The 57323-nt window shown below is 52.4% G+C and carries 58 protein-coding genes (2 of these 58 only partly in view); 40 read left to right on the plus strand and 18 right to left on the minus strand.

The features are described from left to right. From CKK19_RS01620 to CKK19_RS01650, 7 genes are all read left to right on the plus strand, one after another. Positions 1 to 237 carry the 3' end of a hypothetical protein gene (locus CKK19_RS01620; RefSeq protein WP_023303143.1) on the plus strand. 1029 nt of this gene lie to the left of the window's left edge, so the window shows 237 of its 1266 coding nt (coding positions 1030–1266); its start codon lies off the left edge, out of view; the stop codon is at positions 235 to 237. 308 nt (positions 238 to 545) lie between these two features. Beyond that, positions 546 to 980 (plus strand): hypothetical protein, encoded by a 435-nt coding sequence (locus CKK19_RS01625; protein WP_023303144.1) that lies wholly within the window; start codon positions 546 to 548, stop codon positions 978 to 980. 58 nt (positions 981 to 1038) lie between these two features. Further along, entirely contained in the window at positions 1039 to 1878 is an 840-nt protein-coding gene (locus tag CKK19_RS01630; RefSeq protein WP_023303145.1) for a hypothetical protein, read from the plus strand. A gap of 689 nt (positions 1879 to 2567) precedes the next feature. Then, entirely contained in the window at positions 2568 to 3389 is an 822-nt protein-coding gene (locus tag CKK19_RS01635; RefSeq protein ID WP_023303146.1) for a DUF932 domain-containing protein, read from the plus strand. A gap of 65 nt (positions 3390 to 3454) precedes the next feature. Further along, on the plus strand, positions 3455 to 3925 hold the full coding sequence (radC, locus tag CKK19_RS01640) for a RadC family protein (RefSeq protein WP_023303147.1): 471 nt from the start codon (positions 3455 to 3457) through the stop codon (positions 3923 to 3925). 12 nt (positions 3926 to 3937) lie between these two features. Then, entirely contained in the window at positions 3938 to 4264 is a 327-nt protein-coding gene (locus CKK19_RS01645; RefSeq protein ID WP_023303148.1) for a type IV toxin-antitoxin system YeeU family antitoxin, read from the plus strand. A gap of 20 nt (positions 4265 to 4284) precedes the next feature. Then, on the plus strand, positions 4285 to 4653 hold the full coding sequence (locus tag CKK19_RS01650) for a TA system toxin CbtA family protein (protein ID WP_023303149.1): 369 nt from the start codon (positions 4285 to 4287) through the stop codon (positions 4651 to 4653). Positions 4654 to 5169: 516 nt separating this feature from the next. On the opposite strand, the gene CKK19_RS01655 is transcribed toward CKK19_RS01650, so the two are convergent. Both CKK19_RS01655 and CKK19_RS01660 read right to left on the minus strand, forming a co-directional pair. Next, a complete protein-coding gene (locus CKK19_RS01655; RefSeq protein WP_063854092.1) occupies positions 5170 to 5658 on the minus strand; it encodes a hypothetical protein in 489 nt (162 codons plus the stop codon). Then, positions 5651 to 6508, minus strand: coding sequence for a winged helix-turn-helix domain-containing protein (locus CKK19_RS01660; RefSeq protein WP_063854091.1), 858 nt, complete (start codon positions 6506 to 6508; stop codon positions 5651 to 5653). Before CKK19_RS01660 ends, CKK19_RS01655 begins: the two co-directional genes overlap by 8 nt. Positions 6509 to 6929: 421 nt before the next feature. Here CKK19_RS01660 and CKK19_RS01665 point away from each other — a divergent pair, with 421 nt between their 5' ends. From CKK19_RS01665 to hha, 7 genes are all read left to right on the plus strand, one after another. After that, positions 6930 to 7709 (plus strand): EAL domain-containing protein, encoded by a 780-nt coding sequence (locus tag CKK19_RS01665; protein WP_063854090.1) that lies wholly within the window; start codon positions 6930 to 6932, stop codon positions 7707 to 7709. A 13-nt stretch (positions 7710 to 7722) separates the two neighbouring features. Continuing rightward, the gene (locus CKK19_RS01670; protein ID WP_063854089.1) at positions 7723 to 8310 is read left to right on the plus strand and encodes a hypothetical protein; all 588 of its coding nucleotides are present in this window, start codon (positions 7723 to 7725) and stop codon (positions 8308 to 8310) included. A gap of 216 nt (positions 8311 to 8526) precedes the next feature. Then, positions 8527 to 9075: a fimbrial protein gene (locus tag CKK19_RS01675; protein WP_063854088.1), complete on the plus strand. Its 549-nt coding sequence runs from the start codon at positions 8527 to 8529 to the stop codon at positions 9073 to 9075. Between the two features lie 62 nt (positions 9076 to 9137). Further along, positions 9138 to 9851: a molecular chaperone gene (locus tag CKK19_RS01680; RefSeq protein WP_058677403.1), complete on the plus strand. Its 714-nt coding sequence runs from the start codon at positions 9138 to 9140 to the stop codon at positions 9849 to 9851. Between the two features lie 24 nt (positions 9852 to 9875). Continuing rightward, a complete protein-coding gene (locus CKK19_RS01685; protein ID WP_225455019.1) occupies positions 9876 to 12461 on the plus strand; it encodes a fimbria/pilus outer membrane usher protein in 2586 nt (861 codons plus the stop codon). 29 nt (positions 12462 to 12490) lie between these two features. Further along, the gene (locus tag CKK19_RS01690; protein WP_162270387.1) at positions 12491 to 13561 is read left to right on the plus strand and encodes a fimbrial protein; all 1071 of its coding nucleotides are present in this window, start codon (positions 12491 to 12493) and stop codon (positions 13559 to 13561) included. 50 nt (positions 13562 to 13611) lie between these two features. Next, positions 13612 to 13815: a hemolysin expression modulator Hha gene (gene hha, locus CKK19_RS01695; protein ID WP_074174434.1), complete on the plus strand. Its 204-nt coding sequence runs from the start codon at positions 13612 to 13614 to the stop codon at positions 13813 to 13815. 366 nt (positions 13816 to 14181) lie between these two features. Here the strand turns inward: hha and CKK19_RS01700 are convergent, their stop codons facing one another. The 5 genes from CKK19_RS01700 to CKK19_RS01720 all read right to left on the minus strand — a co-directional run bounded on the left by CKK19_RS01700 (position 14182) and on the right by CKK19_RS01720 (position 18569). Further along, a complete protein-coding gene (locus CKK19_RS01700) occupies positions 14182 to 14676 on the minus strand; it encodes a DUF523 domain-containing protein (protein ID WP_022647183.1) in 495 nt (164 codons plus the stop codon). Positions 14677 to 14845: 169 nt separating this feature from the next. Further along, positions 14846 to 15592, minus strand: a complete 747-nt coding sequence (locus tag CKK19_RS01705) for an SAM-dependent methyltransferase (RefSeq protein ID WP_023299407.1) — start codon at positions 15590 to 15592, stop codon at positions 14846 to 14848. Positions 15593 to 15602: 10 nt separating this feature from the next. Then, positions 15603 to 15860 (minus strand): YjhX family toxin, encoded by a 258-nt coding sequence (locus CKK19_RS01710; protein WP_022647185.1) that lies wholly within the window; start codon positions 15858 to 15860, stop codon positions 15603 to 15605. 259 nt (positions 15861 to 16119) lie between these two features. After that, positions 16120 to 18057: a putative bifunctional diguanylate cyclase/phosphodiesterase gene (locus CKK19_RS01715; RefSeq protein ID WP_063850154.1), complete on the minus strand. Its 1938-nt coding sequence runs from the start codon at positions 18055 to 18057 to the stop codon at positions 16120 to 16122. Between the two features lie 17 nt (positions 18058 to 18074). Further along, the gene (locus tag CKK19_RS01720; protein WP_022647187.1) at positions 18075 to 18569 is read right to left on the minus strand and encodes a molybdopterin-dependent oxidoreductase; all 495 of its coding nucleotides are present in this window, start codon (positions 18567 to 18569) and stop codon (positions 18075 to 18077) included. Between the two features lie 182 nt (positions 18570 to 18751). On the opposite strand from CKK19_RS01720, the gene CKK19_RS01725 reads away from it, so the two are divergent. Next, on the plus strand, positions 18752 to 19261 hold the full coding sequence (locus CKK19_RS01725; RefSeq protein ID WP_063148326.1) for a hypothetical protein: 510 nt from the start codon (positions 18752 to 18754) through the stop codon (positions 19259 to 19261). A 22-nt stretch (positions 19262 to 19283) separates the two neighbouring features. Here the strand turns inward: CKK19_RS01725 and CKK19_RS01730 are convergent, their stop codons facing one another. Together CKK19_RS01730 and CKK19_RS01735 are read right to left on the minus strand one after the other, a co-directional pair. Next, positions 19284 to 21068, minus strand: coding sequence for a diguanylate cyclase (locus CKK19_RS01730; protein WP_063854085.1), 1785 nt, complete (start codon positions 21066 to 21068; stop codon positions 19284 to 19286). Between the two features lie 114 nt (positions 21069 to 21182). Further along, positions 21183 to 22292 (minus strand): AI-2E family transporter, encoded by a 1110-nt coding sequence (locus CKK19_RS01735; RefSeq protein WP_022647190.1) that lies wholly within the window; start codon positions 22290 to 22292, stop codon positions 21183 to 21185. A gap of 158 nt (positions 22293 to 22450) precedes the next feature. Here CKK19_RS01735 and mmuP point away from each other — a divergent pair, with 158 nt between their 5' ends. The 6 genes from mmuP to tauD all read left to right on the plus strand — a co-directional run bounded on the left by mmuP (position 22451) and on the right by tauD (position 28405). Then, complete coding sequence (mmuP, locus tag CKK19_RS01740; protein ID WP_063854084.1) at positions 22451 to 23851, plus strand: S-methylmethionine permease; 1401 nt, start codon at positions 22451 to 22453, stop codon at positions 23849 to 23851. Beyond that, positions 23838 to 24770, plus strand: a complete 933-nt coding sequence (gene mmuM / locus CKK19_RS01745; protein ID WP_063854083.1) for a homocysteine S-methyltransferase — start codon at positions 23838 to 23840, stop codon at positions 24768 to 24770. Before mmuP ends, mmuM begins: the two co-directional genes overlap by 14 nt. 222 nt (positions 24771 to 24992) lie before the next feature. Then, on the plus strand, positions 24993 to 25955 hold the full coding sequence (tauA, locus tag CKK19_RS01750) for a taurine ABC transporter substrate-binding protein (protein ID WP_022647193.1): 963 nt from the start codon (positions 24993 to 24995) through the stop codon (positions 25953 to 25955). Between the two features lie 10 nt (positions 25956 to 25965). Next, entirely contained in the window at positions 25966 to 26733 is a 768-nt protein-coding gene (tauB, locus tag CKK19_RS01755) for a taurine ABC transporter ATP-binding subunit (RefSeq protein ID WP_022647194.1), read from the plus strand. Beyond that, on the plus strand, positions 26730 to 27557 hold the full coding sequence (gene tauC / locus CKK19_RS01760) for a taurine ABC transporter permease TauC (RefSeq protein ID WP_063854082.1): 828 nt from the start codon (positions 26730 to 26732) through the stop codon (positions 27555 to 27557). The genes tauB and tauC overlap by 4 nt, the downstream gene beginning before the upstream one ends. Beyond that, positions 27554 to 28405, plus strand: coding sequence for a taurine dioxygenase (gene tauD / locus CKK19_RS01765; protein ID WP_063163716.1), 852 nt, complete (start codon positions 27554 to 27556; stop codon positions 28403 to 28405). The genes tauC and tauD overlap by 4 nt, the downstream gene beginning before the upstream one ends. A gap of 113 nt (positions 28406 to 28518) precedes the next feature. On the opposite strand, the gene CKK19_RS01770 is transcribed toward tauD, so the two are convergent. Together CKK19_RS01770 and hemB are read right to left on the minus strand one after the other, a co-directional pair. After that, the gene (locus CKK19_RS01770; RefSeq protein ID WP_063854081.1) at positions 28519 to 30243 is read right to left on the minus strand and encodes a lysophospholipid acyltransferase family protein; all 1725 of its coding nucleotides are present in this window, start codon (positions 30241 to 30243) and stop codon (positions 28519 to 28521) included. Between the two features lie 125 nt (positions 30244 to 30368). Then, the gene (gene hemB, locus CKK19_RS01775) at positions 30369 to 31343 is read right to left on the minus strand and encodes a porphobilinogen synthase (protein WP_003859169.1); all 975 of its coding nucleotides are present in this window, start codon (positions 31341 to 31343) and stop codon (positions 30369 to 30371) included. A 452-nt stretch (positions 31344 to 31795) separates the two neighbouring features. Between hemB and CKK19_RS01780 the strand changes: the two genes are divergently transcribed. Both CKK19_RS01780 and CKK19_RS01785 read left to right on the plus strand, forming a co-directional pair. Further along, positions 31796 to 34570: an autotransporter outer membrane beta-barrel domain-containing protein gene (locus CKK19_RS01780; RefSeq protein WP_063854080.1), complete on the plus strand. Its 2775-nt coding sequence runs from the start codon at positions 31796 to 31798 to the stop codon at positions 34568 to 34570. Between the two features lie 88 nt (positions 34571 to 34658). After that, on the plus strand, positions 34659 to 35285 hold the full coding sequence (locus CKK19_RS01785; RefSeq protein ID WP_063854079.1) for a helix-turn-helix domain-containing protein: 627 nt from the start codon (positions 34659 to 34661) through the stop codon (positions 35283 to 35285). 2 nt (positions 35286 to 35287) lie between these two features. On the opposite strand, the gene ampH is transcribed toward CKK19_RS01785, so the two are convergent. Continuing rightward, entirely contained in the window at positions 35288 to 36448 is a 1161-nt protein-coding gene (gene ampH, locus CKK19_RS01790) for a D-alanyl-D-alanine-carboxypeptidase/endopeptidase AmpH (protein ID WP_022647200.1), read from the minus strand. Between the two features lie 204 nt (positions 36449 to 36652). On the opposite strand from ampH, the gene CKK19_RS01795 reads away from it, so the two are divergent. From CKK19_RS01795 to CKK19_RS01805, 3 genes are all read left to right on the plus strand, one after another. Then, positions 36653 to 37186, plus strand: coding sequence for an isochorismatase family protein (locus CKK19_RS01795; RefSeq protein WP_023305557.1), 534 nt, complete (start codon positions 36653 to 36655; stop codon positions 37184 to 37186). Between the two features lie 114 nt (positions 37187 to 37300). Beyond that, positions 37301 to 38521, plus strand: coding sequence for a peptide antibiotic transporter SbmA (gene sbmA, locus CKK19_RS01800; protein WP_022647202.1), 1221 nt, complete (start codon positions 37301 to 37303; stop codon positions 38519 to 38521). Between the two features lie 12 nt (positions 38522 to 38533). Next, complete coding sequence (locus CKK19_RS01805; protein WP_045308919.1) at positions 38534 to 39631, plus strand: DUF1615 domain-containing protein; 1098 nt, start codon at positions 38534 to 38536, stop codon at positions 39629 to 39631. On the opposite strand, the gene CKK19_RS01810 is transcribed toward CKK19_RS01805, so the two are convergent. After that, positions 39632 to 39934 carry a DUF2755 family protein gene (locus tag CKK19_RS01810; protein ID WP_003859159.1) on the minus strand — a complete coding sequence of 101 codons (303 nt, stop codon included), beginning with the start codon at positions 39932 to 39934 and terminating at the stop codon, positions 39632 to 39634. It lies immediately after the preceding gene. 248 nt (positions 39935 to 40182) lie between these two features. On the opposite strand from CKK19_RS01810, the gene CKK19_RS01815 reads away from it, so the two are divergent. Next, positions 40183 to 40401 carry a DUF2754 domain-containing protein gene (locus tag CKK19_RS01815; protein ID WP_022647204.1) on the plus strand — a complete coding sequence of 73 codons (219 nt, stop codon included), beginning with the start codon at positions 40183 to 40185 and terminating at the stop codon, positions 40399 to 40401. 3 nt (positions 40402 to 40404) lie between these two features. Here the strand turns inward: CKK19_RS01815 and ddlA are convergent, their stop codons facing one another. Next, positions 40405 to 41502 (minus strand): D-alanine--D-alanine ligase, encoded by a 1098-nt coding sequence (ddlA, locus tag CKK19_RS01820; RefSeq protein ID WP_063854078.1) that lies wholly within the window; start codon positions 41500 to 41502, stop codon positions 40405 to 40407. A gap of 104 nt (positions 41503 to 41606) precedes the next feature. Between ddlA and CKK19_RS01825 the strand changes: the two genes are divergently transcribed. The 5 genes from CKK19_RS01825 (at position 41607) to adrA (ending at position 45964) form a co-directional block, all read left to right on the plus strand. Next, positions 41607 to 42290 carry an extensin family protein gene (locus tag CKK19_RS01825; RefSeq protein WP_063854077.1) on the plus strand — a complete coding sequence of 228 codons (684 nt, stop codon included), beginning with the start codon at positions 41607 to 41609 and terminating at the stop codon, positions 42288 to 42290. Between the two features lie 169 nt (positions 42291 to 42459). Next, positions 42460 to 43683: a multidrug efflux MFS transporter gene (locus CKK19_RS01830; protein WP_063854076.1), complete on the plus strand. Its 1224-nt coding sequence runs from the start codon at positions 42460 to 42462 to the stop codon at positions 43681 to 43683. 199 nt (positions 43684 to 43882) lie between these two features. Continuing rightward, positions 43883 to 44143, plus strand: coding sequence for an anti-adapter protein IraP (gene iraP / locus CKK19_RS01835; RefSeq protein WP_003859148.1), 261 nt, complete (start codon positions 43883 to 43885; stop codon positions 44141 to 44143). A 294-nt stretch (positions 44144 to 44437) separates the two neighbouring features. Next, entirely contained in the window at positions 44438 to 44758 is a 321-nt protein-coding gene (psiF, locus tag CKK19_RS01840) for a phosphate starvation-inducible protein PsiF (protein WP_023299425.1), read from the plus strand. A gap of 102 nt (positions 44759 to 44860) precedes the next feature. Next, positions 44861 to 45964: a diguanylate cyclase AdrA gene (gene adrA / locus CKK19_RS01845; protein ID WP_063854075.1), complete on the plus strand. Its 1104-nt coding sequence runs from the start codon at positions 44861 to 44863 to the stop codon at positions 45962 to 45964. Positions 45965 to 45980: 16 nt separating this feature from the next. Here adrA and proC read toward each other — a convergent pair whose 3' ends face one another. After that, positions 45981 to 46790, minus strand: a complete 810-nt coding sequence (gene proC / locus CKK19_RS01850; protein ID WP_038415461.1) for a pyrroline-5-carboxylate reductase — start codon at positions 46788 to 46790, stop codon at positions 45981 to 45983. A gap of 97 nt (positions 46791 to 46887) precedes the next feature. On the opposite strand from proC, the gene CKK19_RS01855 reads away from it, so the two are divergent. From CKK19_RS01855 to ppnP, 5 genes are all read left to right on the plus strand, one after another. Then, positions 46888 to 47346, plus strand: a complete 459-nt coding sequence (locus CKK19_RS01855; RefSeq protein WP_022647211.1) for a YaiI/YqxD family protein — start codon at positions 46888 to 46890, stop codon at positions 47344 to 47346. Between the two features lie 144 nt (positions 47347 to 47490). Next, the gene (gene aroL, locus CKK19_RS01860; RefSeq protein ID WP_063854074.1) at positions 47491 to 48015 is read left to right on the plus strand and encodes a shikimate kinase AroL; all 525 of its coding nucleotides are present in this window, start codon (positions 47491 to 47493) and stop codon (positions 48013 to 48015) included. 44 nt (positions 48016 to 48059) lie between these two features. Beyond that, on the plus strand, positions 48060 to 48251 hold the full coding sequence (gene yaiA, locus CKK19_RS01865; RefSeq protein WP_023305565.1) for a protein YaiA: 192 nt from the start codon (positions 48060 to 48062) through the stop codon (positions 48249 to 48251). A gap of 236 nt (positions 48252 to 48487) precedes the next feature. Next, positions 48488 to 49165 (plus strand): AroM family protein, encoded by a 678-nt coding sequence (locus CKK19_RS01870; RefSeq protein ID WP_063854073.1) that lies wholly within the window; start codon positions 48488 to 48490, stop codon positions 49163 to 49165. Positions 49166 to 49236: 71 nt separating this feature from the next. Then, complete coding sequence (gene ppnP, locus CKK19_RS01875) at positions 49237 to 49524, plus strand: pyrimidine/purine nucleoside phosphorylase (RefSeq protein ID WP_003859131.1); 288 nt, start codon at positions 49237 to 49239, stop codon at positions 49522 to 49524. A 47-nt stretch (positions 49525 to 49571) separates the two neighbouring features. On the opposite strand, the gene rdgC is transcribed toward ppnP, so the two are convergent. Beyond that, on the minus strand, positions 49572 to 50486 hold the full coding sequence (gene rdgC / locus CKK19_RS01880; protein ID WP_063854072.1) for a recombination-associated protein RdgC: 915 nt from the start codon (positions 50484 to 50486) through the stop codon (positions 49572 to 49574). A 123-nt stretch (positions 50487 to 50609) separates the two neighbouring features. Between rdgC and mak the strand changes: the two genes are divergently transcribed. Further along, a complete protein-coding gene (mak, locus tag CKK19_RS01885) occupies positions 50610 to 51515 on the plus strand; it encodes a fructokinase (RefSeq protein WP_003859127.1) in 906 nt (301 codons plus the stop codon). Positions 51516 to 51602: 87 nt separating this feature from the next. Here the strand turns inward: mak and sbcC are convergent, their stop codons facing one another. Together sbcC and sbcD are read right to left on the minus strand one after the other, a co-directional pair. Then, entirely contained in the window at positions 51603 to 54734 is a 3132-nt protein-coding gene (gene sbcC, locus CKK19_RS01890) for an exonuclease subunit SbcC (protein ID WP_063854071.1), read from the minus strand. Continuing rightward, positions 54731 to 55936: an exonuclease subunit SbcD gene (gene sbcD, locus CKK19_RS01895; RefSeq protein WP_063854070.1), complete on the minus strand. Its 1206-nt coding sequence runs from the start codon at positions 55934 to 55936 to the stop codon at positions 54731 to 54733. The genes sbcC and sbcD overlap by 4 nt, the downstream gene beginning before the upstream one ends. A 187-nt stretch (positions 55937 to 56123) precedes the next feature. On the opposite strand from sbcD, the gene phoB reads away from it, so the two are divergent. Then, positions 56124 to 56813, plus strand: coding sequence for a phosphate response regulator transcription factor PhoB (phoB, locus tag CKK19_RS01900; RefSeq protein WP_003859122.1), 690 nt, complete (start codon positions 56124 to 56126; stop codon positions 56811 to 56813). Positions 56814 to 56834: 21 nt separating this feature from the next. Next, positions 56835 to 57323: the 5' portion of a phosphate regulon sensor histidine kinase PhoR gene (gene phoR / locus CKK19_RS01905; protein ID WP_023299433.1), read on the plus strand. The gene runs 807 nt beyond the window's last position; the window shows 489 of its 1296 coding nt (coding positions 1–489); it begins with the start codon at positions 56835 to 56837; its stop codon lies off the right edge, out of view.

A 57323-nucleotide genomic window follows, 5' to 3' on the forward strand; every position in this document is an offset into this window, starting at 1 on the left:
GAAAAGGACTGTCAAACTCATAATGCAACGGTACTGCACGCCTCTCCTACTGATAATTCCAGCGATGGCCAGGTTACGCATATTTCCATTGGGGAAGCTCTGAAACGTATGGGGAAATTACCTCGCAGTGATGAACACTCAGCACCGATGCCAGATAAAAATCCGGGCTCAACCTCAAAAAAAATCTGGACGAGGTTGCAAAAAGCGATGATGGAAGGTGACAAGGACGAAGACTGAGCATCCCCGCGTTCTGACGCATCCCATTTTTTTTCAGACCTGTATTACCACGGTGAGATCATTCCGGACAGATTCTGGAGTGTCTCACCGCATTGATCTGCAACACCGATCGATACTTCAAATAATGATAGTCACTACCTATCGATAGTGAATTATTGATCGTTATTTGCATAGATAATAACGATCAATTCCTGGTAACTGATCAGTAATAACGATTATCCCGCCCCGGACAAAATGCATACGATCGAATGGCCCTTTGTACTACAAAAGGCCATTTTTCGTTTGTAAAACAATAGTAAGGAATTTCTATGTTGAAGATCACATCTGTACTTCTTTTCGGTGCAACATTGTTTAGCTGTGTTGTGCACGCCATGGGCCAGGAGCAGCAATGGGGCAACTGGTTTGGCACTGTCAATGCGATGGAGTTTGAACTTAACGCCGACAATAGCGCCGGAGAACGTATGACGATCACCTGCCGGGACAGCAATTTGATAGTGAGCTACAGCGGGTCTGATAAGGAGCCAATGGATATACCAGATAATGGACAAGAATCCATGGGAATCAATATCAACGCTGTTCATTACCCGCTAGATGAGGCGGCTTTTATAGCGCTCAAAAACACAGGCAACCATGGGCAAATTGAAATCACCCGGATGAATAAACCCGTATCTCACCCGTTCAAAACCGCAGGGCTCAGGGACGCTCTGTCGGACCTCAACTGGGAAGACTGCATCAGCCATTAATCACCCCTTCCAGTAACTCATGCTCCCACATTGTTAATCATCAGTAAGGATATCTTTTATGGCGACATTCATTTCACGCCTGGTTTTAGTCTGCACCCTTTCGCTCCCGGCATTCAGCTCTGCTATCACTATTCAGGGGAACATTCATCCTGAGCGCTATACCTTCTTTCTGACAGAAAAAGGCGGCGAAATGCTGCGGGACATGAACAACGAGGCCGTGAACGTAAAACATAGCGGAAAGGCCAGTGCTTCGGTTGATGCGCAAAATAAGGCTGCGGCTGCAAACATATCGCCCCTGCTGTACCCGGGTGCACCGCTGGAGCAAAACTTTATCCGCTACGACGGTAAGCCAGTGAAAGCTCTGACCTGCCTTATTACCACCCGCACCATGCCGGGCCAAAATAAAGACTATGCATGGGAGGAAACTTACTGCCTGGATGAAACTGGTGCAGCCTACATTGGCACTAAAGGCTGGCCGTCTCGTACTATTTTCAGTAAGAGCTGTGCAGTGGGCGCTGCTGACTGCCCTGTTTACCTGAGCATGAACAACGACCCGCCAACCATGCGTAACGACGCTGTTCAATATGTTCCTTACAGCCGCGAGCGCGTAAGTGGGCAGACAGGACGTAGCCCTGAGCCAAAACTAACGACGACTGAAACCGTCGCTGAGCAGGACGGTTATGTAGTGAGTTTTGTTAAAGCCAGCAACTGTGCAGACAATAAACTGATTGTGAAAAATAAAAACTCAGGGAAAACTGCTGCAATTGCAGGATTAAATGGTTGCACTTTTGATCCGAAGAATAATGCAGTAATTATCTTCCCTCTAAATGAATACGTCGGCGTTTACAGTGGTCCCACAAACGCTTCTGAGGAAATAGCTTCCGTCGATCTCCCCTAATTATTTACCCGGTCCGGTATACGCTACCCGCGATACCGGACGTATTATGGACAGTCCTATGAAATACCCGAAATTCCCTGACGATATAGATACACAATCACTGGATCTGACCTGGCCCGTTGTTTTTAGCGTTGCAGGACTCACTCTGCTAAGGAGTAAGTCGGTCGTATGCCAAACATTGGGAGCCAGCCTGATGACCCTTAGCCTGATAAGGCTCATAAAAAAACTCGCCACTCTTGCCTGAAAAAGCCCCTATCTGGCAACACGGTTTGTGTGCAAGCTCCTGGATCACACGTACTATCGCCTTCCGACGTTCACCTGAAAGCTAATTCTCGACAAAAGCTGAAGCGCTCCTTTATCAAAGGGCTGGCTGCAATAGCAGAGGACAGAATTAATGATGATGCCTTTGTTTTATCGGTGTGCAGCAAAGCGTATGAACGCTTGCCTCTGATCATAAGGCGAGTCGTGAAGTACGAATGGTGTCTTCGATACTTCCAGTACAGTAAACCCTTTATTCTGCAGCGATTACAACATTACCAGATCGACAAGCTAACTCCGCCGACATTACCTGACAGTGAACTGTCGCCACAGCAAGACCAGCCACCAGCTTCTCCCTGAATAATTTATCTTCCATCCGAAGCCACTCCAGTGGAGTGGCTTTTTTATGCCCATTTTTAAAGGAATTAACTATGACACGTTTAGCCAGCCGCTTTGGTGCAGTCAACCTTGTACGTCGTGACCGCCCATTAACCCGCGACGAACTGGCCCATTATGTGCCAAGCGTCTTCAGCGAAGAAAAGCATGAATCCCGGAGCGAACGCTACACCTACATTCCCACTATTACTTTGCTGAATAACCTTCAACGTGAAGGGTTTCGTCCGTTCTTTGCCTGCCAGACCCGCGTCCGGGATGAAAGTAAACGAGAGCACACGAAACACATGCTTCGTCTGCGCCGGGAAGGACAAATTACCGGCAAACAGGTGCCAGAAATTATCCTGTTGAACAGCCATGATGGTTCCAGCTCTTACCAGATGCTGCCGGGGTTATTTCGTGCCGTATGCCAGAACGGGCTGGTATGCGGGGAGAGTTTCGGTGAGGTGCGGGTGCCGCACAAAGGCAACGTAGTCGAGAAAGTCATTGAAGGAGCCTACGAAGTACTGGGGATATTTGACCGCGTAGAAGAGAAACGCGATGCCATGCAGTCGCTTTTGTTGCCGCCACCCGCACAGCAGGCAATGGCGAAAGCAGCATTAACCTATCGCTTTGGTGAAGAGCATCAACCGGTGACGGAATCGCAGATACTTTCGCCACGTCGCTGGCAGGACGAGAGCAACGACCTGTGGACCACTTACCAGCGTATTCAGGAAAACCTGATTAAAGGTGGTCTTTCGGGGCGCACGATCAGCGGTAAGCGTGCTCATACCCGTTCGGTAAACGGTATCGACGGAGATGTGAAGCTCAATCGTGCTCTGTGGGTGATGGCCGAGAATATGTTGCATCTCGCGTCATGAAACTTTTTATCATTCTTCAGGCCCCGCTAAAAAACCAGCGGGGCCTTTTGTTTTAAGGAACCATTATGTCTGTATCCAATTTATCGCCGGTGTTTCCGGTAAACGAGCAGCGCGTAATGCGAAGGGCATTACGACTGGTTGAGAAATACCTGCGTCAACCGAGTGAGTCATTTACCTCCACCAGCCTCACAAAAACCTGGCTGCAACTGCAGATGGCGCACCTGGAGAGGGAAGTCTTCATCGTGATGTATCTCGATAATCAACACTGCCTGCTGGGACGAGAAACACTGTTTACCGGCACGCTCAGCCATACCGAAGTGCATCCCCGCGAAGTGGTTAAATCAGCCCTGAGACATAACGCTGCTGCGGTCATTCTGGCTCACAACCACCCGTCTGGTACGACAGAAATCAGCCAGCAGGATAAACATATTACTCAGAGGATTATGAAAGCGCTGGCACTGGTGGAAGTGCGCGTGCTGGATCATCTTGTAATCGGAAACGAGGTGGTGTCTTTTGCTGAACTTAGTTTGCTTTAAAGGAAGGTTTTCATGTCATTAATACCAGCCCATGAATGGGGGATAAAAAGCGATATTGTTCCACGGCTTGGAGTCAGATTAGTTCAGGAAGGCAACCGGCTGCACTATCTGGCTGACCGGGCTAGTATCACCGGTAAGTTCAGTGACGCCGAATGCCTGAAGTTGGATATCGTATTTCCGCATTTTATCCGTCAGATGGAATCGATGCTGACCACTGGTGAAATGAATTCTCGCCATGCCCACTGTGTCACTCTGTACCACAACGGTTTCACCTGCGAAGCCGATACCCTTGGTAGTTGCGGCTACGTATACATCGCCATTTATCCCACTCAACGCTAACAAATTTCACGAGAGCAAACATGAAAAATCTACCTGCTACAATTTCGCGGGCGGCGAAGCCCTGCCTGTCGCCCGTTGCAGTCTGGCAAATGTTACTTACTCGTCTGCTTGAACAGCACTATGGTCTGACACTGAACGACACGCCGTTCAGTGATGAAACTGTAATTAAGGAACATATTGATGCTGGGATTATCCTGGCCGATGCAGTCAACTTCCTGGTAGATAAGTACGAACTGGTTCGCATTGATCGCAGAGGATTTAGCTCACAGGGACAAGTACCATATTTGACCGTGACAGATATCCTTCATGCCAGAAGAGCATGTGGATTAATGAAAAGTTGCTCTTATCGGGAAGTAAGTAATATTGTTCTTAGTCATTCGCGGCAGTGAGGGGGTCTTCAAGAGCCGAGAAGATTTGCACGGTTTGTGAAGAAACTGGTGAGATTGGCGACTCAATGAAAACCTCATCGAGTCGCATGAAAAACAAGGTGGGGGCACAAAAGGGGGCATTTATAAAGATGAAACAAGAAAATATGTATATTTATCAATGGTTGGATGGGTTGTGTTATGTTCCTATTATCGCACCATTTCAACTTCTCCCGCTATCTCTTTTCGGATTCGTTTGGTTGCAATCTGAAGTTCTATTTAAACGCCTAATCGCTTTGGTTTGTCTCCCCGCCTGGTTTGTTATCCGTTCTGTTGTGAACAGGTCGAGAATAACGGCAAGATATGCACAGTGTATTTAGCACAGACATACGTTACGTCGTACCGCAAAGTTATGGAGCAGGACCAGTTGACCGGATTCTGGTTTGAACTCTGCCGTGAGATGTGCATATCACCAACGTTAAGATGGTCGTCCGAAAATCACCTTATTTCATTTTGAACCGATTAAAGGGATATAAAATTTTATCTTTTTTTCACACAAATAAATAAAGGAAGAGGAACATCGCCAAAAACAAAGGTATTGAGATATCTTCGAACGGTAAGCCTGTTGTTTTCCAGATCAAACATATCGAAAAGCAGCCCAGAGGCCTCTGTCTCGGTCATGCTGTCCCCGGGGTGAGCTGTTGTCTTCATATCACTCAGGTAAAAATCGCTTTTGTTTCTGCTCAGGACCGTGAATGTTATATCCCGATTAACGAGATGCGTATTGATGGGGGAAGGCTGTCTTGCTGATACCGAAGTACCAAAGATACTGATAATACTTTCAGTACCCGGTCGTATCACCACACTGATGGTTCCATTAAAGAGAAACTCTTGATCGCCCGGTGAGTTCATTTGTAAGGTTCCAGAACAGTTAATGTTGCCACTTTTAGTCATGTTACTGATAGTGACAAGGATGCCTGAGAAAAACACAAATAAAGTAATTGTTAATAATTTATATTTTTTATTCATGGCTATATACGCTCTTGCAACTGGATAACTTTTTCTTGTTGCCAGCCTGATAACTGCATCTGCTGATGAATAAACGTCCTGCTTCATCAAAAATCAGGCTGTCTTCCTGCTGAGAGATATAAAAGCTTCCTGGGAGGCAAGGTATTGATTCTCTGGCTATCTTTTCAGTTAAGGTGAGTCTCACGGGGAGCAGTTCATGCGCACTTCTGAAAAACATATATACAGGGCAGCTGTCAATCGTACCGACCTGGTATACCCTGGATACTTTCATCTCATTAGTTTTAAGCTGAATATGATAACAAATAAGTAAGAACATGATTAATGACAATGCATTAAGGCCATGAAACCATACTAATCTTTTACTGTTTTTTGTAATGGAAGTCGTACTGTCCTCTTCAGTGCCTGTATCTGTATTAGTCTCTGTAAGAGACATCCCCTGTTCGACCGTGTCAGCTAGAAAATCATCACTGAATGAACGGTTATCCGGAAGCAACAGGTCTTGTTTTTCTGCTCCGGGTTCGATCATTTTCACTTCTACATCTTTGTTCATCACAAAACCGGTACGTGGAATAGTGATGATGATATCGGCTGTTTCACCAAGTAACTGAAAATTTTTTCTAATCAACGATACATATTGTGTAAGTGTATTGTTGGACGCTTTATAACCGTACTCATCCCATACGCAATTGAGGATTTCTTCACGGGTTAAAGTTGACCCCTGATATCTGATAAACAAAGACAGCAACCTTGAGGCCGTTGCTGGAAGAAGGATCGAGTCATAACTCTTACAGTTAGTTAAAGAACACTGAGCGTCATCATAAACAATATTCTCATTGAAAATATAGAGCATAACCCGTCCTTATCCTTCAGGTCTTACCTGCGGCACTTTTACCTGTATGAAATAGTGAAACTGATTTTGGCGCTGAGTTTAGCATATTAAACATATCTGTCACGCGAATATGATAGTGTTTTGTTATTTACAATAAATATCATATCAAAATATAGAACTCTCCTTCCGACATGAATGTTTTATATACATTCTGATGGTTTTTAAAACTCTCTCAATGATGAGCCTTATTTCTATATAAAAGAATAAAAAAATTAATAATGCATATATACTCAGATGAATTGTCTGATATTTATATATTTTGCAATATATTATATAAAAAATTAGAAGTCAGAGTTATGATTGTTTCATTGCAGACGGACACGCTGAAGCAAACGAAAGTAAGGATAAAAACTGCGATACAGATAAAAGAAGGGTATGAAACATGCTGATAATGAATGATACACTTGAAAAGAAATGTTCTTACAATTGTGAAATGGATGTTACGCCTTTCCTTCAGCCTGTTATTAATACTTATGATAACTGTATCGTGGGAGCAGAAATCCTCTGTAGAGTAAAAACAAAAAAAGGATACATACTTAATCAGCTGCATATCGAAGAACTTGAGGTGCCTGAGCGTGCAGATTTTTATGCAAGAGAGCTTTTACTGAAAACGGCAGAACTGTTAAGGAAAAATGACGGCGCAGGCGAAATCCCATCGGGCTTTGTTTTTTCTCTGAATATCACCTGTGGTCAGATAAGTTCTCAAACTATCAGAAATGCGGTGGTGAGGTTTAAGAGTTATTTCAAAACAGATGTGGTGATCCTGCTTGAGATAGTGGAAAGAAATATTACTGATGCGACCAGTGATATTCTGAATGCTATCGCATTCTATAATTCTATCGGAGTGAAGTTCGCTATTGATGATGCTGGGATAAACACTGCTGCAATGAAATTTTTTGGCGTAAGTAATGTTTCAATTCTAAAACTGGATCGCTCGGTTACGCAGATAAAAGAGAACTTTGAACTAATTTACCGGAAGTTAATTGATGGCATCGTAAAAGTATCCTCTCTGTGCGGGGTGCATATTGTTGCGGAAGGAGTGGAAAATCAACATCAAAAAGAAGCTCTGGAAAAGGCTGGCATCATACATATGCAAGGGTATTTTTTTTCACGACCTTTATCCGTAGCTGCTTTTTGTGATTTTATAAAACACTACCGCTGACAGGACGGATACCATGACAGTAAAAAAAACAGTTTTTATCATCTCCGATGATTATTTTTACCTTAATGGGTTGGGGTTTTTATTAAAGAATGAAAATAATCTAAATGTTTTTTGTCATTATGTAGATCAAAACCAGCAGGAATGTTTTTCTGATGGTATTCCTTTTGAAAACTATAATGAAAAAAGCATCATTATACTGGCAGTGGATGACTTGAACCTCATCAGGAATTTCGCTGCGCGTTTTAGAACTAATATTGTCTTTTCTCTGAGAACCCTCGGCAAAAGAGAAATGGCGCTTTGTTATAAAGGTTTTCTGGTAATTAACAGATGCCTTTCATCATGGCGGATGTTAGATGTAATTAAGACGTACGGGAGGGTAAGTTTTATGCCTGGCATATCTCTTACCCAAAAAGAGGAACAGGTGATTTTCAACTATTTTAACTTAACCGGTGCCCAGTTTAATTCCTTTAAGTATTGGACTGGGGTTAAGAAAATTAGTCATTACAAACGTTCTGCTTATCAGAAAATGTTGGTTAACGGTGATGGGGAAGCTCATTTTGTAGTAAAAGCATTAAGTGAAATTAGAACAGGGATGCTATAACCACTGTCCCATGGTTTGCCTCATTTTATTTATTATCAAAAATCATCTATTTGAACAGATGATGTGCTTAATACTGAAAATTAATAACTCAATGCTTTATGTTTTTTTGTAGTGCCTGGTGATTTTCACCATTCTAAGTAAGGGGTTTGATAAGGATGTTTTCACATCTCCTTATTACAACTCTATCGTGTATAAATATGATCTAAGGATATAGACATGAAAAAAAGTGCTATTGCATTAACGCTGTTTGCTCTTCTGGGTGCAACTGTAAGTTCTGCGAATGCTGCATCGACAGGAACCATTACTTTTAATGGTGAACTGACTGCCACAACCTGTGATGCCGTTGTTGATAACCAGGCTGCGAATGCAACGGTTGTCCTGCCAACAGTAGGAACCAACCAGTTGGTAAATCTGGGTGAGACTGCGGGGCGTACGGGCTTTAATATCGCGCTGACTAACTGCCAGGGTACTCTTAAAACCGCGTCTGCGTTCTTTGAAGCAGGTCCGACCGTGGATTTAGCCAGCGGACATCTGCTGAATAAGACCGGAACGGCAACCGGCGTCAGCCTGCAGCTGCGTGATGAGTCCTCTGCTACTGGAGGTGTCATTGTGGCGGGTAACGGCAATCAGGCTGCCAACACAACTTATGTTGATGTTTCATCCGGCAGTGCAAATCTGCCTTATTCAGTTGAGTATTTTGCTGATGCTGCAACCACTGCCGGGACAGTTATCAGCCAGGTGGTTTACTCCATTCAGTACATGTAATTCAACGTACTTTATTAATCAGGGGGCTTCGGCCCCCTTTCAGAGAGGGTGGATTTATGCCTATGCAGCGGAAGCATACCTTTTTTTTTATTCAGACACTGAGTTCACTATGCATACTTTTTCTGGTGCTGCTTAGCGCGCCCGTGAAAGCCAGTATTGTTATTACCGGTACCCGGGTGATTTACTCTCAGGGCGAGCGCTCTGTCAGTGTGAAACTTAATAATAATGGTAAATCCCCCGTACTTATCCAGAGCTGGGTTGATGATGGAGTTATGAGTAAATCTCCGGATACCAGCACTGCCCCCTTTATTGTGACGCCCCCGATAAACCGTGTTGATCCCGGCAAAGGTCAGACACTACAGATCAGTTTTACCGGAAAACACCTGCCTTCAGATAAAGAGTCAGTATTCTGGCTTAACGTGCTTGAAGTGCCAGCACGTAACAGTGCAAAGAAAGATGATAATTTTTTACAAATCGCTTTTCGTACCCGGATAAAACTTTTTTATCGGCCGCAGGCGCTTCAGGGGAAATCCATTGAAGCTCCGGATAAGCTCGAATGGAAAACCGTAGACGGGAAATTACAGGCCATCAATAAAACGCCCTGGAATGTATCTATTTCTGGCGTAAAAGCGAATGGAAAAAAGACCGAAGGGAAAATGATAGCACCTTTTGATGCTGAGTCGTTTCCGTTGCAGGTAAGGCATGGACAAACGATTCACTTTGACGCCGTCAATGATTATGGCGCAGTCACTGCGAAATCTGCTGCTGTTCAATAACGTCTGTTTGACAGGGAATATAACGTGAAAAACCATAAAAAATATTTCCGCAAGAGCTTTCTTGCAGCAGCTGTTGCGGGTTTTTGCAGTATATCGCATTCAACTGAAGCAATGGAACACACAGGAGCGCAGCCTGAGAATCCTCTGTCAGAAGTGATACCTGACCCCGGGACCGGGGACGTTGAATTTATCAGTGATGTACTGATGTTACAAAACAATCAACCCGTCGATATCAGCCGCTTTTCAAAGCGCGGTTTTCTTTTACCCGGGAAATATTATGCCTCTATTCGGGTAAATGGGAGTGAAGTAGGGAATGAAAATATCGAGATTAAAACCCGGGCGGATAACTCTGGTTATGTCTGTATAACGCCGGAATTACTGAAAGCGATCCCTCTGGCCTGGGAAAGAATCAATGAGACCGACACAGTGCGACAGCCAAATTCTGATGGCTGCACCGAGATCTTATCTGGCATCCCGAATGCCAGGGTCGAATTCGATGCCGGTGAGCAGGTACTGGATATTACGTTGCCGCAAAAATATGTCCATCGCTCTGCGCGTGGTTTCGTGAACCCGGAACTCTGGGATAGCGGTATACCAGCAGCATTTCTCAGCTATGGCCTCAACGCCTGGACAAGTCAGTCCAGTCATTACGATTATAAATCGTTGTTTGCCTCGCTGAATACCGGATTTAATCTTGGTGCATGGTATTTCCGTCATAATGGCTCTTATTCCTGGTCAGATGACGGGAAAAAGGATTATCAGTCTCTGAACTCGTATGCGCAGCGGGATATTCCGTTCATTAAAGGCCGCTTACTTGTCGGCCAGTCTAATACTACAGGCAGGGTTTTTGACTCACTGCCCTTTTCCGGTATGCAAATTGCCAGCGATGAGCGCATGTATCCGGCTTCGCTGCGGGGTTATGCACCTGAAATCAGGGGGATGGCCAGAACGAATGCGAAAGTCACTGTACGCCAGAACAGCGCCATTATTTACGAAACTACCGTGTCCCCGGGTGAATTCGTCATTAACGATCTTTATCCGACAGGATTTGGTGGTGACCTGACAGTGACCGTCCGGGAGGCAGATGGCAATGAAAACTTTTTTCTGGTCCCATATACCGCGATGCCCCAGCTCATTAGACCGGGGTCGTACCGCTATTCCTTTACGGCGGGTAAATTACGCCAGCTCAACCTTAGAGATAAACCAGAGTTTTATGAGGCAACCTGGCAGCACGGCCTGACAAATTACCTGACGGGCTATACTGGCTGGCAACAAAGCGACGGTTATTATGCTGCTCAGGCAGGTATGGCATTAGGAACGCAGGCCGGGGCGATTTCTCTGGATATCACCCAGTCGCACGCTTCTTTCGCGGGCAACCCGAACGGTCAGGAGTATAGCCATAAAACGTCATCCGGACAGAGCTACAGACTCAGCTATTCAAAATTTATCCCCCGGACGGGTACCAATCTGACGCTGGCAACCTATCGTTTTTCAACTCAGGGCTATTACGATCTGGCAACAGCCATGATGACAAAAGATCTGCTGGCGCGTGGTTACGCTGAACAGCGTCTGAAACGTTCCAAAAGCCGCTATACCCTGACTGCCAGTCAGTCTCTTCCAGCAGGTCTGGGACAGTTCTATTCAAGTGCGTCATTACAGAATTACTGGAACAGTAAGGATACCGATAAACAATTCCAGGTCGGTTACAGTAATAGCTGGAATTCAGTCACTTACGGATTGAATGTCAACCGGACATACACCTGGTACGGCAAAAGCGATACCAGCTGGCTTCTGTCCCTCAGCTTCCCTCTCGGTACTGCCGGAGATACACACATTCCATCCGCGCGTCTGGAAACAGGGCGCAACAATGATGGTTCATGGTCTGAGGCGGCCTCCCTGTCCGGAACTGCCGGCGAAGACAACCAGTACAGCTATGGGGTAACAGCCCGCAATACCAGCGGCGCAACCGGCAGCAGCCTGTATGTTAACGGGCAGTGGCGGACACCATATACCTATCTTAATGCCAGCAGCAGCGTTGGTAATCACTACCAGAGCCAGTCATTTGGTGCGAATGGATCCGTGCTCCTGCATTCCGCTGGCGCAACCCTCAGTCCTTACACCTCAGATACCTGGGCGTTGATTGAAGCCAGAGGAGCCGAAGGTGCCCGGGTTTCCTCTTACCCTGGTATCCGCATTGATAATGCCGGTTATGCCGCAGTGCCTTATCTGAATGCATATGAACTGAATGAAGTGGCCATCGATCCAAAGGATGCGACAAACAATGTCGGTTTTGAGAGCACGTCACGTAAGGTGGTCCCCTACGCCGGTGCCATTGTAAAGGTTCAATATCATACGCAGACAGGGGTCCCCGTACTGATTTCTGCCCGATGGAAAGGAAAACCAGCCCCCTTCGGCGCGGATATCAGCAATGAGAAAGGTAATTATATTACGACCGTCGGCCAGGCCGGGCAGATATTTGTTCGCCTTGAGCCAGGCACTCATATTCTCAAACTGAAGGCAGGTAATCAGGGACAATGCAAAATGAAAGTTATCATTTCCGAAGAAGGTTCAGCAATTAATATGAAGAAAGAGGTCCTGGAATGTTACTGAATGCGGTAGGGTTTCTGTCACGCAGTAGCATGAAAATGTTACTCGCTATTTCATTGTTCATCATGGCGCATTTCCCGTCGGTGGCCTTAGCTGCACCTGTTTGTGACGACACGAATATTGGCCACATAGAGATAGTATTGCCTGGTAGTATTTCACCCGGAGTGGATTTGCCGCCGTTGACCCCTGTGATATATAATTATGCCAATTTGGTTAATAATTATGACACTTATAATTGTCATGTAACCAGTGGAGACCAAGAAGTTTATTTTCTATATGTTTTTCTAGAGCCATTGAGTTCATATGGTAGCTCTTATTTTTTAAATTCCGGGACTTCAGGGTTTTACAGTGTCGTTGCATTGAATGCTCCGGCATTTGGGGTTGGATTCATGAATCCTCTCGCTTCACCACCAGGGATGGCGGTGACTACAATTAATAAAGTAATCATTTCCGATACCGGTGTAACCGCTGGCTATGCTTCGGGTGCGTATTCTATAGTATTAGTTAACAACTCCTTATTACAGCCAGGATTTTTATCGGGGAATGACCTGCCCACCTTCGGCATATACGGCATGATTTATAAGAGTGATGGAACACTCTATGACGGAAAGAAAATAACGATGGGGTCTGTATCTTTTAGCGGCTCAGTGAATGTTATTCCGTTTACATGCCAGACACCTGATGTGGTCGTGCCAATGGGAAAATATAAAACGACTGATTTCACCGGTGTGGGAAGTACCAGTCAATGGGTGGATTTCAACATTGAATTAGATAATTGCCCGGGGAATTATCCAGGATATTTTCAGGCAAAAAACCAAATGAGTGTATTGATTAATCCCGTTTATGGCAACCCTACACCTGATTCATTCAGTCTCAAATCAGGTACTGGCAGTGCAACGGGGATAGATATGCAGGTCAGAAAGCAAAATGATACCAGCATGATAAAAATGGGAACAGCTTTTGATCCTCTGGGCCCCGTGACCGGAAATACGGGCATAACTCGATTCCGTATACCCTTACAGGCCAGATATATACAGTCAGGCGGGCAGGTGACTCCTGGTTCAGCGGAGTCGGCGCTGACGTTTACGATAAATTATTATTAGTGTGATAAATAATAATTTAGTCCCTTATTCATTGAAAATAAAGAGTCGATATGACCAGACATGAATGGCTTTTACAACTCAGGCGGTGTACATCAAAAGATACGTTAGAAAAACTCATAGATAAAAACACCTATTCTCTTTCCAGTGATGAGCTGGAGACATTTAACTCTGCGGTCGATCATCGACTGGCCGAACTGACAATGGGGAAACTTTACGACAAGGTACCTCCGGAAGTGTGGAAATTTGTGAAATAAAATGCGGGCGTGGCAGGTAGCACAGCGCCTGCGTGACGTTATGTTATGTCAAACCTGACGGCTGGAAGAAGAGTAACCTTCTCGTCGTCAGGTGGGCTGAATGCTCCATGCACGTTAAATTTTATGACGTTATTGGCCATCCGCAGATAATCACTAGAAAGGTAACAGGATGGCTGAGATGATCATATTTTTAGCAATTTTCATGTGTCTATCCCTGATCTCATCGACATTTCCGCGCTAACGTTCCACCAAATCGATTGCTGATTAAAATTAATGAGATTCAGAAAGGTTTTGTGAAGCGTGTTTTTCTCAAAAAATGACATAAACGGATTAAGTGAGTTTTGTCCGTAGCTATTTAAAAAGAACTCACTTTTCTTTTTCATCAATCCAGGCAATCAGATCGGCGAGCCTCTTCTCAGAAAATACGGCTATACCATGTTTGGAGAGTAGCGATGCAGCGACACCCATTCCTGACTTACGCTGGCCGCTGAATGAACCGTCATAGATAAATTGACTACCGCATGTTGGGCTGTCGTCGGTTAATAGCGCCGCGGTACAATCTGACTCCTGAGCGGTACGAAGCGCTAATCTGGCGGCGAGCTGATATTGTTCAGTGACATCCTGCCCATTAATTTCAATTATTCTGACCTGCGCCAGCAATGTATCTTTAATTTCAGCAGAAATAATTTCAGCCGGAGGACGGGGCACTGATAAACCGGCGGCCAGTTCTGGACAGAAGATCACAAGGCGTCCTTCTTTCTGCCAGCGCTGCAACTGATCTGACATCTGTGCTTTCTCACTTCCGTCATAACGTACTTTGAGTCCCGTCAGGCATGCACTTACCAGTATTTTATTGATCATCGTTATCTAATATGACGTAACCCGTATAGCTGTATGTTAACACATTACTTGTATATATCTGTCTCTTAGCGGGGGAATGCTGCGCTGTATCTTTAGACTGATTGAGAAAAAGCATGATCGTAAACGCCGAATGGCGGTATACCCCCAAGGCTATACCGCCAGCGCCATATTATCGCGCCATTAACGCAAACACTCCCCAGCCAAAGTACTCCCGCGAGTACGTCACATGACGTTCAGGCGCTATCGTCAGCTCCGCCCGAACCTCCTGCGCGAAGTCATCTTCTGGGTTTTCCTCCAGCCAGCGACGCATGGTCATCCATTTTGCGGCTTCGTACCTGTCCCAGCCTTCCTGATCTGCCAGCACCATTTCAACCAGGTCATAGCCCTGTTGATCGAAAGACGCAACCAGACCGGGCAGAGTGAGAAAGTCTGCAATCGACGAGACGCCGCACGCCTGGGCTGTCTCCTCCGTCGCGGGTACCTGACGCCAGTACGGTTCGCCAATGAGCATTATTCCCCCGGGCTTGAGGCTTTTTGCCAGCAGATCCATCGTCCCGGCTACGCCACCCGCAATCCAGGTTGCGCCAACGCAGGCCGCCACGTCACATTTTTCATTCGCGACATAGCCAGCCGCGTCGTTATGAATGAAATGGACGCGTTCGCTGACGCCGAGTTCCTCTGCGCGCCGCGTGGCCTGCGCGGTGAAGAGCGGGCTCATGTCGATGCCGGTACCGGTGATACCGTAATCACGTGCCCAGGTGCAAAGCATCTCTCCCGAGCCGCTGCCGAGATCGAGAATGCGTGTGCCTGGCTTCATGCGTAACACGCGGCCCAGCGTCGCGTACTTCTCTGGTGTAAAGGGGTTATGAATGCGGTGTTCGCTTTCGCTAACAGTAAAAATACGTGGGATATCCATCATCCTCTCCTTAACGATTATCAGGCTGAGCGCGAACATTGTTCAGCCCCGTAGTGTTAATGCGGTAGGGCTGACCGTTAACGGATTTGATCAGCTTTTTGGTTTTGAGCTTTTTGAAAACGGCGAGCGTGCAGTCAGCCAGCAGTAGCCCTTCGCGGCTATAGCATTCAACGGCGGTGACGCGGCCGGAGGTATTGCGGACGTGCACAATACGGCCACCTTTGGCGAGAACGTGTAAGGTACGTTGTTCCTGACGGGATAAATTCATACTGGAAAACCTGTTTAATCATCATGTGCAAAACGTGCAAACACACAGCGGTGTCCGCATTCGATTTCGGCGCATTGATAATCAGTCCGGCCTGGAAAGGTCGGTAAGCTGATTATCGGATGATTACATTCTCCAGCATCAAAGCCTCGGGTTGAGTTGAAAGGTATTTACGGGGTGAATGATAACACCTGATTTTTATAAGTGAATACCCAGGGGTGAAAAACGTGATCACGGTTGGCATCGGGCTGAGGAGAGGGATTCATTCCTGGCCGCTCTTAATTTTGCTGTCGACCTGAGGCTGTGGTTTGCTGAAAAGATATCCCTGCACAAGCTCGCAACCCAGAGCCTGAAGCCGCTCAAGCTGCTCTTCGGTCTCAACGCCCTCGGCTATAACGCCCATATTAAGGCTCTTAGCCATACCGGTAATAAGCTTCACAATATTAAGCGCATCTTCTTGTGTAGATATCGGATTGACAAAAGATTTATCGATCTTGATTTTATCAAAATTCAGTTCGCTGAGTCTGGAGAGCGACGAATAACCCGTGCCAAAATCATCAATGGAAATTCTTACGCCCAGTGCGCGGAGTTTTTTCAGAATCGCAATGGGGTTATTTCTGTCACTAAAGAGGGATGACTCCGTGACCTCTAACTCAAGACGGTTAGCCGGGAGCCCGGTCTCAGCCAGAACGGTCTGCACCGTATTAATAAATGATTTGCTGCCTAATTGAACAGGCGAGACGTTTACGGAGATCCTGGCCGGAACAGCCCAGGAGACCGCTTCCCTACAGGCCAGTTTAAGTACGGTTTTACCTATCTCGTTGATCATGCCTGTTTTTTCAGCGGCGAAAATAAAGCTATCCGGGGAAAGCATTCCCTTTACAGGATGCATCCAGCGAATAAGCGCTTCATAGCCGTAAATTTCCTTGCTGACGGAATTCACAATAGGCTGGTAATAAACAATAAACTCATTGTTTTCAATCGCCCTTGCCATATCATTTTCAAGCGTTCTGCTCTCCTGTAACTTCTGAAGCATTCGCTGACGGAAAACTTTAATCTGCTGTGAGCCTGCCTTTTTGGCTTCATAGAGCGCCAGATCGGCGAACTTATAAAGATAATCAGCACGTCGTTCATTATCTGATAAAACAATACCCACGCAGGTGGCAATTTTTATGAGCTGGTTATTAATCGTATAGGGTTTACTGATATTCTCGCTGATCTCTCTAGCGCGCAAAACGGCTTCGCTTTCGTTTAACCCGCTGGCTAAAAAAGCAAACTCGTCTCCGCCTAAACGGTAAAATCTGTCTGAAATATTGCTCATGGCGGTCAATCGCCTGGATACCTGACGTAACAGTAAATCGCCAGCATCATGACCATAGGTATCGTTGACCTCTTTGAATCGGTCTAAATCAAATAACATTACCGTAACGGGAACATGATTTTCTTCGGCCTCAAGATTGAGTTTGCTGAGCTCATCCCAGAAGTACAGACGGTTTTTCATGCCAGTGAGGGAATCATGGTAAACGTCATACTCTAGTTTTGAATTCTGAATCTGTAGGGTCTCCTTGGATAACTGGAGTTCTTCTGCAAGACTTTCAACCTGCCTGTGCGCTTTAAGGATGTTTTTATTTTGATAGATCGTTAAAAAACCCAGGATAATACTCAGAATGATCAGCAGTAAAGAGAGGGCTGAGTAAATATAATACAGGATCTGTATTTTATGGTTGCTACTGTTAATCGTGCTAATGTCTTTCGTTAACGCGCTTGATGAAAGCTGACTGAGTGGAGCATCCAGCAAATGCATGGTATGAAGGTATGTTTTTACATCCGAATGGCTCATTTTTTCGAGGTTAGCATCCAGATACGTAAGGATTTTATCAAGGCTTAACGCGAGGTCATGATGTGCCTGAACGTTTTTAATGTAATGTCCTAAATCCCCCTCCTTAAACAGATCATTCTGGCTTAGCATAATTTCCAGCCGCATCCGGACCTGGTCTATCGTAACGTCATCGGAATCGGTTGCGTACAGACCAAGCCATGATTCAAAGCGGTAATATTCGGATACCAGTTGGGCGACAGACCATGACTCCGTGTAATGAGTCAGTTTTTGGAGCTCCTGCTGTCGATCGTAAACAAGAAAAGCAATATATCCAGTCGTGATAAAAAGAGAAAAAATGATACCAACCAGTATCCTGTTCATTATGTTCTCCTGAACTGCTATTCAATCTTCATTTTGCTGACCTGCCATGCCGATCGCGAGTAATATATCTGATTATTTAATTCAGGAAGACTGTCGTAGGGATATACAATGAATGCCGGACCTTTATCTCGGATGCGCATATATTCACCATTAACCTTCAAAGCGAGTATGGCATTATATTTTTTAAAGTCGCTGAGCGGGATGGCTGTCGCGTAATCATTAAGCGCTATAACATTAACCACGTTACCCTTTGCGCCAATATAATCCATGAGTTTGCTCATTGGAACACCCTCAAACTTTGTGCGGCCATTATACCAGGGGGATGATGTCTGGAAGCTCACCATACCGAGTTTTTCAAGGCTGGCGATATCAAACACGGCTTTTCCACTTTCATTCGTGTTCTCGATATTACCGTAAATCGTTAAAATGGGTTTACCAGCAGGTTTTGGCAACTCACCAGCCAGGGTGACGCTTTGCACTAAAAAGCAGCACAGCATTAGGATTAATCGCATTTCAGCCTCCACGTTTTAACATAAGTATAAGAATTATAATTTAGTTATCCTACTAGTTTATATATTTTATCTCTCCCCACGTTTATCCATCATAATCAGGATGTAAAAACGCCGTCAGTCGGCAGCCACCCGAGCGATGCTTAACCTTCTTACCGCAGACGCATGACAAGGAACCGTCCATCATGAAAAAAGATAGCTATGCCTTTTTAATTCCACTCATCGTTGGCGGGTTAGCGTTGATATTTGGCTTTGTTGTCTGGTCAATCGAGATTTATCGCGTGACATTTCTTACGGCCCTGGGGGAACAGTATCTTGCGGCTGTCACATTGCTGCTGCCGCTGGTGGCGATAGTGATGTTCGCCGCGAAGAGGGCGTTTAAAGACAAAACCCTTGTTGACGTTGTCAAACTTTACCTCGGCCTCATCATCTTCAGCCTGCCGGTTGCCATTTTCGTCATCTTTACCGCGGCCTGGCTACTGAACGGAGAATACTCTGCCTGGAGCCAACATTACCGGTATGAATCCGGCAGCAGAAATAGCTGTTCGGGGGCGGAAGTCTATGAGCCGGAACTCAAGAGAGAGATCCGCATCTGTTATCCTCAGGGATATTATTTAATCGATGGCACCCTGTACGTGGAAAAGCGGAGTAATTCGCTGGGTATGGTGGTGCTTTGGGCGATCGCGCGATCCTGAACCTCAGGCTCGAATAACCCCTTTAGCCCGCCTCCAGCATCCCAAAGCTGACAATCCGCGAGCGGCCCAGCTCTTTCGCCCGGTACAACGCGACGTCCGCCGCGCGCAGCAGATTATCGCTCTGGGCGTGCTGCGGATAGCTGGCGATCCCGATCGACACATCCACCGGGCCAATCTCCGAAAGCCCGTAGCGCAGCGAAAGCGCATGCACGCTGTTGTAGATCTCCGTTGCAGCGGCGTGCGCTTCTTCCTCATCTGCACCGGTAAGAAGCACCAAAAACTCTTCACCCCCATAGCGGAAGGCCAGCCCGCTATCGTGTACCGCCCGTTGAATAATGGCTGCCACGCTTTTGATCACCAGATCGCCAGCCTCATGACCAAAGCGGTCATTAATGCTCTTGAAGTGATCGATATCGATCATCAGGCAGCTTACCGGCTCCTCGTTACGCACGGCCTGCTTCATTTGAGTACGTAACGTATCTTCCAGATGGTGGCGGTTACGCAGCCCCGTCAAGGGATCGAACAGGGCTTTTTCCAGCAGCGCATCGCGCAGCCGCTGGTTGGCCAGCGCCAGTCCCAGCGCCTCGGCCATCAGTTCCAGATAGGCGCGGGACGGCGCGGTTTCAGGCGTGATGTTCTGGAATGAGAGCAATCCAATCGCCTCGCCCTGAGCAATCAGGGGAACGCACAGCGATTGCTGCGCCTGTGATTCGGGCAGATGATAACAGCCGATATCCGGCTCGCCGTTCACTGGCGGATGGCTTTGACCACGCCGGACGGCCCAGCATTCGTCAGGATGGAACGGCTTTTTATCCCCTTCTGGCGATAGCCATTCGGCCGTACAGCGCATCTGCCACGGCTCGCGTTCCAGAATATACAGACGCCCTGAAACCCCCGGCGCAATATTGGGTGCAAACAGCTCCGCCACATTCATCACGTCGGCAAAGTTTTCACAGCCCTGCAACCGCTGGGTCATTCGCGCCAGCAGTTCGCGGATGGCCCAGTCAGCATCGCGCTCTTTTTCCAGCCGCTGCCTTGCCAGCCCGTTCTCACGGAAGATGCGGATGGCCTGCGCCATATCACCGATTTCATCAACCTGGGTAAAGTTCGGCGTTTCGACGGCGTAATCCTGCGATGCAAGACGATGAACTACGTCACTCAGACGCACCACCGGACGGAGTACGCGGCGCTTGAGGATGAAAACCATCACAAACAGGAAGAGCAGGGCGGTCAGGCCGACCATCACCTCAGAGGCCGTTCGAAGCGTTTTGGACGTTTTGGTTGCGGCCTGCACGTCGGCAATAATGCGCTTGTCCAGCAGCATGCGAAAGCGTTCGATAGTGTTGTGTGCCCGTTCGAGTTCCAGCTCATAGCTCTTACCAAACAGCAGCGAAACGGCCTGCTGTTCCTCGCCACGGGTGATGCCGTCAATGGCTGCCTGCTGTTCATCCTGGAGATCGTCTACAATTTTCAGTCCGTCGTACAGCAGCGCCAGCTCTTCGCCCGATGCCCCCGTATTTTTGAGCTGTCGCAGCGTGTGTTCGATATTCTTCAGCTCGGCTTCTTTCGCCTGATATTTCTCAAGCACCTCGGGCTCTTTTTGGATGACGTAAAGCCGCGCCAGATCGGAGAGCATCCAGGTGTCTGTCTCGATCTCCTCCGTCAGCTGATCGAAGACCTGGCGTTGTTTAACGGCTTCACGTTCGATGTTATCGGCGTGGGAAGCCATCAGCATGACGATGCCGGAGGCAATGGTCAGGCACACCGTGACACCATAAGCCCAGTTCGTGATCGTGGCGATTCGCACCTGTTGGATCCTTCTACGACAAATGTGGAAGAGCGTTCATTTCAGATTATAGAAAACCTCTGATTTATCGCGAAAAAAAAGGCGGCACAGGGCCGCCTCACAGAACGCGTTTCTTTATAGATCCGGAGAATTTCTCCCCTCTTCGATAAAGTCTGCGTCCAGCTCCTCGGCGTTGCCTGCGTGGTCGCGGCCGGAGAAGAGGTTCCAGCAGGCGATAAACAGAGCGGCAATCAGCGGCCCAATCACAAAGCCGTTAATGCCATACAGCTCCATACCGCCGAGCGTGGTGATCAGTATCAGGTAGTCCGGCATTTTGGTGTCTTTGCCCACCAGCAGCGGACGCAACAGGTTGTCCACCAGCCCGACGATAATGACGAAGAAGCCCACAATGAACAGACCCTGCCACAGCTGGTGAGTGGCAAACAGGAAGATGGCGGCGGGAACCCAGACGATGGCCGACCCAACGGCAGGCACCAGGGAGAGAAATGCCATCAGTGCGCCCCACAATACGCTGCCGTCAATACCGACAATAGCAAAGGCAATACCACCAAGCGTGCCCTGAACCACCGCCACGACCGCCGTGCCTTTTACCGTGGCGCGCGACACGCCGACAAACTTAGCGAACAGGTGCTGTTTGACGAAGTCAGACAGCGGCAGCGAGTCGAGGATCTGGCGCACCAGATACGGCCCGTCTTTCAGCAAGAAAAACAGCAGATACAGCATAATGCCAAAGCTGATGGCAAAGCCGAACGTCCCTTTCCCAATCAGGAACGCGCTGCCCGCCAGATACTGCCCGCCCTGTAACGCGACATCGGAGAGTTTTTTCTGGATCTGCGCGGCGTTGGTCAGGTTGTGATCCGCCAGGAAGCCGCTGGCCCAGTCCGGCAGGCGGTTGAAGATACCGGCGATCACTTCCGGGAACTGCGTGTTGTTCTGTTGCAGCCTGGTGTAGACCATGTTCAGTTCCACCGCGAGCGAGGAAAGGATCACCATCAACGGAATAAACACAATCAGGCAGATAATGCCGAGTGTGAGGAGTGAAGCCAGCCCGTTGCGATCGCCCAGCGCGGTACGCAGTTTGTTTTTCACCGGGTTGAAAATGATGGTCAGGATCGCGGCCCACAGAATCGCCGAGAAATAGGGAGACAGCACGTCAAAGAAGGCCCAGGTTACAAGGGCCAGGATGAGAATAAAGAAACCTTTGGTCAGTCCGTTAAATCGCATAGTGAGTCCTGGTGAAGAAGAAACTGTGTCGACTATAGAACTGATTTAAGGATTTACCAATAATTGCGCTGAAGTCGCGCCGGGTGGCTTTTTGTTAACAAACGCGGTATAACACTCCTTCTTTGGATGTTTAGATGTCCATACGTTTAGAAGGTAACATGCAAACAGAACAACAAAACGGGCAACTTAAGCGCACCATGAAAACCCGCCACCTGATTATGCTCTCGCTGGGTGGCGTTATCGGCACAGGGTTATTCTTCAATACCGGATATATCATCTCGACAACCGGCGCGGCGGGCACGCTGCTGGCATATCTTATCGGTGCGCTGGTGGTCTGGCTGGTCATGCAATGCCTGGGCGAACTTTCCGTGGCGATGCCGGAAACCGGCGCGTTTCACGTCTATGCCGCCCGCTATCTCGGCCCGGCGACGGGGTATACCGTGGCGTGGCTCTACTGGCTTACGTGGACAGTGGCGCTGGGATCGAGCTTTACCGCGGCCGGGTTCTGCATGCAGTACTGGTTCCCACAGGTTCCCGTCTGGACGTGGTGCGTTGTCTTTTGCGCTGTGATTTTTGGTCTTAACGTGATTTCCACGCGCTTTTTCGCGGAAGGAGAATTCTGGTTCTCGCTGGTCAAGGTTATCACCATCGTCGCCTTTATTATTCTCGGCGGCGCGGCCATCTTTGGCTTTATCCCGATGGCGGATGGCTCTGCCGCGCCGGGACTAAGCAACATTACCGCCGAAGGCTGGTTCCCGCACGGGGGTCTGCCGATCCTGATGACCATGGTGGCGGTCAACTTTGCCTTCTCAGGAACGGAGCTTATCGGCATCGCGGCAGGGGAAACGGAAAACCCACACAAGGTTATTCCGGTTGCTATTCGCACCACCATCGCCCGGCTCATCATCTTCTTTATTGGCACCGTGTTTGTGCTGGCGGCGTTGATCCCGATGCAGCAGGCTGGCGTGGAGAAAAGTCCGTTCGTGCTGGTGTTTGAAAAGGTCGGCATTCCGTATGCGGCGGATATCTTTAACTTCGTGATCCTGACGGCGATCCTCTCGGCGGCGAACTCGGGTCTGTACGCCTCTGGCCGTATGCTGTGGTCTCTGTCTAACGAGAAAACGTTGCCGCGCTGCTTTGCCCGCGTCAACAAAAACGGCGTGCCGCTGACGGCGCTTTCTGTTTCCATGCTGGGCGGCGTGCTGGCGTTGTTCTCCAGCGTGGTCGCGCCGGATACGGTGTTTGTGGCCCTGTCAGCCATTTCCGGTTTTGCGGTGGTGGCGGTGTGGATTAGCATTTGCGCGTCGCACTTCGTGTTTCGTCGCCGTCACGTGCAGTCCGGCCAGCCGCTATCCGCGTTGCAGTATCGCGCGCCATGGTATCCGCTGGTGCCCGTGCTTGGCTTTATCCTCTGCCTGGTGGCCTGCGTCGGCCTGTGGTTTGACCCAAGCCAGCGTATTGCCCTTTATTGCGGGCTTCCGTTTGTCGCCCTGTGTTATGGTGCGTACTACCTGACCCGAAATCTGACCACGCAGGAGCCTGAACATGTCGCAGAATAATCCGCTTACCGCCCTCCTTGAAAAACAGCCGTTTGTCGTGCTGGATGGGGCGATGGCAACGGAGCTGGAAGCGCGCGGTTGTAACCTTGCCGACAGTCTCTGGTCGGCCAAAGTGCTGATGGAAAATCCGGAGCTGATCCGCGACGTACACCTCGACTACTACCGCGCGGGGGCACAGGTGGCGATCACCGCCAGCTATCAGGCGACACCCGCAGGCTTTGCCGCTCGCGGGCTGGACGAGTCGCAATCCCGGACGCTGATCGGCAAAAGCGTAGAGCTGGCACGCAAAGCGCGCGAAGCGTACCTGGCTGAGAACGCAAATGCAGGCACTTTGCTGGTGGCGGGATCTGTGGGCCCTTACGGCGCGTATCTGGCCGATGGTTCCGAGTATCGCGGCGATTACGTGCGTAGCGCTGAAGAATTTACCGCCTTCCACCGCCCGCGTGTAGAGGCGCTGTTGGATGCGGGCGCGGACCTCCTGGCCTGTGAAACGCTGCCTTCGTTCACTGAGATTAAGGCGCTGGCGGCGTTGCTGACGGCGTATCCGCGCGCCCGGGCATGGTTCTCATTTACCCTGCGTGACAGTGGGCACCTGAGCGACGGAACGCCGCTGCGGGATGTTGTTTCTGCGCTGGAAAGCTACCCGCAGGTTGTCGCGCTGGGGATTAACTGTATCGCGCTGGAAAACACCACGGCGGCGCTGACGCATCTGCACAGCCTGACGTCGCTGCCCCTGGTGGTCTATCCGAACTCCGGCGAGCATTACGATGCGGTGAGTAAAACCTGGCATCACCACGGTGAAACGTGCGTGACGCTGGCGGGGTATTTACCGCAGTGGCTGGAAGCAGGCGCGAAGCTGATTGGCGGCTGCTGTCGGACCACGCCGCAGGATATTGCTGCGCTGACGGTTCAGCGCTGAGGCCTTTGCCGGGCGGCGGTTGCGCCTTACCCGGCCTACAAATTGCACGAACCGTAGGCCGGGTAAGCGCAGCGCCACCCTGCGAAACAACCGCACAAAATTCACTATCCTTTCCCGCTTTTTTTCTAAAAACGAATCGTCATTAGCGATTCTTTTTTATTCCTTTATCAAAAATCCCACGCCGGAAATACTGCCCTTATAACAACAAGGGGAGCAGACGGTATGGCAATTTCATCGCGAATCACGTTACTTGGTGCACTGGCGCTGTGGGCATTTCAGGCGCAGGCGGTGGACGTCACCGTGGCGTATCAGACTTCCGCGGAACCGGCGAAAGTCGCGCAGGCGGATAACACCTTCGCCAAAGCGAGCGGGGCGAATGTCGACTGGCGCAAGTTCGACAGCGGCGCGGCAATTGTGCGGGCGTTAGCCTCGGGCGACGTGCAGATTGGCAACCTGGGTTCCAGCCCGCTGGCCGTTGCCGCCAGCCAGCAGGTGCCGATTGAAGTCTTCCTGCTGGCATCGCAGCTCGGAAATTCCGAAGCGCTGGTGGTGAAGAAAAGCATCACGAAACCCGAAGATTTGATTGGCAAACGCATCGCGGTGCCGTTTATCTCCACCACGCATTACAGCCTGCTGGCAGCGCTGAAACACTGGGGCATTAAGCCGGGCCAGGTGCAGATCATCAACCTGCAACCTCCAGCGATTATTGCCGCCTGGCAGCGTGGCGACATTGACGGAGCATACGTCTGGGCGCCCGCCGTCAACGAGCTGGAAAAAGACGGCACCGTGCTGACCGACTCCGAAAAAGTGGGGCAATGGGGGGCGCCAACACTTGATGTCTGGGTCGTTCGTAAGGACTTTGCCGAAAAACACCCTGAAGTGGTGAAAGCCTTCGCCAAAAGCGCCATCGAGGCCCAGCAGCCTTACATCAGCAACCCGGATGAATGGCTGAAACAGCCCGCCAACCTGGAGAAACTCTCACGTCTGAGCGGCGTGCCGGAAGCTGACGTGCCGGGGCTGGTGAAAGGCAACACCTATCTGACACCTGCGCAGCAGGTCCAGCAGCTGAACGGGCCGGTGAGCAAAGCGATTGTCGACACTGCGACGTTCCTGAAAGAGCAGGGCAAAGTGCCTGCGGTGGCAGCGGATTACAGCCGGTTCGTGACCGACCGCTTTGTGAAATAAGGGGGCTGCGATGCTGAACATTACAAACCTGTCTGCCGATTACGGCGGCAAACCCGCCCTGAAAGAGATCAACCTGACGCTGGACAGCGGTGAACTGCTGGTCGTACTGGGGCCGTCCGGCTGCGGGAAAACGACGCTGCTGAACCTGATCGCCGGGTTTGTACCGTATCAGCACGGCACGATCCAACTCGAAGGAAAACGGGTAACGGGGCCGGGCGCAGAGCGCGGCGTGGTCTTCCAGAACGAAGGGCTACTTCCGTGGCGAAACGTGCAGGAAAACGTTGCGTTTGGTCTGCAACTGGCCGGCGTAGCGCGTGAACAGCGTCTGAATACGGCGCGCGACATGTTGAAAAAGGTCGGGCTGGAGGGGGCTGAAAAACGCTTTATCTGGCAGCTTTCAGGCGGGCAGCGTCAGCGCGTCGGGATTGCCCGTGCGCTGGCGGCTAACCCTCAGCTGCTGTTGCTGGACGAACCTTTCGGGGCGCTGGATGCCTTTACCCGTGAGCAGATGCAAACCCTGCTGCTGCGCCTGTGGCACGAAACCGGCAAGCAGGTGCTGTTAATCACCCACGATATCGAAGAGGCCGTGTTTATGGCGACGGAGCTGGTGCTGCTCTCACCGGGACCGGGACGCGTGCTGGAGCGTCTGCCGCTTGAGTTTGCCCGGCGCTATGTGGCGGGAGAGCCAGTACGCAGCATTAAATCAGACCCGCTATTTATCGAAAAACGGGAATACATCCTGAGCCGTGTGTTTGAACAGCGGGAGGCGTTCTCATGAGCATTGTCTTCAGTGAAAAAACGCGGCGGACGCGCCGTGCCTTACGCTGGCCGTTCTCTCGCCAGCTCACCTTAAGCCTCAGCACGCTGGTGGTGCTGCTGGCGGTATGGTGGGCGGTTGCCGCGCAGCAGTGGATCAGCCCGCTGTTTCTGCCCCCGCCAGGCCAGGTTCTGGAAAAACTGATCGCCATCGCCGGACCGCAGGGCTTTATGGATGCCACCCTCTGGCAGCATTTAGGCGCCAGTCTGACGCGTATTCTGGTGGCGCTGCTGGCGGCGGTCATTATTGGCGTTCCGGTGGGGATTGCGATGGGACTGAGCCCGACGGTGCGCGGCATTCTCGACCCGCTGATAGAGCTTTACCGTCCCGTACCGCCGCTGGCTTATCTGCCCCTGATGGTGATCTGGTTTGGCATCGGCGAGACGTCAAAGATCTTACTGATATATCTGGCTATTTTTGCGCCGGTAGCAATGTCGGCCCTGGCTGGCGTAAAGAGTGCGCAGCAGGTACGCATACGTGCGGCGCAGTCGCTCGGCGCCAGCCGCGCGCAGGTACTGCTGTTCGTCATTTTACCAGGTGCGCTGCCGGAGATATTGACCGGGTTGCGCATCGGCCTTGGGGTGGGCTGGTCAACGCTGGTGGCGGCAGAGCTGATTGCCGCCACGCGCGGCCTTGGGTTTATGGTGCAGTCGGCGGGAGAGTTCCTGGCGACTGACGTGGTACTGGCAGGGATCGCGGTCATCGCCGCGATCGCCTTTGGATTAGAACTGGGACTGCGCACGCTACAGCGTCGCCTGACGCCCTGGCATGGAGAAATACAATGAGTGAACGTCTGACGATTGTCCCGCTGGGGCCGTACATTGGCGCGCAGGTGTCGGGCCTGGACGTAACCCGTCCGCTGAGCGATAACCAGTTTGAGCAGCTGTACCACGCGGTGCTGCGCCATCAGGTGGTGTTCCTGCGCGATCAGGCCATCACCCCGCAACAGCAGCGCGCGCTGGCCCTGCGTTTTGGCGACCTGCATATCCACCCGGTCTACCCGCATGCGGAAGGGGTGGAGGAAATTATCGTGCTGGACACTCATAACGATAACCCGCCCGATAATGACAACTGGCATACGGATGTTACCTTTATCGACACACCGCCAGCCGGGGCGATTCTGGCAGCAAAACTACTGCCAGAGACCGGCGGCGATACGCTGTGGGCGAGCGGCATTGCGGCGTTTGAGGCGCTCTCCGCGCCGTTCCAGACCTTGCTAAGTGGCCTGCGGGCGGAGCATGATTTTAAAAAATCGTTCCAGGAGTATAAGTACCGTAAAACGGAAGAGGAGCACCAGCGCTGGCTGGATGCGGTTGCAAAGCATCCGCCGCTGTTGCACCCGGTGGTGCGTACCCATCCGGTGACCGGCAAGCAGGCGCTGTTTGTGAACGAAGGGTTTACCTCGCGCATTGTGGACGTAACGGAAAAAGAGAGCGAGGCGCTGCTCAGTTTCCTGTTTGCGCATATCACGAAGCCGGAGTTTCAGGTGCGCTGGCGCTGGCAGGAGAACGATCTGGCGATTTGGGATAACCGCGTCACGCAGCATTACGCCAATGCGGATTACCTGCCGCAGCGAAGGATTATGCAGCGGGCGACGATTTTGGGGGATAAGCCGTTCTACCGTGCGGTTTGAGCCCCTCACCCTAACCCTCTCCCCAAAGGGGCGAGGGGGCTGACCGGTGCGGTTTTCACCCTCTCCCCAAAGGGGCGAGGGGGCTGACCGGTGCGGTTTTCACCCTCTCCCTTTTAGGGAGAGGGCAGGGGTGAGGGTATTAAGTGCGCCTCTATATACCGCTGATAGCGGTTCGCCTTCAGATAACACAGATCCACCAGCACCAGCCCGTCGATACAGTTATTGAACGCCGGATCGCTGCCGAAATCGATAAACTGCACGCCGCCTGGCTCGCATAGCTCGGAATATTGTTTATAAAGCGGCGGAATACCGCAGCCCAGATTGCCGAGCAGGGATTTGAGCTTTGTCAGGTCATCCACGTAATCCACCCCGCTAAATTGCGCCAGCACGTCCGGGAGTGACGCCGGGTAGGGTTGACGCGAGGCGGCTAACGCGTGGCTGGCCGGAAACCAGAGACGATAAAACGCGACCAGCAGATCCCGGGCGGCAGGCGGTAAGCCGCCGGAGATGGACACCGGACCAAACAGGTAACGGTAATGTGGATAGCGCGCCAGATAGGCGCCAATGCCTGACCACAGGTAGTCCAGACCGCGACGTCCCCAGTAGCGCGGCTGTATAAAGCTGCGCCCCAGCTCAATGCCGTGCTCCAGTATGTCCTGCATTTTTTCGTCGTAGTGGAACAGGCTGTAACTGTACAATCCCTCGACGCCGCACTTTTCCACCTGCATGGCCGTTGGCATAAAGCGGTACGCGCCGACAATCTCGAGGTCATCATCATCCCACAGAATAAGATGCAGATAGTCATCATCGTAGCTGTCGGTATCCCGGCGCTTTCCGCTGCCTTCCTCCACGGCGCGAAAGGCAATCTCGCGCAGTCGCCCCAGCTCGCGCAGCAGAGGCGCCTCTTCCTGCCCGTTGCGCTGCCACAAATAGATGGTTTTACCATCGCTGGTTTTGCCCAGACATTCGGCCTGCGCCAGCTCCCGCTTCAGCGTGGCCCTGTCTTCCGGGCGGGCAATGGCGCACTGGGTTTTAAAGACGCCAGGCAATCCCTTGCCAAGTCGTATCACGTGCTGACGGCACTGCTCGGCCATCTCACGCGATGAAAGGGTAGAGCTAAACCGATCATTCCAGGCAATCTGCTGGCCGATTTTGATCGGCAGCTGGCTGTGACGGCGGCGAAACATCTGTTGCATCAGCAGCAGCAGGGATACCGTCGGCGATACCAGGGTGCTGGCATAAAACAGCAGGCTGTTGTGGGCCTGAATATGTACCGGTAGCAGCGGTACCCGTAGTTTGCTGGCCAGCTTGATAAAGCCCGGATGCCACTTTTTATCGCGGATGCCTTTACGCGTTGGGCGGGAGACTTCGCCCGCCGGGAAGAAGATCAGCACGCCGGCGTTTTGCAGGTGCTGCTCCATCTGCACCAGAGATGCTTTTGCGGTTCTGCCGCCCATATTGTCCACGGGGATAAACAACGAGCTGAGGGGCTCAAGGTGAGACAGCATCCGGTTGGTGACAACCTTGACGTCCCGGCGCACGCGCGAAACGGCATACAGTAGCGCCAGCCCATCCAGGGTGCCCGTCGGGTGGTTCGCTATCACAATGAGTGGGCCGTGTTCGGGGATTTGTTCGAGGTCTCGGGCGGAAATGGTGCAGAGAATTTCAAGGTGTTCCAGAACCTGCTCTACCATATCCAGCCCTTTCAGGTGACGGTGGCTGGCGGCAAACTGCTGAAATTCGTCTTCGTGGAGCAGTCTTTTTAACAGACTTTTTTGCCAGGGTGCGGGCCTCGCCTGAGGCCAAAGGTCATCAAGAACGCTGTCGAGACTAAACATTGATCACTCCTCCTGCCGTCTTGCCCAGACAGTAGAAGGAGGAGATGTCGGTTGTATTGCAGTTTGGTGAAGATTCGCGCAGAGAGTAGGCCGGGTATGGCGAAGCCACCCGGCGCTAAAGCGGATTAACGCAGAATTTTCTTCTCAGCCAGATCCAGCGCGAAGTAGCTGAAGATCAGATCCGCGCCCGCGCGTTTGATCGCCCCCAGGCTTTCGAGGATCACTTTCTCTTCGTCGATGGCACCCGCCTGCGCGGCGAATTTGATCATCGCGTACTCGCCGCTCACCTGGTATGCGCCCAGAGGCAGTTCGGTGCGTTCGCGAATGTCGCGCAGGATATCCAGATACGCGCCGGCCGGTTTCACCATCAGACAGTCTGCGCCCTGTGCTTCATCGAGCAGAGATTCACGAATCGCTTCGCGGCGGTTCAGCGGGTTCATCTGATAGGTTTTACGATCGCCCTTCAGCGCCGTGCCCGCCGCTTCACGGAACGGGCCGTAGAAGGAGGAGGCGAATTTGGTGGAGTAGGACATGATGGCGGTGTCGGTAAAGCCTGCCGCATCCAGCGCATGACGAATAGCCTGAACCTGACCATCCATTGCCGCAGAAGGTGCAATGAAATCCGCACCCGCGGCGGCGGCAACCACCGCCTGCTTGCCCAGATTCAGCAGGGTTGCATCGTTGTCCACTCCGTGATCGCACAGCACACCGCAGTGGCCATGAGAGGTGTATTCGCAGAAGCAGGTATCGGACATGACGATCATCTCCGGCACACTCTCTTTGCAGATGCGCGACATGCGTGCCACGAGGCCGTCTTCTTTCCATGCATCACTGCCGGTTGCGTCAGTGTGGTGGGAGATACCGAACGTCATCACCGAGCGGATGCCCGCATTCGCAATGCGTTCGATCTCGCGGGCCAGATGCTTTTCAGGAATGCGCATCACGCCCGGCATCGCGTCGATGGCTTTGTAGTCATCGATCTCTTCTTCAACAAAAATCGGCAACACCAGATCGTTTAAGGTCAGTGTTGTCTCTTCAAACATGGCGCGCAGTGCGGGTGACTTGCGCAGGCGACGGGGACGAGCAATTAAATCGGTCATGGTATGCCTGATGTTTGTGGAACAAAGAGGCTTAGTGTACCTGAAAGCGGAGAGTGGTGTTTTACTAAAGTTGTCTTTTAGATTTTCGAAATCGATTAATATACGCTACATGTTTTTTGTATATATTATAAATCTTATTATGGTGTCCAGAGTGGTATGTGATATTGGTGAGGCTTCTATATTGGTTTGGGATTATAAATATAAATGATTTATTGCTTTTTATTATATGTATCGAAGCAACTAAAGAAGTTTGCAATCAGTTGAATTTATAATATTTATTCATAATGATTGATATTGTCCTGGGTTTATAAGCTTATTTGTCTGAATACGGACTTAATGGAATCATTCATTGAACCTTTTCGAAGTGAAACTGCATAATTCCTTCCGCAATTAAACGTTGCCAAATGATTTGATGGACAAACTTGCTTACGTCCCTGAGGAGGGATGACCCAATGCAAACATGGAAAAAGAAACTGGTTGTATCACAACTTGCATTAGCCTGCACAGTGGCTATCGCTTCTCAGGCCAATGCGAAAGATATATCCGGCACGACATATAATACTTTTGGATATGACAATACTGCGTCCACGCCCTGGTATTATGGTTATGCTGACTGGGATTATTCAGATGCCACACATGATGGTGACATTTATCCAGTCATCAATAAATCAACCGTAAACGGAGTTATTTCGACATACTATCTGGATGATGGTGTCAATGGCCGTGCGAACGCGTTGAGTATTTCTAACAGCACCATTAACGGCATGATCACGTCAGAGTGTATGACCACGACGTGTGCAGAAGGCGTGGATACTGACGGCACTACGCATACCCAGTACGATCGTTTTAGCCTGACTGTTGATAACTCCACCATCAACGATACCTACGAGCATTATGCGTATGATGTCGTTAATGGCGATACCACTGAAACGCATTATCTGGACACCTATGGTCTGGGTAACGCCATCACCCTGGATGTTGAGTCTGATATCGTTATTCAGAACAATTCCCACATCGCGGGCATCACGCTGACGCAGGGTTATCAGGAGCTTGATAACACGCCATACGACGGTGTTGAAGGCGTTGCTAACAGCAGCAATATCTTTACCGATACGCTGGTGGTGAAAGACTCTGTGCTGACCTCTGGCGCTTACAGCGATCTGGGTACCAGCGGCTTCTACGGTCAAACGGCGAAGCCAAGCGACTACGGTGAAACCAACGCCACGGCTGCGGATGATGCGGCGCTGATCGTTGCTGCCAGTGCGTCTGATAACGCCATGCAGACCACCGCTACCTTCGATCACTCTACCGTTACGGGTGACATTCTTTTCTCCAGCACCTTTGATAACAACTTCTACGAGAATGGCGATCCGGCAACGGATACCACAGAAGATGGCGTCTATAACCCAACCACCAACGGCTGGGATGGTACCGATAAACTGGATGTCACGCTGACCAACGGCAGTAAGTGGGTGGGTGCAGCGCAGTCCAGCGTTGAAGCTATCGGCACTGCGCAGATGTATGGCCAGGGCTACAGCAACGTAGACTGGCACGCATTGTCCCCGAATAGCATCTGGCCTGATTCTACCTTTGACAGCAACGGTCACGTTGCCGGTGAAGAGGTGTATCAGAGCGGCCTGTTCAACGTGGCGCTGGATAACGGTTCCGAGTGGGATACCCGCAAGATCTCCAACATCGATGCACTGACGGTGAACAACCAGTCTCAGGTCAATGTTGAAAACTCCGGCCTGCTGGCAGATTCCATCACCCTGACCAATGCTTCGACCTTGAATATTGGCGACAGCGGTGCCGTGGCAACCGACAGTCTGTATCTGGATAGCTACAGCCGTGCGGCACTGACTGAAGAGACGGCAGAACTGTATGCCAACACCATTACTGTAGACAACGGTGCAGAGCTGGCGCTGGGTCTGGGTCAGGTTGATACGCACAATATGGTGCTGACCGATGGCGGTGTGCTCAACGTTGCCAGCCGCGATTATGTGCTGAACAGCGACCTGAACAACGCACGCTATATCACCAACGATAGCCATAAAGCGGACTACGACTATGGTGTTGTCGCGCTGAACTCTGACGGCCATCTGGCGGTGAACGGTGACGTTGCCGGTAACTATAAAGTGCGCATCGACGATGCGACCGGTGCAGGCTCCGTAGCTGACTACAAAAACAAAGAGATCATTCGCGTCTATGACAATAACGCGGATACCGCTGCCAGCTTTACTGCGGCAAACAAAGCTGATTTAGGTGCATACACCTATCAGGCGCAGCAGAAGGGTGACACCGTTGTTCTCCAGCAGGAAGAGCTGACTGACTACGCCAACATGGCGCTGAGCATTCCTTCTGCTAATACCAACATCTGGAATCTGCAACAGGATACCGTGGGTACCCGTCTGACCAACAGCCGTCATGGCCTGGCAGATAACGGCGGCGCATGGGTGAGCTATTTTGGCGGCAACTTTGACGCGGATAATGGCACCGTTAGCTACGATCAGGACGTAAGCGGCATTATGGTGGGTCTGGATACTCAGATCGACGGTAATAACGCGAAGTGGATTGTCGGTGGTGCGGCTGGTTTCGCGAAGGGTGATATCAGCGATCGTACTGGTCAGGTCGATCAGGACAGCCAGACTGCGATGATCTACGCGTCGGCGAAGTTCATGAACGACATCTTCCTCGACAGCTCCATGAGCTACACCCGCTTCAACAACGACCTCTCTGCTACCATGAGCAACGGTCAGTATGTTGACGGTAATACCACGACTGACGCCGTTGGTTTCGGGATGAAACTGGGCTATGACTGGAAACCAAACCTGTCTGGCTACGTCACGCCTTACGCGGCGATCTCTGGCCTGTTCCAGTCCGGTGATGACTATCAGTTAAGCAACGACATGCGTATCGATGGCCAGTCTTACGACAGTATGCGTTATGAGCTCGGCGTGGATGCAGGTTATACCTTCAACTACGGTGGCGAGCAGGCATTAACCCCTTACTTCCAGCTGGCTTACGTGTATGACGATGCCGACAACAATGCTGATATCAACAATGACAGCATTGACAACGGCGTGGAAGGCTCTGCGGTTCGCGTGGGACTGGGCACTCAGTTCAGCTTCACGAAAAACTTCAGTGCTTACACTGATGCGACTTATCTGGGCGGCGGCGACGTTGACCAGAATTGGGGAGCAAACCTGGGTGTGAAATATACCTGGTAAGAAAAAAACGCGGGGGATTTTGCCCCCGCTTTTTTATGTGCTTTAAAAATAATAAAGAACCGACATATACAGATGACTTGAGGTATGCATGAACGTTAATGCGAAACCACTTTCTGAATTAAGCCGGCTCATAAAGTGTCTGGAAGTCGCCGGTACCCCATTTAAAACGGAACCACAACAATTTATAACTACCGGCAATAATGATGATGAACCATTGACATTTGTAATACAATCCGGCCTGACAGTCGTTCACCGTAAATCAGATGAATTACTCGTGGGTATTGCACGGGCACCCTATATTCATGGATTAAGTGCATGGATTAATGACAGCTATCTTGAATATTCCCTGATGGCACAAACACCTTGTACCGGATTTTATTTGCCAGCCTCTACTGCATGCGAAATTATTCAAGAAGCACAACTCTGGCAAGAAGCATTCTGCTGGCTTTCATGGCTAAATCATTTACTGGGAAAACGTGATATCCAGCTGGTCGGAAATAATTCGTATAGCCAAATTCGGGCGATGCTAATCAATATGGCCGAGTGGGATGACGCGCTACGCTCAAAAATTGGTGTGATGAATCATATTCAGCGTAGCACGCGTATATCACGTTCGGTGGTTGCGGAGGTTCTGGCGGCGCTGCGTCAGGGGAACTACATCAATATGAGCCGGGGCAAACTGATCAGTATCAACCGTTTGCCCACGGACTATTAAGCTCAGTTAGCGGCCGTAAGTACCTGCGCTTTATTGGCGCTCAGCTCGGCTACAAGGTTATTTACGCCATCACTCATATTCACGAAGCGGGTGTTCGGTGACCGGGTGACCACCACAAAAGCGCCCACGTTTGATTGCGGAATCATCGCCATGTAGGTGATGAATCCGCCACCCCCACCAGTTTTTTGAATAATACCCGGGCGACCATCTTTTGGCGCCATATATACCCAGCCCATGCCGAGGGCATCGGCTTTACCGGGAACATCCATACCAATGACGCGACGTAACTGAGCACGCTGGTAGATGAGCGTCTGCATTCGGTCGGCCTGATTACTGCGCGCGTAAAAATCCGATGAGAGGAACTGTTGCATCCAGCGCATCATGTCGCCAGGCGTAGAGTAAACCCCACCGCTGCCAATGGCTGCCAGCGTGTTATTACACGGGCTGGCCCCTTTTTCCGCCACCATCAGACGCTTGCACTGGTCCGGGGAGGGGGTGTAAGTAGTATCTTTCATCCCGAGCGGACGCGTGATTTGCTCTTCAAACAGCTGAGGGTAAGGCTTACCTGATGCCGTTGCTAACGCGTCGGCCAGCAGATCAAACGCCAGGTTAGAATAGCCAGCCTGAGAACCCGGAGCCGATTTCAGCGTTGCGGTGCTCAGGTAGTTCCAGCGTTGTTCGCGAGTTGGCCATACAAAGACAGGGCGATGCGCAGCGCCACCGGGCTGTTCTCGCGGCAGGGCGCTGGTATGGGTCGCCAGGTTCACCAGCCTGATCGGCGTTCCCTGATATGTCGGAACGCGAGCGCCGGGTGGCGCATATTTGCTGAGCGGATCGTCGAGTTTTACCACGCCTTGATCGAGCAATTTCACCAGCATTTCGCTGGTCATCAGCTTGGTTATCGACGCGACACGGATAACGGAATCCAGCTGCGGGCGAACGTTATTTCCCGGTCGTGTTTCACCGAAGCTGCGAAACACCCGCTGGTTACCGTCGATCACGACCAGCGCCATTCCCGTCGCACCACTGCCGTAATAAATAAGGTTCGCATAGCGATCGGCAATGTCAGAGGCCAGAACCGGTGCCGTCAGAGGCTGTGCTGCCTGGGCGGTGGACAGGCTCACCGCACACAGCGCGGCGAAAGAGAGCAGACAACGTTTCAACGAAAAGCATCCATCCAGTGAATAAGGAGAGTTACGGGTAGTTATACTACTAATCGGCGTCGGGCAATCGTCCGATTTGCATAACGATAGCGAGAAAAACGTAACCGTGGGTAAATTTGCACAATTTACTTACGGCCAGACTCCCATTTTGTGACATCGGGCTTATGATAGTCACCAGTTACATTCATTATTGCGGAGAACGGTATGTCTGAAAAGCGTGTGGTTTTGGTGGTTGATATGCAGAATGGGGTGTTTAAGACGCCGCGCCATCAGAGTGAGAAATGTGTCTCACTGATCAATCAGCTTACCCAGGCTGCTGAGGCCGTTATTTTCATACAGCATACTGAAGCTGGCGGGCTAGAGGAGGGGAGCGAAGGGTTTGCATTGCTGCCCGATCTCAACCAGCCGGCAGGGGCGTTTTACGTCACGAAGACCGCTTGCGATGCCTTCTATAACACTTCGCTCGAGGCACTGTTGCGCGAACAGGAGATCGATGAATTTATTATCTGCGGCTGCGCGACGGATTATTGTGTCGATGCCACCTTTAAAAACGGTGTCAGCCGGGGCTACCACATCACGGTTGCGGAGGATGCCCACACCACGGCCAATCGTCCAGCGGCCGATGCCCAGGTTCTGATCGCGCACTATAACGATGTCTGGCGTAACTTCATCGCCCCTGCCAACCCGCCTTCGGTGAAACGCACCGAAACAATTCTTGAAAACTGGAAAGCGAACTAATAATTCACCCGCAGGTCTGACTTTTTTGCCTGAGCCGGGAGGCTGGCCCAGGCAAGGTTTCGTGTGGCGATATGTTAAACACAGCAACAGCCATAACAACAAGAAGGAAGCACAATGTTTAAGTCTTTTTTCCCAAAGCCGGGGCCCTTTTTCCTGTCGGCATTTATTTGGGCACTGCTGGCTGTCATTTTCTGGCAGGCCGGTGGCGGCGCGTGGCTGACCCGTCTTACGGGGGCAACGGGCGACATTCCCATTAGCGCTGCGCGCTTCTGGTCCATGAGCTATCTGCTTTTCTACGCTTATTACATGCTCTGCGTGGGGCTTTTTGCCATGTTCTGGTTTATCTATTCGCCTCACCGCTGGCAATACTGGTCGATTCTCGGCACGTCGTTAATCATCTTTGTCACCTGGTTCCTGGTGGAAGTGGGCGTGGCGGTCAACGCCTGGTATGCGCCGTTTTACGATCTGATCCAGACGGCGCTGAGTTCGCCGCATAAAGTGACCATTAACCAGTTCTACCATGAGGTGGGGATCTTCCTCGGCATCGCCCTCATCGCCGTGGTGATCGGCGTGATGAATAACTTTTTCGTCAGTCACTATGTGTTCCGCTGGCGTACCGCGATGAACGAACACTATATGGCGCACTGGCAGCACCTGCGTCATATCGAAGGTGCCGCACAGCGTGTGCAGGAAGACACCATGCGTTTTGCCTCTACACTCGAAGATATGGGCGTGAGCTTTATTAATGCCATCATGACGCTGATCGCCTTCCTGCCGGTGCTGGTGACGCTCTCATCCCACGTTCCGGAACTGCCGATTGTCGGCCATCTGCCGTACGGCCTGGTCATTGCCGCGATTGTCTGGTCGCTGATGGGAACGGGACTGCTGGCAGTGGTGGGGATCAAGCTGCCGGGGCTGGAATTTAAAAACCAGCGCGTGGAAGCGGCCTACCGTAAAGAGCTGGTGTATGGTGAAGACGATCCCAACCGTGCGTCACCGCCTACCGTGCGTGAGCTGTTTGGCGCCGTACGTCGTAATTACTTCCGCCTCTATTTCCATTACATGTATTTCAATATCGCGCGCATCCTTTATCTTCAGGTTGATAACGTTTTCGGGTTGTTCCTGCTGTTCCCGTCCATCGTTGCGGGTACGATTACGCTCGGTCTGATGACCCAGATCACCAACGTTTTTGGTCAGGTTCGCGGTTCGTTCCAGTACCTGATTAGCTCCTGGACTACGCTGGTGGAGCTGATGTCCATCTACAAACGTTTACGCAGTTTCGAGCGTGAGCTGGACGATAAGGATTTGCAGGAAGTCACCCATACATTAGGTTAAAAAGGAATTGCTATGCCATTTGCCGTACCACGTGCATTACCACTGACGTTACTCGCCGCCGTCGTGCTGGCGGGCTGTGCCGAGAAAGGGGCTACCCCGCTCAAAGAAGGGGAGAAGCCCGTTGATGTGGCGAGCGTGGTGCGGCAAAAAATGCCCGCCAGCGTGAAGGATCGCAGTGAGTGGGCTGATGCGCTGGCAACGACCTTCAAAAGTCAGAAGATCGCGCCTACCGAGGAGAACATCTGCTCTGTACTGGCGGTGGCGCAGCAGGAATCGATGTATCAGTCAGATCCTGTTGTGCCTGGCCTGAACAAAATCGCCTGGAAGGAGATCGACCGCCGGGCCGAATCGATGCATATCCCGGTTTTCCTGGTACATACCGCCCTTAAAATCACCTCGCCAAACGGGAAAAGCTACAGCGAACGGCTGGATACGGTGAAAACCGAGAGGCAGCTCAGCGCCATTTTCGATGATTTCATCAATATGGTTCCGATGGGGCAGAAGCTGTTTGGCTCGCTGAATCCGGTACATACCGGCGGTCCGATGCAGGTAAGCATCGCATTTGCGGAAAAGCATACCGACGGCTATCCGTGGGATATCGACGGTACGGTGCGTCAGGAAGTCTTCTCCCTGCGCGGTGGGCTGTGGTTTGGGACGTATCACCTGCTGAATTATCCGGCCAACTACGATAAACCGCTGTATCGTTTTGCCGACTTTAACGCGGGCTGGTATGCCAGCCGAAATGCAGCCTTCCAGAATGCGGTAAGCCGCGCCAGCGGTGTGAAGCTCGCTTTGGATGGCGATCTCATTGCATACGGCAGCAGCGAGGCAGGGTCCACCGAACGGGCAGTGCGAAAACTTTCGACGAAACTGGAGATGAGCAACAGTGACATTCGCCGACAGCTGGAGAAGGGTGACAGCCTGGCGTTTGAGAAAACGGATCTGTATAAGCAGGTTTTCGCGCTTGCAGAGAAGAAAAGTGGAAAGGCACTACCCAGAGCCATTCTGCCAGGCATTCAGCTTGAAAGCCCGAAGATCACGCGTAACCTGACGACCGCATGGTTCGCAAAACGCGTGGACGATCGTCGGGCTCGCTGTATGGGACTGTAATCAGTGGCGGTTGCGCCAGCGCAGCACGAGCGCAATCACGCCCAGAACCATGCTGCCCGCGAGGAAGGGAATGAGCCCGAATACGGTGCTCACGCCTAAACCGATTTCAACGCGCGGGCGGCCGGTATCCTGCACCTGCATCAGATGCTCATACACGCCAGGGGCATGCACCAGCATATTCAGCAGTTGGGTTCCTGCCCAGAAACAAAACAGAACAAACAGGGCATAGGCAATATTCCCCGCCGTGGAGGTTTTTGGTTGTTTTCCGCCAAAAATCGGTTTCGACAATGTAAAGTCTGCCATAAGACCTCCCGAAAATATCACTCTGTTTTAATACGCGTCGTACAGGGTGAGTGTGACAGGTCATAGCATTTGTCAATATCAGAATCGTGGGAAATTCGGCTCAGGATTTCTCCTGGATTGTCGATTTCTGCATCACGTCACAAATTGATAACATAAGTGAAACTACGCTGCTTTTCAGAATTTACGTATCCGCCACAGACGGCTTTATCAAACTGTGAGAGGATAGTTTTTTTTCTGCCGGAGTTGTCATGAAGCTCACTTCCAAACTACGCCGTGACTGGCATTACTACGCCTTTGCGATCGGGCTGATCTTTATACTCAACGGTGTTGTCGGGCTGCTGGGATTTGAAGCGAAGGGCTGGCAAACCTATGCGGTTGGGCTGGTGACATGGGTAATCAGTTTCTGGCTGGCGGGATTCATTATCCGCCGTCGTCCCGATGAGACGACGGCAGAGAAAGCCGACTAACCGTCAGTTAACAGAGCTTTTCAGGGCGCTGTCAGCGGCGTGACGCTCCAGCGCCAGTTCAATCAGGCGGGTGATCAGTTCCGGATAGCTTATTCCGCTGGCCTGCCACAATTTCGGGTACATGCTGATATTGGTAAAGCCCGGCAGGGTGTTGATTTCGTTAATCACCACCTCGTTATCCGCCGTCAGAAACACATCGACGCGCGCCATCCCACTGCATCCCAGCGCCTGATAGGCTTCAACGGCGATCGCCCGGATCTTGTCGTTAACGTCAGGATCGAGCGCGGCGGGAACCACAACCTGGGCACCTTTGTCGTCAATATATTTGGTGTCGTAGGAGTAGAAGTCGCTATTCAGTACCACTTCACCACAGGTACTCGCCTGCGGGAAGTCGTTACCCAGTACGGCGCACTCAATTTCGCGCCCGTTAATTCCCTGCTCAACCACCACCTTGTGGTCAAACTCAAAGGCCAGACGAACGGCATCGTTAAACTGTGCTTCGCTGGTGACTTTGCTGACGCCGACGGACGAGCCCTGATTCGCCGGTTTCACGAACAGCGGCAGGCCGAGTTGCGCCTGGATCTGCGCGAAGCTGTGTTTATCGCGGTTGGCGCGAGTGAGCGTGACGAACGGTGCAATATTCAGACCGGCGTCGCGCAGCAGACGTTTTGTGACGTCTTTATCCATGCAGGCGGCAGAACCCAGCACATCGGAGCCGACAAACGGCAGGTTCGCCATCCGCAACATGCCTTGCAGGGACCCGTCTTCGCCCAGCGTGCCGTGAACGATAGGGAACACCACGTCAATCTGTGCCAGCGCCTGCGCGTTCCCGGCATCAATAAGCTGTCCCTGTGCCACGCCTGGAACCGTTGCGACGCTGATATCAGAAGGATTAAGGGCGATGTGCGCCGGATCGTCAGCGTGTAACAGATACTGGCTGGCATCGTTAACATGCCACTGGCCCTGTTTATCAATGCCCAGCAGCACCACGTCAAAACGGCTTTTATCAATCGCATCAACGATATTTTTAGCCGATTGCAATGACACCTCGTGCTCTGATGATTTTCCCCCAAAGACAATACCTACGCGCTGCTTTGCCATCTCACTCTCTTCCAGTCTGACGAAAAGCCAATAACATACCACGATGCCCGGCGGGTTTCGCGGCCTTCTGCCATAATGTTTTGAGGGATGTTGAAGGGGGGCGCGTGAAAGGAAAAGGTCTGCTTATTCTTATTGTTATTGCCGGGATCGCCACGGTGGGCTACCGCTGGTTGCCGCCGCATTACAACCCTTTCGTGCCGCTTACGCTTGACGATCCGCCTGGAAAAATAACCCAGTTTAAACTCCGGCACTTAACGCCGCAGGCGTGCGAAAACCTGTTAGCGCAGGCGAATCAACGCCAGCTTATCCGTACCCAGGCTGTCGCTGACAGCGACGGGGAGTGTCCGCTGAGTAACGTGGTGCGCGTGCGCGATTTTGGCCCGGTCAGCCTGAACGGCAGCTTTATTGCCAGTTGCCCGCTGGCGTTAAGCTCGGCGCTGTTTGTCAGCCAGCAGGCCCGGCCGCTCACCCAAACCTGGACCGGCAGCGAGCTTACGCGTATTGAACATCTGGGCAGCTTCGCCTGCCGCAATATCTACAGCCGCCCGGATGCGCGGCGCAGCGAACATGCCACGGCGGATGCGCTGGATATCAGCGCTTTCAGGCTGGCAAACGGACAGCGTGTTACCGTCCTCAACGGCTGGAAAGCGGAAAAGACGCAGCCCTGGCTACAGGCGCTGCTGTCGGCAAGTTGCGGCTATTACGGTAACGGTCTGGGGCCGGACTACAATGCCGCCCATGCCAACCATTTCCATCTGGGAATGCGCGGCTATGGCTTATGTCGATGAAGCATAATCTTCCGCCGAAAATTGGATAGATTGTGACTTATCTCACAAATATGATGACTGGGAAGATAAAACACCAAAGTCTGCAAGGCCGCATCTCTGGCGCTATGTCATTGCGCGTAACTTGCTAATCTGTCGGCGAATTCGCCTAAAAATGAAGACTATTTCTGTTATGGAATCCTGGAAAGTTAACCTCATTTCAGTCTGGTTCGGCTGCTTCTTCACCGGACTGGCTATCAGCCAGATATTGCCCTTCCTGCCGCTTTACGTGTCGCAGCTGGGGGTCACTTCCCATGAAGCGCTCTCTATGTGGTCCGGCCTGACGTTCAGCGTGACGTTTCTGGTGTCCGCCATTGTGTCACCGATGTGGGGCAGCCTTGCGGATCGCAAGGGGCGCAAGTTGATGCTGCTCCGCGCCTCGCTGGGGATGGCGATAGCCATTTTGCTCCAGGCCTTCGCCACCAACGTCTGGCAGCTGTTTATTCTGCGGGCGATAATGGGGCTGACCTCCGGGTACATTCCGAATGCCATGGCGCTGGTGGCCTCACAGGTACCGCGCGAGCGGAGCGGCTGGGCACTCAGCACGCTTTCCACGGCCCAGATTAGCGGTGTAATTGGCGGCCCCCTGCTCGGCGGCTTCCTGGCTGACCATGTTGGGCTGCGCGCGGTCTTTATCATTACCGCCATCCTGCTAACGGTCAGCTTTCTGGTCACCCTTTTTCTGATTAAAGAGGGCGGTCGGCCTGTCGTCAGCAAATCAGAACGCCTGAGCGGAAAGGCGGTTTTCGCCTCGCTACCTTATCCTGGCCTGATGATTAGCCTTTTTGTGACAACGATGGTGATCCAGCTCTGTAACGGCTCGGTGGGACCGATTCTGGCGCTGTTTATCAAGTCGATGGCACCGGACAGCAGCAACATTGCTTTTCTGAGCGGGATGATTGCCGCCGTGCCGGGCGTGTCGGCGCTGATGTCCGCTCCGCGTCTGGGGAAACTGGGCGACAGGATCGGTACGGCACGCATTCTGATGGCAACGCTCATCATTGCGGTGCTCCTTTTCTTTGCCATGTCGTTCGTCACGACACCGCTTCAGCTCGGGGTGTTGCGCTTCCTGCTTGGCTTCGCGGATGGTGCTATGCTGCCTGCTGTACAGACGCTGCTGGTGAAATATTCCAGTGACCAGGTAACCGGCCGCATTTTTGGCTACAACCAGTCGTTCATGTATTTAGGCAACGTAGCGGGCCCGCTTATTGGTGCCTCGGTCTCGGCGATGGCGGGTTTCCGCTGGGTATTTGCCGCGACGGCGGTGGTGGTGCTTCTTAATATTATTCAACTGGCCTTTGCCTTGCGCCGTCGCCGGCGAATCGCTGAGGCAAAGTCAGGCCGACAAACACGATAATATATTATTAATTCTTATGATGGCCGCATTTTTATATAACGAAATGCGGCTCCTGTCTTTTAGAAAAACGTTTCGCTTGCGCTCCGAAATATCTTTTTTGGCAGCAATGTCACTTTTGCATAAGATAAAACCAATCCATGCTTTTCATTATTCAGTGAGGGTGTTAATTTCAGGGGAAATCACATAAGGACATAGCACCATGAAAAATCTCATTGCTGAGTTGTTGGTTAAGCTTGCCCAAAAGGAAGAAGAGTCGAAAGAGCTGGTTGCCCAGGTCGAGGCGCTGGAAATCGTTGTAACGGCGCTGCTGCGACAGATGGCAAAACCAGAGCAGGAGGCGTTGATCGACAACGTTGAAGGCGCGCTGGAAAAAGCTCGCCCTGATTCACAGGTGCCCGCAGAGGACGCGGAGCTGCTTCAGCAATACGTAAAGAAGCTTTTAAGGCATCCTCGCAGTTAACCGGCCAGAGGTGAAATGACGTGTCACAGAATTGTCATGCAGGATGCCTGGCGTCGCTCTGTTTTTATTTTTACCCCGTTACCATGGGGAAATTAAAATGAAGCAGAGCACACTTTTCACCGCATTAAACTCGCTCGTAATTACCTCCTCCGTTCCTGCGAAACCGGTTAATAATAATCGCGCTGCGACGGGACTGAAATAACCCTGAATCACGGTGAAAATCATGGCCGCAGGGTGGTTTTTTTCCCGTAACGAACCAGACTTAACGTGGAACTTCACATAAAGGATGGTGCAATGAAAACAACAATACTGGTTACCCTGCTCTCTGGCCTGTGTCTGATCGCCTCAGCACATGCGGAAGAGAAAACGTTAACGCCCCAGCAGCAGCGCATGACGACCTGTAACCAACAGGCGACCTCGCAAAGTCTGAAAGGGGATGCCCGTAAAACGTATATGAGCGGCTGCCTTAAAAATGGTACGACCAAACCGGGTGAAAAAAGCCTGACCCCGCAGCAGCAAAAAATGCGCGAGTGCAATGCCCAGGCGACACAGCAGATGCTGAAAGGCGACGATCGCAGCAAGTTTATGAGCGCGTGCCTGAAAAAACAGGCGTAGTGCTAACGGGTGAGCCACGGCTGTGGCTCACCCAAAATTTCATACTTTCCCCGCTATCCCCCTCTCTATAATTTGGGAAAATGTTTCAGAATATTCCCAAAAATGATGAATGATGAGTTTTATGACAATCACGAGAACATTCGGGAAGCGTGGTATCAGCAGCTTTCTCAGGATGACTCATACCGTTCCGGTCTGCGATTTGCCTGGCGAATACGGCTGGCACGCATCGTTGGTCTGGCGGCGCTGTTTGTTCCGCTTGCCAGCGTTCTGGTGAGTCAGCTTCTTTCTGGCGTCTGGTGGTTGCTATTGGTGGGCTGGGTCTTTGTCTGGCCCCATCTGGCCTGGCAGCTGGCTTTTCGTTCGACCTGCCCCCACAGCGGTGAAATCGTTAATCTGAAAATCGATGCCATCATTGCTGGCGTCTGGATGGGCTTAATAGGGTTCAATGCGCTGCCAACGGCGGCGCTGATCGTGATGATCGGCATGAACATGATGGGATCGGGGGGATGCCGCTTATTTCTGACAGGACTTGCGCTGCTTGCTCTGTCTGCCCTGCTCACCGTGCAATCCACGGATACTCCTGTGCTATTGACCTCTGAACCGCTGGCGTTGTGGCTGACGCTCCCCGTGCTGGTGGTCTACCCCATGCTGTTTGCCTGGCTCAGCCACCGCACGGCGATCCGGCTGGCAGAGCATAAGCGTCGGCTTGAGCTGATGAGTACCCGCGACGGAATGACCGGCGTGTTCAATCGCCGTCACTGGGAAACGTTGCTGCGTAACGAATTTGAGGCCTGCCGTCGCAGCCATCGACAGGCGACGATACTGCTCATCGATATCGATCACTTCAAGACGATCAACGACACCTGGGGGCATGACGTGGGGGATGAAGCGATTGTCGCCATCACGCGCCAGCTTCAGCTGACCCTGCGCGCAGGCGATTATATTGGCCGCTTCGGGGGAGATGAATTTGCGGTGATCATGTCCGGCACGCCTGCCGAAAACGCGATTGCGGCGATGGCGCGCGTCCATGAAAGGCTGGTCAACATGCCGCTGCACGGAGCACCTATGGCAAGGTTGTGTATCAGCGTTGGGGTTGCCCCCTGGGGGGCGCAGTTCACGCACTATCGTGAATGGCTAAAGGCCGCGGACGTGGCCCTCTATAAAGCCAAAAATGCCGGACGGGGTCGCACCGAAGTGGCCGCCTGACGCCCGGCGTAACGCATCAGGACTTACTCAGCTTCTCTGATTTTTCCATGCATTTTTCCATCGCCTCGATCACGGCGGAGCGGAACCCGCGCTCTTCCAGCACGCGCACGGCTTCAATGGTTGTGCCCCCCGGCGAGCACACCATATCTTTCAGTTCGCCCGGATGTTTACCCGTTTCCAGCACCATTTTGGCCGAGCCCATCACCGCCTGCGCTGCAAATTTGTAGGCCTGCGCGCGCGGCATACCGCCAAGTACGGCGGCATCGGCCATGGCTTCGATAAACATAAAGACATACGCCGGGGCAGAACCGCTCACGCCGACAACCGGGTGGATCATCGGTTCGGCAATCACTTCCGCTTCGCCGAAGCAGCGGAAAATGTTCAATACATCCGCCACCTCTTCAGAAGTAACCAGCGCGTTTGGGGTAACGGAGGTCATACCGGCATTCACCAGCGACGGGGTGTTTGGCATGGCGCGAACAATCTTACGGTCGTGCCCCAGCGCGCGGGCGAGCTGGTCGAGGGTCACGCCTGCGGCAATCGACACCACCAGGCTCTCTTTGTTCAGGCTGGAGGTGATCTCGCTCAGGACTTTAATCATGATATTCGGCTTAACGGCGCCAAAGACAATGTCCGCCACCTGAGCCACTTCCTGCGCGCTTTCGGCGGCGTTGATACCATACTCATCACGCAGCGCCGCGACTTTATCCGGGGATGGGGTATAGACCCAAATCTGCCCCGGCAGCACCTGGCCGCTGGCTATCAGTCCACCGAGGATAGCTTTACCCATGTTTCCGCAGCCGATAAACCCGATTTTCTTATCCATCACGTCTCTCCGTTATTATGCGTTGTTATCTCTCATTGATAGCTTAACAACGAAATGCAGGCGACAATAGTCGCCAGAATCATAATGGGGAGACACTATGGCGATTTGGGTTGATGCGGACGCGTGTCCGAATGTGATTAAAGAGATTTTATTCCGCGCCGCCGAGCGGGTGCAGATGCCGATGACGCTGGTGGCGAACCAGAATATCCGCGTGCCGCCCTCCAGGTTCATTCGTTCTCTGCGCGTGCCGGCCGGGTTCGACGTGGCAGATAACGAGATAGTACGCCTGTGTGACGCAGGAGATCTGGTGATCACGGCGGATATCCCGCTGGCTGCCGACGTGCTGGCGAAGGGGGCCGCGGCGCTTAACCCGCGCGGCGAGCGCTACTCTCCGGCAACGATCCGGGAGAAGCTCACCATGCGTGATTTTATGGATACCCTGCGTTCCAGCGGCGTGCAAACCGGTGGGCCGGACAGCCTGTCGCAGCGCGATCGCCAGCAGTTTGCCGCCGAGCTGGATAAATGGCTGCTGGAAGTGAAGCGCCGCCCGGCGTAGCCCACCTCCGGGCTGTTTTGTGGTACAGTGTGGCTTCCACAGGCTTGTCATTCCGTACCGCTTTGCAGTAAAGTTAGCGCAACATCTTCTGCAATCATTTCTTTACAGCCTTCAGTTATCCGGCAGCAAGGGGAACACCTGGTTATGAACCCACCCATCTTTTTAGTTGGCCCTCGCGGCTGTGGGAAAACCACCGTTGGTCTGGAGCTGGCGCGTCTGTGCCAGAGTCAGTTTGTCGATACTGACCACTGGCTCCAGGAGAATGCCGGTAAGACCATCGCCGATATCGTGGAAAATGAGGGGTGGGAGAGCTTTCGTGCGCGCGAAACGGCCACGCTGGAAGCGGTGACCGCACCGTCGACCGTGATTGCGACCGGTGGAGGCTTTATTCTGGCGCCGTATAACCGCCAGTTTATGCGCGAAAAGGGTGTCGTAATCTACCTTTGTGCCCCGGTTTCTACGCTGGTGGGGCGGCTGGAGGCGTTTCCGGAAGAGGGGCAGCGCCCGGCGCTGACCGCGAAACCGCTGAGTGAAGAGGTCAGCGAGGTCCTCGCCGAACGCGATGCACTGTACCGCGAGGCGGCACACCACGTTGTGGATGCGTCAGCGTCACCCGAGAAAGTTGCGATTCAGATTATTACCGCCCTGCGTTTGGCTTGCGCCAGCTGACAGCCGTCTATACTCATAGCTCAGACATAAAAAAAGGATGAGCTATGCCAACCAGACCTCCCTATCCACGTGAAGCCCGCATCGTTACCGTTGAAAAAGGTAATAGCGATCAGACCGTAACCTGGTACCAGCTGCGTGCCGATCACCCTAAACCTGATTCGCTGATCAGCGAACATGAAACCGAACAGGAAGCGCTGGATGCGAAACGGCGCTATGAGGATCCCGAGAAGTCCTGACAAGAATCCGAATTCGTTACAACCGTGCCTGAATCACATTTTTAACTTATCGCTGATGTTAAGCAGCAGTTAATATTTAGTTATTACAGGTAGATTTGGAAAGGCCAGTCGATCTTTACATTACGGTGTAGAGATCCCCTGCTACGCTTGGTGCTGTTTTGTTGAATAAATGAACAGTGCAGCGTAGTGAGCCTGTACCTGTGTGGCAGTAGTGGTAGTAACGGAAGGCGATCAAAATGAAGGCGACGTTGGCGATCCTCACGATTGGTGTGGTCCCTGTAAGCGAAGTATTACCGCTCTTAACCGAGCATGTCTCTGAACAACAAATTACGCATCTCAGTCTGTTAGGGAAGCTGAGTCGGGAAGAGGTCATGGAAGACTACGCAGTCGGGGAGGGGGAAGATCCCCTGGCAACGTTACTCAGTGACGGTAAACTGGCGCACGTGTCACGCCAGAAAATTGAGCGCGCGCTACAGGGTGTGATCGAAGTGCTCGACAATCAGGACTATGACGTCATTTTGCTGATGAGCACAGCACCCGTTAAAGGACTCAGCGCGCGTAATGCCATTCTGCTCGAACCGATGCGGATTATCCCCCCGCTGGTGGCGTCAATTGTTGATGGTCATCAGGTGGGCGTTATCGTTCCCGTAGAAGAACTGCTGGATAACCAGACGGTGAAGTGGGCCGCGCTGGAGCACACCCCGTTGTACGCGCTGGCAAACCCGTTCTGGGACAGCGAAGCGAAGCTGATTGCGGCCGGGCAGGAGTTGATCGACAGAGGGGCGGATGTCCTGATGCTGGACTGCCTGGGCTTCCATCAACGGCATCGTGATTTACTGCAAAAGACGCTGGATGTTCCGGTGCTGCTCTCTAACGTCCTGATGGCGCGTCTGGCGTCAGAATTACTGGTGTAATGATTTTTCGTGACAGGTCATGAGCATGGCCCCTATAGTGGATTTTTCTCTATAAATATAAGGGCCAGTTCATGCTTCAAAGTAACGAATACTTTTCCGGTAAAGTGAAATCCATTGGTTTTACCAGCAGCAGCACTGGCCGCGCCAGTGTCGGCGTCATGGCGGAAGGGGAATACACCTTTGGCACCGCAGAAGCGGAAGAGATGACGGTGGTCAGTGGTGCGCTGAACGTCCTGCTGCCGGGTGAAACGGAATGGAAAGTCTATAGTGCCGGGCAGGTGTTCAACGTGCCGGGCCACAGCGAGTTCCATTTACAGGTTGCAGAGCCAACCTCATATCTGTGCCGCTATCTGAAATAAAAGCATGCCGGGTGGCGCATTCGCTTACCCGGCCTACGTTTTGCCTGTCAACGCTGCGCTTCGCCGCCGAGACCTTCCACCAGGTTCTGGATCAGCGCCGCCAGCTCGCCGGTCATCAGGATAAAGTCTGCGTCAAAGCGCTGAGCATAATCTTCGCGGTCGATATCTTCGTTCTGATCGCGCAGTTCATCGCAGAATTTAAGGCGCTTCACGGAGCCGTCATCACACATCACAAACTGAATGCGCTGCTGCCAGTCGAGTGCCAGTTTGGTCACCACTTTGCCCGCTTCAATGTGCACGGCGATCTCGTCGCTCACCAGATCCTGTTTCTTCGCGCGGATCACGCCGCCTTCTTCCAGCAGCGCTTTCAGCTCTGCTTCATCAAGGATCTGGAAGCCCTGCGCGGCAGTCCCGCTGCGCACCCACTCAGTCAGGGTCAGCTCAATCGGCGTCTCCAGTGCCAGCGGTACCACCGGTAATGAGCCAAGGCTCTTACGCAGCAGCGCCAGCGTATCTTCCGCTTTTTTGGCGCTGGCGCAGTCGACCATGATCAGCCCGTTCACGGTGTCGATCCACATCATGGTCTGGCTAAAGCGGCTAAAGGCGCGCGGCAGCAGCGAGTGCAGCACTTCATCCTTCAGTGAATCTTTTTCGGTTTTCTTAAGCTTACGGCCCTGTTCAGCTTCCAGCTTGAAGATCTTCGCTTCGAGCGCCTGCTTCACCACAGGCGTCGGCAGGATCTTCTCTTCTTTGCGGGCGCAAACGATGATTTGCCCCGTGCTGCTGGCGTGGGTCAGCGCATCGCTTTGAGAACCCATTGGCGGAACCCAGCCGGTTTTTGCCATATCCTGGCTACCGCAAGGGGTAAAGGAGTAAGCGGCTAACTGTTTTTCCATCTCTTCTGCACGCAGCGAAACGTCGCGGCTGAGACGGTAAACCATCAAATTTTTGAACCACAGCATGATAATTTCCACGGCCTTGTCGTTAAATCAGCGGGCATGATAACGAATTGTCGCATCGCTTGCATTGCTAATCGGGAAGTGGGCTTCTACTCTGTTGATAATCAAAATAATGAGGAGTGTCTTGTGCGTATTGGGATTGATTTGGGCGGCACCAAAACAGAAGTTATTGCGTTGAGCGAGCAGGGGGAGCAACTGTTTCGCCACCGTCTGCCTACGCCGCGCGATGATTATCACCAGACCATAGAGACGATTGCCCGTCTGGTCGATATGGCAGAGCAGGCAACGGGCGAGACGGGCACGGTCGGGATGGGGATCCCCGGCTCCATTTCGCCGTATACCGGCGTGGTGAAAAACGCCAACTCCACCTGGCTCAACGGTCAGCCGTTTGATAAAGACTTAAGCCAGCGTCTGAACCGGGAAGTGCGTCTGGCAAATGACGCTAACTGCCTGGCGGTCTCTGAGGCCGTAGATGGCGCAGCGGCTGGCGCGCAGACCGTATTTGCGGTCATTATCGGTACCGGCTGCGGGGCGGGCGTGGCCTTCGGTGGGCGCTCGCATATTGGCGGCAACGGCACCGCGGGTGAGTGGGGGCACAACCCGTTACCGTGGATGGACGAAGATGAACTCAAATACCGTGCCGAGGTGCCGTGCTACTGTGGCAAGCAGGGCTGTATTGAGACCTTTATTTCCGGCACGGGGTTTGCCACCGATTATCATCGTCTGAGCGGCCAGCCGCTGAAAGGCAACGAGATTATGCGTCTGGTTGAGGAGCAGGATCCGGTGGCTGAACTGGCGCTCAGCCGCTACGAAATGCGGTTGGCTAAATCACTGGCGCATGTGATCAATATCCTCGATCCGGACGTGATTGTGCTGGGCGGCGGCATGAGCAACGTTGACCGGCTGTACGCGACGGTGCCAACGCTGGTGAAACAGTGGGTATTTGGGGGCGAATGCGAAACGCCGATCCGCAAAGCCGTCCATGGAGATTCCAGCGGTGTGCGCGGCGCGGCGTGGCTCTGGCCGGAATAAACGCAAAACGGCAACTTGCGTTGCCGTTTTTGATGTTTGTACCCTCTCCCACAGAGAGAGGGCCAGGGTGAGGGCAACATCCCCCATTTACTGCACCGCAAACTCCCTGTCCAGCCTGCTATACCCCAGCCCGTTTATCTTCTTCACCTTGATCTGCACCGGAATACGTTCTTTCATTGCCTCTACGTGGCTGATCACGCCGATGGTTTTCCCGGTGGCGTTCAGCGCGTCGAGCGCATCCAGCGCGGTGTCCAGCGTTTCGCTGTCGAGCGTGCCGAACCCTTCATCCAGGAAAAGCGAGTCAATGCGCGTTTTGTGACTGACCAGATCGGAAAGCGCTAAAGCCAGCGCCAGACTGACGAGGAAACTTTCCCCGCCGGACAGGGTACGGGTATCGCGTACCGCATCGGCCTGCCAGGTATCAACCACCTCCAGCTCCAGCGCGTCGCTGGCTTTACGCTGAAGCAGATAGCGGCCATGCAGACGGTTGAGCTGCTGGTTGGCAAGCCACACCAGATTATCCAGCGTCAGCCCCTGGGCGAATTTACGGAATTTATCGCCGGTGCTGGAGCCTATCAGCGCATTGAGATAGCCCCAGTCGTCAGCCTGACGCGCCGCCTCCTCAATCTGCTGCATAAGCGCCTGCTGGTGCAGACGGTTATCACCGTCCTGCTTGAGCTGCTGGCGGATCTCCCCCTGATGCGTGGTGTTTTCACGAAGCAGTTGCGCCAGCTGGTGTAACTGCGCCTGAAGGGTTGCGGCGTCGGTTTCCAGCCCCTCGGGGCGCTGTGCCTGATGCGCCTGAAGCTGCTGGTTTGCCTGTACGGAGAGCGCCGTGGCCTGCTGGAGCTGGTTCTCCAGCGTCTGCTTTTGTTGTTCAAGCTGGCGGATCGACGCTTCATCCAGCAGGGCGGAGAGAAATGCCTCCTGACTGGCAAAGCAGCTCGCGGTCAGCGCGGCGCTGAACTGAGCCTGCGACTGCTGAAGCCGTTCACGCTCAAGCGTCTCCTGCTGCTGTAGGGTGGCGAGCTGGCTTTGTAGCGACACGCATTCGTCATGGATGCCGCGCCAGTTCTCAGGGATAACCGCGTCGGCTTCTGCGTCATCAGAATCCGGCAGCGTCTCCAGGATGGGCATCAGGGCGTTAATACGTTCCTGAATCGTACCGTGCTGGGCCTGTTTTTCCTGCCACAGGGTATATTCGCTTTCGCGCGCGCTCAGCCAGGCGCTTTCAGCCCCTTCATCGGGCACGCTAAGCGACAGCGATTGTAACGAGGCCGCCAGCGCCTGACGCGTCGCCGTCAGCTGCTGCTGGTACTGGCGCGCCTGATCTTCCTGTTCATTGAGCTGGTTTTGCAGCGTCAGACGCTGGCTAAGCTGATACAGCTGGCGTTCATACTGCTCCTGTTCACTCATCCAGGGGGCAATATCATCCTGAATATTCAGCGCTATGTTCAGGGAGGCGCAGACCTCCAGCCACTCTTTAGTGAGTGCTTGCTCTTCCTGAGAGAGGGCCTGTACTTCCTCTGTCTCGCGCTGGATCTGTTGGGTGAGCGCATTCACCTGCCCGAGCACCAGCAATCCTTCCTCTTTTAGCGCGGCAACCTCTTTCTCCAGCGCGTCGCGGCGGCGCTGATTGTCGGTCAGTTCAAGCGCCTGATACTGCACAACTGCCGGATGTTCGCTTGAACCGCAGAGCGGGCAAGGTTTACCCGCTTCGAGCTGTGCACGATAGTTCTCAAGATCCTTGATTGTCGCCTCACGCTCACAGAGCGCTTTCAGGTCGGCATAGTGCTGATTTTTCTCTTTGAACTGCTGACGCCGCAGGATCAGCGTTTCATTGAGCTTACCCTGCTCAGCCTGCGCTTTCTGCACGCTTTCCGCATTATGGCGCAGCCGTTTTTGCAGCGGCTGATAGCGAGCGTGAAGCGCAGTCAGACGCTGGCGGAGCGCCCGCGATTGTGCCTGTTGCTCCATTGCCGTCGCGAGATCCTCAGCCGTCAGCGTCAGCGTACTCTCCGGCATCTCAGCCAGTTTCTGACGAAGCTCAGCCATACGCGCTGACTGGGCCACAAGCTGATTTTTATCGCGACTCAGTTGCGTAAAATGCGCCCGCCAGCCGGCAATTTCCTGCCCCCACTGACGGAAACGTTCGTGTTCTGTTAGCCACTGCGTCAGTACCTTGTGCTCTGTCTGCAACTGTTCACGGTTGCGCAGCGCACCGTTGCGAATACGCGAGCGCTGCGCCGCTCTGTCGAGTAAGCGAGTGTTTACTTCAACAATTCGCGCTGTTGTCTGCGCCAGGCGGGTGGTCTGCTCCTGCTGATACTCCCACAGCGGACGTAGCTGGGCGGCGGGCTGTGCCAGCTGGAGCTTCGCCAGTTGCGGCGCGGCGTCCGTCAGAGCCTGTTGCGCCTGCTGCTGCGAAGCGGCTGCGCGTTGCTGCTCACGTATCAGCTCGTCGTTACGCGTAAGCCACTGAAAATCTTTCTGTTGGCTCTGCTGCTGTGCCAGCAGGATTTTTTCTTCATCAGTAAGTGCCTGCAAACTTTGCTGCAAGTGCTGCTGCTGTTCCTCGCTCAGCAGCACAACGCCTGCGGCCTGCGCTTCGCACATCTCCAGCGCGTTGCGTGCCGCTTTGTGTTTTTCAAAAACCATGGCGGAAATGTGGCCGTAAATTTCCGTGCCGGTCAGTTCTTCCAGCAGCTCTGCGCGATCGCTCGGTTTAGCATTCAGGAAGGCGGCAAACTGCCCCTGTGAGAGCAACATCGAGCGGGTAAAGCGACCATAGTCCAGCCCGGTGAGTGCGGCGGTTTGTTCCAGCTTATCCGTGACTTTATCGGCCAGAATTTTGCCGTCTTCGCAGCGGGCCAGCTCAACGCGCGGTGCCTGTAAGTTCCCGTCTGGCTGGTTGCGGGCGCGGTTCTGGCTCCAGAAAGCGCGATAAGCAACGCCTTTGACCTCAAATTCCACTTCAGCCAGGCATTCGGCGGTATCGCGCGTCATCAAGTCGTTTTGTGCCTGAGAGACCTTATTAAGACGCGGTGTTTCGTGGTAAAGCGCCAGGCAGATGGCATCCAGCAGCGTGGTTTTACCCGCGCCGGTTGCGCCGGTGATGGCAAACAGCCCATTGCTGGCGAAAGGCTCCGCGGTGAAATCGATTTTCCACTCACCCTTTAGCGAATTCAGATTTTTCAGACGCAGGCTCAGAATTTTCATGCGTTTTCGTCCTCGTCATTGAGGGAATGCAGGGTATGGGCAAACAGCTCGTTAAGCCTGGTGCGCCTGGCCTCGTCCACTTCTTCATGCGCAAGCCGCCGCGCGAACACCTCTTCAACCCGAAGTTCGCTAAGCGTTTCACGCTGGGCGTTCAGCAGAATTTTCTCGCGCTGCTCGCGGCTGCGACGTACCAGCAGCACCTCCACGGGAAGGTCTTCCGTCAGCGTCTGAATTTTACGCTGCATATCGTACAGGTAGTCATCGGTGGTGATTTCGATATCGAGCCAGACGGGGGGATTAAGCGCTGCGCCGCGCCACTGCTCAAGCTGAGCGGTAATGGCGGCCAGATCGCCTTTCAGCACCGCCAGCGGCTGGGTGACCGGCACCTCAAGCGTCTCAACGGCGCTAAGTTTGTCTTCGGTGAAGCTCACCAGATGCACGGATTTGGCTTTGCCCGTTTCGTCAAAACTGAGGGAAATGGGCGAGCCGCAATAGCGAATATGCTCGCATCCCCCGACGATCTGGGCCCGGTGAATATGCCCGAGGGCAATGTAGTCGGCGGGGGGAAAGTTTTGCGCTGGAAACGCGTCCAGCGTACCGATATAAATCTCGCGCACCGCGTCACTCTTACTGGCCCCGACGGTGGTGAGGTGCCCGGTGGCAACGATAGGAATTGCCTGTTCGCCGCGCAGGGCGCAGGCTTCCGTATGCTGCTGGTGATAATAGCGGGTGATGGCCTGCAACAGATGCTGCTGTTTTTCGCTCCCGGACAGGCCTGCCTGGCTTTGCACGATATCGCGCGGGCGTAAAAACGGAATTGGGCATAGCACTGCGCCCGGCGTGCCGTCACGTTTTTTCAGGATCTGCGGCGCGTGTCCGGCGCTGGCCACCACGGTGGTATTGAGGAACGCCAGAATATCGCGGGATTCATTCAGCGTCGCGACCGAGTCATGGTTTCCGGCGACAATCACCAGGTGACAACCGGTTTGCTGGAGGTTGACCACAAAACGGTTGTACAGCTCACGCGCATAGCTCGGCGGCGATCCGGTATCAAAAATGTCGCCCGCCACAATAATTGCGTCCACCTCGTGAGCCTGAGCCGTCTCCAGCAGCCAGTTCAGGAACGCGTCATGTTCCGCGGCGCGGCTTTTGCTGTAAAAATTTTGACCCAGGTGCCAGTCTGAGGTGTGAAGTATGCGCATAAAAGATCCGTGGCAATAATAAGAAAGCAGGATTATAAACGTTCGGGGAACGGAAAATAACCGCTGTAATAAAACAACAGTTTGCTATTTATCGTGGTAATGTTTTTCATAAATCTGTCATAAATCTGACGCATAATGACGCCGCATTACAGACTTGTAACTTAAATACGATAAGACAGGGCAAAGTATGGCGAGACGTATTCTGGTCGTAGAAGATGAAGCTCCGATCCGTGAAATGGTGTGCTTCGTGCTTGAACAAAATGGCTTCCAGCCGGTTGAAGCGGAAGATTATGACAGCGCGGTGAACCAGCTGAATGAACCCTGGCCCGATCTGATCCTGCTGGACTGGATGCTGCCTGGCGGTTCCGGATTGCAGTTTATCAAGCATATCAAACGCGAGGCGATGACCCGCGATATCCCGGTGGTGATGCTGACGGCGCGCGGTGAGGAAGAGGATCGCGTGCGCGGTCTGGAAACCGGCGCGGACGATTACATCACCAAACCGTTCTCCCCGAAAGAGCTGGTGGCGCGTATCAAAGCCGTGATGCGCCGTATTTCACCGATGGCGGTGGAAGAGGTGATTGAGATGCAGGGCCTGAGCCTGGATCCTACCTCACACCGGGTCATGACCGGTGAAAATCCCCTCGATATGGGCCCCACCGAATTTAAACTCCTGCACTTCTTTATGACCCACCCGGAGCGCGTTTACAGCCGCGAACAGTTGCTGAATAACGTCTGGGGAACTAACGTCTATGTCGAAGACCGAACGGTTGACGTCCATATTCGCCGCCTGCGTAAAGCACTGGAACTGAGCGGCCACGATCGCATGGTACAGACGGTCCGCGGCACGGGTTATCGCTTCTCGACCCGTTTCTGAACAATGACAGGAGTGTGACGCGTGCTGGAACGTCTGTCATGGAAAAGGCTCGTCTTTGAACTGATCTTATGCTGTATTCCGGCCCTCATTCTGGGGGCTATTTTTGGCTATCTGCCGTGGTTTTTACTGGTGGCCGTGACGGGGTTGCTCGTCTGGCATTTCTGGAATTTACTGCGTCTTTCCTGGTGGCTGTGGGTCGACAGAAGTATGACACCCCCGCCGGGAAGCGGGAGCTGGGAACCGCTACTCTACGGCCTGCACCAGATGCAGATGCGTAATAAAAAGCGCCGTCGTGAGCTGGGAAGCCTGATAAAACGCTTTCGCAGCGGCGCGGAGTCGCTGCCGGACGCAGTGATCCTGACGACGGAAGAAGGGACCATCTTCTGGTGCAATGGCCTCGCACAGCAGCTGCTGGGCCTGCGCTGGCCGGATGATAACGGTCAGAACATCCTCAACCTTCTGCGCTATCCCGAGTTCACGCTGTATCTGAAAACGCGTGATTTTAGTCGT

It is taken from the genome of Enterobacter sp. CCUG 70166 (genome assembly GCF_020224095.1).
Classification (GTDB): domain Bacteria; phylum Pseudomonadota; class Gammaproteobacteria; order Enterobacterales; family Enterobacteriaceae; genus Enterobacter; species Enterobacter intestinihominis.

Bases quoted from the DNA above. Each gene is read 5' to 3' on its own strand.
- CKK19_RS01720 (WP_022647187.1), bottom strand. From the start codon at position 18,569: ATGCGATTAATCCTAATGCTGTGCTGCTTTTTAGTGCAAAGCGTCACC.
- phoB (WP_003859122.1), top strand. From the start codon at position 56,124: ATGGCGAGACGTATTCTGGTCGTAGAAGATGAAGCTCCGATCCGTGAA.
- iraP (WP_003859148.1), top strand. From the start codon at position 43,883: ATGAAAAATCTCATTGCTGAGTTGTTGGTTAAGCTTGCCCAAAAGGAA.
- CKK19_RS01690 (WP_162270387.1), top strand. From the start codon at position 12,491: ATGAAAATGTTACTCGCTATTTCATTGTTCATCATGGCGCATTTCCCG.
- CKK19_RS01780 (WP_063854080.1), top strand. From the start codon at position 31,796: ATGCAAACATGGAAAAAGAAACTGGTTGTATCACAACTTGCATTAGCC.
- CKK19_RS01665 (WP_063854090.1), top strand. From the start codon at position 6,930: ATGCTGATAATGAATGATACACTTGAAAAGAAATGTTCTTACAATTGT.
- CKK19_RS01635 (WP_023303146.1), top strand. From the start codon at position 2,568: ATGACACGTTTAGCCAGCCGCTTTGGTGCAGTCAACCTTGTACGTCGT.
- CKK19_RS01705 (WP_023299407.1), bottom strand. From the start codon at position 15,592: ATGGATATCCCACGTATTTTTACTGTTAGCGAAAGCGAACACCGCATT.
- tauD (WP_063163716.1), top strand. From the start codon at position 27,554: ATGAGTGAACGTCTGACGATTGTCCCGCTGGGGCCGTACATTGGCGCG.
- CKK19_RS01660 (WP_063854091.1), bottom strand. From the start codon at position 6,508: ATGCTCTATATTTTCAATGAGAATATTGTTTATGATGACGCTCAGTGT.
- CKK19_RS01870 (WP_063854073.1), top strand. From the start codon at position 48,488: ATGAAGGCGACGTTGGCGATCCTCACGATTGGTGTGGTCCCTGTAAGC.
- CKK19_RS01650 (WP_023303149.1), top strand. From the start codon at position 4,285: ATGAAAAATCTACCTGCTACAATTTCGCGGGCGGCGAAGCCCTGCCTG.
- CKK19_RS01655 (WP_063854092.1), bottom strand. From the start codon at position 5,658: ATGAATAAAAAATATAAATTATTAACAATTACTTTATTTGTGTTTTTC.
- CKK19_RS01625 (WP_023303144.1), top strand. From the start codon at position 546: ATGTTGAAGATCACATCTGTACTTCTTTTCGGTGCAACATTGTTTAGC.
- CKK19_RS01710 (WP_022647185.1), bottom strand. From the start codon at position 15,860: ATGAATTTATCCCGTCAGGAACAACGTACCTTACACGTTCTCGCCAAA.
- CKK19_RS01715 (WP_063850154.1), bottom strand. From the start codon at position 18,057: ATGAACAGGATACTGGTTGGTATCATTTTTTCTCTTTTTATCACGACT.
- CKK19_RS01645 (WP_023303148.1), top strand. From the start codon at position 3,938: ATGTCATTAATACCAGCCCATGAATGGGGGATAAAAAGCGATATTGTT.
- CKK19_RS01675 (WP_063854088.1), top strand. From the start codon at position 8,527: ATGAAAAAAAGTGCTATTGCATTAACGCTGTTTGCTCTTCTGGGTGCA.
- CKK19_RS01785 (WP_063854079.1), top strand. From the start codon at position 34,659: ATGAACGTTAATGCGAAACCACTTTCTGAATTAAGCCGGCTCATAAAG.
- tauB (WP_022647194.1), top strand. From the start codon at position 25,966: ATGCTGAACATTACAAACCTGTCTGCCGATTACGGCGGCAAACCCGCC.
- mmuP (WP_063854084.1), top strand. From the start codon at position 22,451: ATGCAAACAGAACAACAAAACGGGCAACTTAAGCGCACCATGAAAACC.
- CKK19_RS01700 (WP_022647183.1), bottom strand. From the start codon at position 14,676: ATGATCAATAAAATACTGGTAAGTGCATGCCTGACGGGACTCAAAGTA.
- CKK19_RS01810 (WP_003859159.1), bottom strand. From the start codon at position 39,934: ATGGCAGACTTTACATTGTCGAAACCGATTTTTGGCGGAAAACAACCA.
- CKK19_RS01815 (WP_022647204.1), top strand. From the start codon at position 40,183: ATGAAGCTCACTTCCAAACTACGCCGTGACTGGCATTACTACGCCTTT.
- ppnP (WP_003859131.1), top strand. From the start codon at position 49,237: ATGCTTCAAAGTAACGAATACTTTTCCGGTAAAGTGAAATCCATTGGT.
- sbcD (WP_063854070.1), bottom strand. From the start codon at position 55,936: ATGCGCATACTTCACACCTCAGACTGGCACCTGGGTCAAAATTTTTAC.
- rdgC (WP_063854072.1), bottom strand. From the start codon at position 50,486: ATGCTGTGGTTCAAAAATTTGATGGTTTACCGTCTCAGCCGCGACGTT.
- radC (WP_023303147.1), top strand. From the start codon at position 3,455: ATGTCTGTATCCAATTTATCGCCGGTGTTTCCGGTAAACGAGCAGCGC.
- CKK19_RS01735 (WP_022647190.1), bottom strand. From the start codon at position 22,292: ATGCGATTTAACGGACTGACCAAAGGTTTCTTTATTCTCATCCTGGCC.
- hemB (WP_003859169.1), bottom strand. From the start codon at position 31,343: ATGACCGATTTAATTGCTCGTCCCCGTCGCCTGCGCAAGTCACCCGCA.
- CKK19_RS01680 (WP_058677403.1), top strand. From the start codon at position 9,138: ATGCAGCGGAAGCATACCTTTTTTTTTATTCAGACACTGAGTTCACTA.
- CKK19_RS01630 (WP_023303145.1), top strand. From the start codon at position 1,039: ATGGCGACATTCATTTCACGCCTGGTTTTAGTCTGCACCCTTTCGCTC.
- tauC (WP_063854082.1), top strand. From the start codon at position 26,730: ATGAGCATTGTCTTCAGTGAAAAAACGCGGCGGACGCGCCGTGCCTTA.
- psiF (WP_023299425.1), top strand. From the start codon at position 44,438: ATGAAAACAACAATACTGGTTACCCTGCTCTCTGGCCTGTGTCTGATC.
- CKK19_RS01670 (WP_063854089.1), top strand. From the start codon at position 7,723: ATGACAGTAAAAAAAACAGTTTTTATCATCTCCGATGATTATTTTTAC.
- yaiA (WP_023305565.1), top strand. From the start codon at position 48,060: ATGCCAACCAGACCTCCCTATCCACGTGAAGCCCGCATCGTTACCGTT.
- CKK19_RS01855 (WP_022647211.1), top strand. From the start codon at position 46,888: ATGGCGATTTGGGTTGATGCGGACGCGTGTCCGAATGTGATTAAAGAG.
- CKK19_RS01725 (WP_063148326.1), top strand. From the start codon at position 18,752: ATGAAAAAAGATAGCTATGCCTTTTTAATTCCACTCATCGTTGGCGGG.
- adrA (WP_063854075.1), top strand. From the start codon at position 44,861: ATGATGAATGATGAGTTTTATGACAATCACGAGAACATTCGGGAAGCG.
- aroL (WP_063854074.1), top strand. From the start codon at position 47,491: ATGAACCCACCCATCTTTTTAGTTGGCCCTCGCGGCTGTGGGAAAACC.
- CKK19_RS01795 (WP_023305557.1), top strand. From the start codon at position 36,653: ATGTCTGAAAAGCGTGTGGTTTTGGTGGTTGATATGCAGAATGGGGTG.
- sbcC (WP_063854071.1), bottom strand. From the start codon at position 54,734: ATGAAAATTCTGAGCCTGCGTCTGAAAAATCTGAATTCGCTAAAGGGT.
- hha (WP_074174434.1), top strand. From the start codon at position 13,612: ATGACCAGACATGAATGGCTTTTACAACTCAGGCGGTGTACATCAAAA.
- CKK19_RS01830 (WP_063854076.1), top strand. From the start codon at position 42,460: ATGGAATCCTGGAAAGTTAACCTCATTTCAGTCTGGTTCGGCTGCTTC.
- mmuM (WP_063854083.1), top strand. From the start codon at position 23,838: ATGTCGCAGAATAATCCGCTTACCGCCCTCCTTGAAAAACAGCCGTTT.
- proC (WP_038415461.1), bottom strand. From the start codon at position 46,790: ATGGATAAGAAAATCGGGTTTATCGGCTGCGGAAACATGGGTAAAGCT.
- CKK19_RS01805 (WP_045308919.1), top strand. From the start codon at position 38,534: ATGCCATTTGCCGTACCACGTGCATTACCACTGACGTTACTCGCCGCC.
- tauA (WP_022647193.1), top strand. From the start codon at position 24,993: ATGGCAATTTCATCGCGAATCACGTTACTTGGTGCACTGGCGCTGTGG.
- sbmA (WP_022647202.1), top strand. From the start codon at position 37,301: ATGTTTAAGTCTTTTTTCCCAAAGCCGGGGCCCTTTTTCCTGTCGGCA.
- ddlA (WP_063854078.1), bottom strand. From the start codon at position 41,502: ATGGCAAAGCAGCGCGTAGGTATTGTCTTTGGGGGAAAATCATCAGAG.
- CKK19_RS01770 (WP_063854081.1), bottom strand. From the start codon at position 30,243: ATGTTTAGTCTCGACAGCGTTCTTGATGACCTTTGGCCTCAGGCGAGG.